This is a genomic window from Stenotrophomonas sp. SY1, assembly GCF_021202945.1.
Lineage (GTDB): Bacteria > Pseudomonadota > Gammaproteobacteria > Xanthomonadales > Xanthomonadaceae > Stenotrophomonas.
This window is the reverse complement of sequence record NZ_JAJOYR010000004.1, coordinates 50,282-105,739: the sequence shown is the minus strand read 5'-3', so window position 1 is coordinate 105,739 and position 55,458 is coordinate 50,282. Positions and strand designations below refer to the sequence as shown.

General features: G+C 63.8%; 55 protein-coding genes, 3 tRNA genes and 1 other RNA gene. 32 read left to right on the top strand and 27 right to left on the bottom strand.

Going from position 1 to position 55,458, the window contains the following annotated elements; all coding sequences use genetic code 11:
• Positions 1–21: 21 nt before the first annotated feature.
• Complete coding sequence (locus LR961_RS19030; protein ID WP_232151545.1) at positions 22–726, top strand: HNH endonuclease; 705 nt, start codon at positions 22–24, stop codon at positions 724–726.
• Entirely contained in the window at positions 707–961 is a 255-nt protein-coding gene (locus LR961_RS19025) for a hypothetical protein (protein WP_232151544.1), read from the top strand. The genes LR961_RS19030 and LR961_RS19025 overlap by 20 nt, the downstream gene beginning before the upstream one ends.
• An 11-nt stretch (positions 962–972) precedes the next feature.
• On the opposite strand, the gene LR961_RS19020 is transcribed toward LR961_RS19025, so the two are convergent.
• The gene (locus LR961_RS19020; protein WP_232151543.1) at positions 973–1,818 is read right to left on the bottom strand and encodes a hypothetical protein; all 846 of its coding nucleotides are present in this window, start codon (positions 1,816–1,818) and stop codon (positions 973–975) included.
• 219 nt (positions 1,819–2,037) lie between these two features.
• Here LR961_RS19020 and LR961_RS19015 point away from each other — a divergent pair, with 219 nt between their 5' ends.
• A complete protein-coding gene (locus LR961_RS19015; RefSeq protein ID WP_232151542.1) occupies positions 2,038–3,195 on the top strand; it encodes a site-specific integrase in 1,158 nt (385 codons plus the stop codon).
• Positions 3,196–3,263: 68 nt separating this feature from the next.
• Here LR961_RS19015 and LR961_RS19010 read toward each other — a convergent pair whose 3' ends face one another.
• Entirely contained in the window at positions 3,264–3,716 is a 453-nt protein-coding gene (locus LR961_RS19010) for a MerR family DNA-binding protein (protein ID WP_232151541.1), read from the bottom strand.
• 41 nt (positions 3,717–3,757) lie between these two features.
• Between LR961_RS19010 and LR961_RS19005 the strand changes: the two genes are divergently transcribed.
• The 4 genes from LR961_RS19005 (at position 3,758) to ssrA (ending at position 5,193) form a co-directional block, all read left to right on the top strand.
• Positions 3,758–4,114 (top strand): mercuric transporter MerT family protein, encoded by a 357-nt coding sequence (locus LR961_RS19005; RefSeq protein ID WP_232151540.1) that lies wholly within the window; start codon positions 3,758–3,760, stop codon positions 4,112–4,114.
• A 9-nt stretch (positions 4,115–4,123) separates the two neighbouring features.
• The gene (locus LR961_RS19000; protein WP_232151539.1) at positions 4,124–4,408 is read left to right on the top strand and encodes a cation transporter; all 285 of its coding nucleotides are present in this window, start codon (positions 4,124–4,126) and stop codon (positions 4,406–4,408) included.
• Complete coding sequence (locus LR961_RS18995; protein ID WP_232151538.1) at positions 4,401–4,613, top strand: GDCCVxC domain-containing (seleno)protein; 213 nt, start codon at positions 4,401–4,403, stop codon at positions 4,611–4,613. The genes LR961_RS19000 and LR961_RS18995 overlap by 8 nt, the downstream gene beginning before the upstream one ends.
• 226 nt (positions 4,614–4,839) lie before the next feature.
• Positions 4,840–5,193: a transfer-messenger RNA gene (ssrA, locus tag LR961_RS18990) on the top strand.
• 175 nt (positions 5,194–5,368) lie between these two features.
• Here ssrA and galU read toward each other — a convergent pair.
• The 8 genes from galU to cmk all read right to left on the bottom strand — a co-directional run bounded on the left by galU (position 5,369) and on the right by cmk (position 13,671).
• Positions 5,369–6,247, bottom strand: coding sequence for a UTP--glucose-1-phosphate uridylyltransferase GalU (gene galU, locus LR961_RS18985; RefSeq protein ID WP_232151537.1), 879 nt, complete (start codon positions 6,245–6,247; stop codon positions 5,369–5,371).
• Positions 6,247–8,160 carry a nucleoside-diphosphate sugar epimerase/dehydratase gene (locus LR961_RS18980; protein WP_232151536.1) on the bottom strand — a complete coding sequence of 638 codons (1,914 nt, stop codon included), beginning with the start codon at positions 8,158–8,160 and terminating at the stop codon, positions 6,247–6,249. Before LR961_RS18980 ends, galU begins: the two co-directional genes overlap by 1 nt.
• A gap of 1 nt (position 8,161) precedes the next feature.
• A complete protein-coding gene (locus LR961_RS18975) occupies positions 8,162–9,148 on the bottom strand; it encodes a glycosyltransferase family 4 protein (protein ID WP_232151535.1) in 987 nt (328 codons plus the stop codon).
• Positions 9,149–9,151: 3 nt separating this feature from the next.
• Complete coding sequence (lapB, locus tag LR961_RS18970; RefSeq protein WP_232151534.1) at positions 9,152–10,330, bottom strand: lipopolysaccharide assembly protein LapB; 1,179 nt, start codon at positions 10,328–10,330, stop codon at positions 9,152–9,154.
• Between the two features lie 5 nt (positions 10,331–10,335).
• On the bottom strand, positions 10,336–10,632 hold the full coding sequence (locus tag LR961_RS18965; protein WP_232151533.1) for a lipopolysaccharide assembly protein LapA domain-containing protein: 297 nt from the start codon (positions 10,630–10,632) through the stop codon (positions 10,336–10,338).
• Positions 10,633–10,712: 80 nt separating this feature from the next.
• Entirely contained in the window at positions 10,713–11,021 is a 309-nt protein-coding gene (locus tag LR961_RS18960) for an integration host factor subunit beta (RefSeq protein WP_232151532.1), read from the bottom strand.
• Between the two features lie 93 nt (positions 11,022–11,114).
• Positions 11,115–12,794, bottom strand: coding sequence for a 30S ribosomal protein S1 (gene rpsA, locus LR961_RS18955; protein ID WP_232151531.1), 1,680 nt, complete (start codon positions 12,792–12,794; stop codon positions 11,115–11,117).
• Positions 12,795–12,993: 199 nt separating this feature from the next.
• Positions 12,994–13,671 carry a (d)CMP kinase gene (cmk, locus tag LR961_RS18950; RefSeq protein ID WP_232151530.1) on the bottom strand — a complete coding sequence of 226 codons (678 nt, stop codon included), beginning with the start codon at positions 13,669–13,671 and terminating at the stop codon, positions 12,994–12,996.
• Positions 13,672–13,860: 189 nt separating this feature from the next.
• Between cmk and ykgO the strand changes: the two genes are divergently transcribed.
• From ykgO to LR961_RS18920, 6 genes are all read left to right on the top strand, one after another.
• Positions 13,861–13,986 (top strand): type B 50S ribosomal protein L36, encoded by a 126-nt coding sequence (gene ykgO, locus LR961_RS18945; RefSeq protein WP_005409283.1) that lies wholly within the window; start codon positions 13,861–13,863, stop codon positions 13,984–13,986.
• A 129-nt stretch (positions 13,987–14,115) separates the two neighbouring features.
• On the top strand, positions 14,116–14,445 hold the full coding sequence (locus LR961_RS18940) for a hypothetical protein (RefSeq protein ID WP_232151529.1): 330 nt from the start codon (positions 14,116–14,118) through the stop codon (positions 14,443–14,445).
• A gap of 62 nt (positions 14,446–14,507) precedes the next feature.
• On the top strand, positions 14,508–15,548 hold the full coding sequence (locus tag LR961_RS18935) for an agmatine deiminase family protein (RefSeq protein ID WP_232151528.1): 1,041 nt from the start codon (positions 14,508–14,510) through the stop codon (positions 15,546–15,548).
• Between the two features lie 180 nt (positions 15,549–15,728).
• Positions 15,729–16,616 carry a carbon-nitrogen hydrolase gene (locus tag LR961_RS18930; RefSeq protein WP_232151527.1) on the top strand — a complete coding sequence of 296 codons (888 nt, stop codon included), beginning with the start codon at positions 15,729–15,731 and terminating at the stop codon, positions 16,614–16,616.
• Positions 16,617–16,629: 13 nt separating this feature from the next.
• On the top strand, positions 16,630–17,160 hold the full coding sequence (locus tag LR961_RS18925; protein WP_232151526.1) for a GNAT family N-acetyltransferase: 531 nt from the start codon (positions 16,630–16,632) through the stop codon (positions 17,158–17,160).
• Positions 17,153–18,385, top strand: coding sequence for a TraB/GumN family protein (locus LR961_RS18920; RefSeq protein WP_232151525.1), 1,233 nt, complete (start codon positions 17,153–17,155; stop codon positions 18,383–18,385). The genes LR961_RS18925 and LR961_RS18920 overlap by 8 nt, the downstream gene beginning before the upstream one ends.
• 222 nt (positions 18,386–18,607) lie before the next feature.
• Here the strand turns inward: LR961_RS18920 and LR961_RS18915 are convergent, their stop codons facing one another.
• The 3 genes from LR961_RS18915 to LR961_RS18905 are packed head-to-tail and all read right to left on the bottom strand — an operon-like array spanning position 18,608 to position 26,279.
• Positions 18,608–21,676 carry an efflux RND transporter permease subunit gene (locus tag LR961_RS18915; RefSeq protein ID WP_232151524.1) on the bottom strand — a complete coding sequence of 1,023 codons (3,069 nt, stop codon included), beginning with the start codon at positions 21,674–21,676 and terminating at the stop codon, positions 18,608–18,610.
• A gap of 5 nt (positions 21,677–21,681) precedes the next feature.
• Positions 21,682–25,149 carry an efflux RND transporter permease subunit gene (locus LR961_RS18910; RefSeq protein ID WP_232151523.1) on the bottom strand — a complete coding sequence of 1,156 codons (3,468 nt, stop codon included), beginning with the start codon at positions 25,147–25,149 and terminating at the stop codon, positions 21,682–21,684.
• On the bottom strand, positions 25,146–26,279 hold the full coding sequence (locus LR961_RS18905) for an efflux RND transporter periplasmic adaptor subunit (RefSeq protein WP_232151522.1): 1,134 nt from the start codon (positions 26,277–26,279) through the stop codon (positions 25,146–25,148). Before LR961_RS18905 ends, LR961_RS18910 begins: the two co-directional genes overlap by 4 nt.
• A 234-nt stretch (positions 26,280–26,513) precedes the next feature.
• Between LR961_RS18905 and LR961_RS18900 the strand changes: the two genes are divergently transcribed.
• A complete protein-coding gene (locus tag LR961_RS18900; protein WP_232151521.1) occupies positions 26,514–26,891 on the top strand; it encodes a c-type cytochrome in 378 nt (125 codons plus the stop codon).
• Positions 26,892–26,900: 9 nt separating this feature from the next.
• Positions 26,901–27,362 (top strand): c-type cytochrome, encoded by a 462-nt coding sequence (locus LR961_RS18895; RefSeq protein ID WP_232151520.1) that lies wholly within the window; start codon positions 26,901–26,903, stop codon positions 27,360–27,362.
• A gap of 182 nt (positions 27,363–27,544) precedes the next feature.
• Here the strand turns inward: LR961_RS18895 and LR961_RS18890 are convergent, their stop codons facing one another.
• Positions 27,545–29,392 (bottom strand): hypothetical protein, encoded by a 1,848-nt coding sequence (locus LR961_RS18890; RefSeq protein ID WP_232151519.1) that lies wholly within the window; start codon positions 29,390–29,392, stop codon positions 27,545–27,547.
• 15 nt (positions 29,393–29,407) lie between these two features.
• Complete coding sequence (locus LR961_RS18885; protein ID WP_232151518.1) at positions 29,408–30,001, bottom strand: NfuA family Fe-S biogenesis protein; 594 nt, start codon at positions 29,999–30,001, stop codon at positions 29,408–29,410.
• Positions 30,002–30,091: 90 nt separating this feature from the next.
• Here LR961_RS18885 and LR961_RS18880 point away from each other — a divergent pair, with 90 nt between their 5' ends.
• The 3 genes from LR961_RS18880 to zupT are packed head-to-tail and all read left to right on the top strand — an operon-like array spanning position 30,092 to position 31,694.
• A complete protein-coding gene (locus tag LR961_RS18880; RefSeq protein WP_232151517.1) occupies positions 30,092–30,439 on the top strand; it encodes a 4a-hydroxytetrahydrobiopterin dehydratase in 348 nt (115 codons plus the stop codon).
• 1 nt (position 30,440) lies between these two features.
• The gene (locus tag LR961_RS18875; protein WP_232151516.1) at positions 30,441–30,857 is read left to right on the top strand and encodes an energy transducer TonB; all 417 of its coding nucleotides are present in this window, start codon (positions 30,441–30,443) and stop codon (positions 30,855–30,857) included.
• Positions 30,858–30,884: 27 nt separating this feature from the next.
• A complete protein-coding gene (zupT, locus tag LR961_RS18870) occupies positions 30,885–31,694 on the top strand; it encodes a zinc transporter ZupT (RefSeq protein WP_232151515.1) in 810 nt (269 codons plus the stop codon).
• A gap of 127 nt (positions 31,695–31,821) precedes the next feature.
• Here the strand turns inward: zupT and LR961_RS18865 are convergent, their stop codons facing one another.
• Positions 31,822–32,793, bottom strand: coding sequence for an RluA family pseudouridine synthase (locus LR961_RS18865; protein WP_232151514.1), 972 nt, complete (start codon positions 32,791–32,793; stop codon positions 31,822–31,824).
• 408 nt (positions 32,794–33,201) lie between these two features.
• On the opposite strand from LR961_RS18865, the gene LR961_RS18860 reads away from it, so the two are divergent.
• Complete coding sequence (locus LR961_RS18860) at positions 33,202–36,315, top strand: Rne/Rng family ribonuclease (protein WP_232151513.1); 3,114 nt, start codon at positions 33,202–33,204, stop codon at positions 36,313–36,315.
• 366 nt (positions 36,316–36,681) lie between these two features.
• On the opposite strand, the gene LR961_RS18855 is transcribed toward LR961_RS18860, so the two are convergent.
• The 3 genes from LR961_RS18855 to ispG form a co-directional block, all read right to left on the bottom strand.
• Positions 36,682–37,329: a response regulator gene (locus LR961_RS18855; protein WP_232151512.1), complete on the bottom strand. Its 648-nt coding sequence runs from the start codon at positions 37,327–37,329 to the stop codon at positions 36,682–36,684.
• Between the two features lie 310 nt (positions 37,330–37,639).
• Complete coding sequence (locus LR961_RS18850; RefSeq protein ID WP_232151511.1) at positions 37,640–38,329, bottom strand: phosphatase PAP2 family protein; 690 nt, start codon at positions 38,327–38,329, stop codon at positions 37,640–37,642.
• Positions 38,310–39,575, bottom strand: a complete 1,266-nt coding sequence (gene ispG, locus LR961_RS18845) for a flavodoxin-dependent (E)-4-hydroxy-3-methylbut-2-enyl-diphosphate synthase (RefSeq protein ID WP_232151551.1) — start codon at positions 39,573–39,575, stop codon at positions 38,310–38,312. Before ispG ends, LR961_RS18850 begins: the two co-directional genes overlap by 20 nt.
• Before the next feature lie 84 nt (positions 39,576–39,659).
• On the opposite strand from ispG, the gene LR961_RS18840 reads away from it, so the two are divergent.
• Both LR961_RS18840 and LR961_RS18835 read left to right on the top strand, forming a co-directional pair.
• Complete coding sequence (locus LR961_RS18840) at positions 39,660–40,886, top strand: ATP-binding protein (RefSeq protein ID WP_232151510.1); 1,227 nt, start codon at positions 39,660–39,662, stop codon at positions 40,884–40,886.
• Positions 40,883–41,449 (top strand): response regulator transcription factor, encoded by a 567-nt coding sequence (locus LR961_RS18835; RefSeq protein WP_232151509.1) that lies wholly within the window; start codon positions 40,883–40,885, stop codon positions 41,447–41,449. The genes LR961_RS18840 and LR961_RS18835 overlap by 4 nt, the downstream gene beginning before the upstream one ends.
• Positions 41,450–41,782: 333 nt before the next feature.
• Here the strand turns inward: LR961_RS18835 and pgi are convergent, their stop codons facing one another.
• The 6 genes from pgi to pcnB form a co-directional block, all read right to left on the bottom strand.
• Positions 41,783–43,294 carry a glucose-6-phosphate isomerase gene (gene pgi, locus LR961_RS18830; RefSeq protein ID WP_232151508.1) on the bottom strand — a complete coding sequence of 504 codons (1,512 nt, stop codon included), beginning with the start codon at positions 43,292–43,294 and terminating at the stop codon, positions 41,783–41,785.
• Positions 43,291–43,671: an aspartate 1-decarboxylase gene (gene panD / locus LR961_RS18825; RefSeq protein ID WP_232151507.1), complete on the bottom strand. Its 381-nt coding sequence runs from the start codon at positions 43,669–43,671 to the stop codon at positions 43,291–43,293. The genes pgi and panD overlap by 4 nt, the downstream gene beginning before the upstream one ends.
• A gap of 179 nt (positions 43,672–43,850) precedes the next feature.
• Entirely contained in the window at positions 43,851–44,693 is an 843-nt protein-coding gene (gene panC / locus LR961_RS18820) for a pantoate--beta-alanine ligase (RefSeq protein ID WP_232151506.1), read from the bottom strand.
• Positions 44,690–45,505, bottom strand: a complete 816-nt coding sequence (gene panB, locus LR961_RS18815) for a 3-methyl-2-oxobutanoate hydroxymethyltransferase (protein ID WP_232151505.1) — start codon at positions 45,503–45,505, stop codon at positions 44,690–44,692. Before panB ends, panC begins: the two co-directional genes overlap by 4 nt.
• A 31-nt stretch (positions 45,506–45,536) precedes the next feature.
• Entirely contained in the window at positions 45,537–46,025 is a 489-nt protein-coding gene (gene folK / locus LR961_RS18810; RefSeq protein ID WP_232151504.1) for a 2-amino-4-hydroxy-6-hydroxymethyldihydropteridine diphosphokinase, read from the bottom strand.
• A 6-nt stretch (positions 46,026–46,031) separates the two neighbouring features.
• A complete protein-coding gene (pcnB, locus tag LR961_RS18805) occupies positions 46,032–47,405 on the bottom strand; it encodes a polynucleotide adenylyltransferase PcnB (RefSeq protein ID WP_232151503.1) in 1,374 nt (457 codons plus the stop codon).
• Positions 47,406–47,446: 41 nt separating this feature from the next.
• Here pcnB and LR961_RS18800 point away from each other — a divergent pair.
• Both LR961_RS18800 and fdxA read left to right on the top strand, forming a co-directional pair.
• Positions 47,447–47,521: transfer RNA gene (locus LR961_RS18800), tRNA-Glu, on the top strand.
• 160 nt (positions 47,522–47,681) lie between these two features.
• Complete coding sequence (fdxA, locus tag LR961_RS18795; protein ID WP_232151502.1) at positions 47,682–48,005, top strand: ferredoxin FdxA; 324 nt, start codon at positions 47,682–47,684, stop codon at positions 48,003–48,005.
• Positions 48,006–48,075: 70 nt separating this feature from the next.
• Here fdxA and LR961_RS18790 read toward each other — a convergent pair whose 3' ends face one another.
• Entirely contained in the window at positions 48,076–48,579 is a 504-nt protein-coding gene (locus tag LR961_RS18790) for a hypothetical protein (RefSeq protein ID WP_232151501.1), read from the bottom strand.
• 28 nt (positions 48,580–48,607) lie between these two features.
• Positions 48,608–49,501 (bottom strand): 4-hydroxy-tetrahydrodipicolinate synthase, encoded by an 894-nt coding sequence (gene dapA, locus LR961_RS18785; protein WP_232151500.1) that lies wholly within the window; start codon positions 49,499–49,501, stop codon positions 48,608–48,610.
• Positions 49,502–49,662: 161 nt separating this feature from the next.
• Between dapA and LR961_RS18780 the strand changes: the two genes are divergently transcribed.
• The 9 genes from LR961_RS18780 (at position 49,663) to LR961_RS18740 (ending at position 55,456) form a co-directional block, all read left to right on the top strand.
• Positions 49,663–50,223, top strand: coding sequence for a glycine cleavage system protein R (locus LR961_RS18780; RefSeq protein ID WP_232151499.1), 561 nt, complete (start codon positions 49,663–49,665; stop codon positions 50,221–50,223).
• A gap of 78 nt (positions 50,224–50,301) precedes the next feature.
• Positions 50,302–50,781 (top strand): peroxiredoxin, encoded by a 480-nt coding sequence (locus LR961_RS18775; RefSeq protein WP_232151498.1) that lies wholly within the window; start codon positions 50,302–50,304, stop codon positions 50,779–50,781.
• Between the two features lie 82 nt (positions 50,782–50,863).
• Complete coding sequence (locus tag LR961_RS18770; RefSeq protein WP_232151550.1) at positions 50,864–52,264, top strand: PhoH family protein; 1,401 nt, start codon at positions 50,864–50,866, stop codon at positions 52,262–52,264.
• A gap of 17 nt (positions 52,265–52,281) precedes the next feature.
• Positions 52,282–52,761 carry a hypothetical protein gene (locus LR961_RS18765; RefSeq protein WP_232151549.1) on the top strand — a complete coding sequence of 160 codons (480 nt, stop codon included), beginning with the start codon at positions 52,282–52,284 and terminating at the stop codon, positions 52,759–52,761.
• A gap of 14 nt (positions 52,762–52,775) precedes the next feature.
• A complete protein-coding gene (locus tag LR961_RS18760) occupies positions 52,776–53,447 on the top strand; it encodes a YoaK family protein (protein ID WP_232151497.1) in 672 nt (223 codons plus the stop codon).
• 98 nt (positions 53,448–53,545) lie between these two features.
• Positions 53,546–54,355, top strand: coding sequence for a bifunctional hydroxymethylpyrimidine kinase/phosphomethylpyrimidine kinase (gene thiD, locus LR961_RS18755; RefSeq protein ID WP_232151496.1), 810 nt, complete (start codon positions 53,546–53,548; stop codon positions 54,353–54,355).
• Positions 54,352–55,194, top strand: a complete 843-nt coding sequence (locus tag LR961_RS18750) for an alpha/beta fold hydrolase (protein WP_232151495.1) — start codon at positions 54,352–54,354, stop codon at positions 55,192–55,194. The genes thiD and LR961_RS18750 overlap by 4 nt, the downstream gene beginning before the upstream one ends.
• A gap of 62 nt (positions 55,195–55,256) precedes the next feature.
• A tRNA-Arg gene (locus tag LR961_RS18745) sits at positions 55,257–55,333 on the top strand.
• 49 nt (positions 55,334–55,382) lie between these two features.
• Positions 55,383–55,456: transfer RNA gene (locus tag LR961_RS18740), tRNA-Arg, on the top strand.
• Positions 55,457–55,458 lie beyond the last annotated feature (2 nt).

The window sequence follows — 55,458 nt, the reverse complement described above, 5'->3', positions numbered from 1 at the left end:
CTGCCTATGCCTGGAGGCGCAATGAAGCACCGCGCTCCGTGGACTGAGGACGAGGACGAGACCATGCGGCTCAACTACCCCCTCTTCCCTGCGTTCCTCGTTGCTCATGTGCTGGGGCGCACGCTCGGTTCCGTGCATCGGCGCGCCAAGACTTTGCGCCTGTCGAAGTCGCCGCAGTTCAGCCAGCACCCACTGGCACACCTTTGGAACGGAACGCAGGCCCCGAAGAGCGTCGCCGCGCGCTTCCAACCTGGGCAGGTACCGGTCAACAAGGGTTTGCGGCGCCCCGGATGGCACGCGGGGCGCATGAAGGAGACCCAGTTCAAGAAAGGCCGTGCAGCACATGAGGCACGCAACTACGTGCCAATCGGCACCGAGAAAGTGGAGCCCAAGCGAAAGGTACTGATGCGCAAGGTGACCGACGATCCGGATCTCTTCCCAGTGAATCGCTGGCGCCCCGTGCACGTCATGGCATGGGAGGCAGCAAACGGCTCGGTACCGGAAGGCCACATCGTGATCTTCAAGCCCGGCATGAAGACCTTTGTTTCCGCCGAAATCACCGTCGACCGGCTCGAGGTCGTGACGCTCGCCGAGAACATGCGCCGCAACAGCTACCACACCAGATATCCGAAGGATCTGGCCGAGCTCGTGATGCTCAAGGCCCGCCTTACCCGAAAGATCAATCGCCGCACGAAGGAGCAGCGCGATGAAGAACAAAGTCAGTGACGTCCGCGACCACCTGGTCGCGATGCTGGAAAGCCTTGGCGACGACAACACTTCGCTGGAAAAGATGGCTCAGACCATCGAGCGTGCAAAAGCCACGTCATTGGTGGCCACCACGTACATTGCCGCGGTCAAGGTCGAGCTGGACGCAATTGAGCTCCACCACGAAGTCGGCCGCACCACTGTCGCAGTGGATACGCAGCAGGGCACTCCCGCGCTTCCTGGACGCCGCCAATGAGCAAGCCCCTTCTAGGCTTTACCGTCAGCCGCCGATTCTGCGAGTCGCCGCAACTCGAAGTCGGCCTTGGCGGCATTCATTTCGCGAATTTCGTCCAAGTCAAACATTTTTATGCCAGGGATGTCGGCGAAGTAAGTTTGAAGCTCAGTCTTGGTCTCGCCGATGATCACCAGAGTCTCGCGGAACTCGGCGAGAAGTTTGTGACGGATAGCGAAGAAATCGAGTCGAGGTGCCGTTTTCATGCCCTCAGACATAAGAGTGAGCGTCGACCAGTTCGTCATGTTGTTGACGATCGAAATGGCCGTAATGTCGGGAAATACGTCCAAATGGTCCACGAATCTTTCGTGCATTGTGAAAACAGACATTCGGAGCGGCTCGGCGTAGATAGCCTTGTATTCCTCCAAATTGTGAGCAGTCACCTTCTCAGTGAGCTTTATCAGCGCAATCAGTTCCCGCGCAGCTTCGGTCAGTTCACGATCGAATATTTTTGCGAGACGCCGCGCTTGCGATTTTCTAGCAGCCTCTTGACGCTCAAGCTCTGCACGCGCCCTCAGACCCGCAGCCAGCAGTTCCTCATTTCGGATGCCATCGGCTCTATTCCGCTCGGAAACCCTGTGTCTGTTCTCGCTGGCGATAGCCAGCAAGGCCACACCTACGGCCAACACCGTGGCTACAGCCGACGCCCAGCCGGCGGACTCTGCAGAGGTCAGGCCAGGAATACCCAAGATCAGCACCACCACGCCAGCCCCGATAGCGAAACAAACAGGGCCAAGGATCAGCGGGCGCACCAGATAGCCGATCGCGCCAAGTATCCCTCTCGATTCCATTCCCTGATCCCCCTGTGGATTGGCAGGCATTCTGCCATGGGGCACCTCTATGGGTGATCTGCAGCGTGCCACCTCAATCCGAGGGCTGCTGAGGCCCCCCCGCTTTGTAACGATCGAGAAGTTCCAAGAACTGACCGGCTACACCCCCGACGCGACCAGGTCGAAGATCAAGCGCGGCGACTGGCTGGAGGGGGCGGTTTACACGAAGGCCCCAGACGGCCGGATATTGATGGACATAGAGGGTTACGAATGGTGGGTGCAAAGCGGGGCAGCGGTGTCCGCCCAATTACATCGGGCAGCATCGAAATAGACTTCTACTACCGCGGCGCGAGGTGCCGGGAGCGCATCAAGCTCCCCCCTACCCCTCGCAACATCCGCTTCTGCGAGAACCTTCTTGGCCAGATCAAGATCGAGATCGAAAAGGGCCTGTTCGACTATGCGGCGCACTTTCCGACCAGCAAGCGAGCCCGCTTAGTTATCGAGAAGCCCGCCACCCTGGACGACATGAAAACGGTCCTCGATCGGTGGCTGGCTCGAAAGGGTATGGAGCTCGAGCACAGCACCATCATTGGCTATACGCGGATCGTGCAGAACATCCTGGTCCCGCGCATCGGTACGATCGCGCTGCGCGACTTCGACCGTACGCAAGTTAGGGAGCTGGTAGCCAAGTTAGGCTCTGAGATCACGGCCAAGCGGATCAACAACGTCCTCGGCCCGCTCCGTGGCGCCCTCGATGATGCCGTCGACGACGACCTGGTCAAGACCAACCCTCTGGATGGCTTCAAGATCCGTCGGCGGGCCCAGGTGAATGCCACCGAGGAAGTGGACCCGTTTAGCCCAATGGAGGTGGCAGCAATCCTGGACGGGATCGACGAACCTCAGGTCCGCAACTACTGTCACTTCAATTTCGCGAGCGGCCTACGCACGTCGGAAATGATCGGGTTGTGCTGGTCAGACATTGACTGGAAGCGCGGCACCGTGAAGATCCGGCGCGCATGGGTCATGGGGAAAATGAAGGCACCCAAGACTGACTCAGGCCTGCGTGAGGTCACGCTGGTCGCCCCGGCCCTTGCCGCTCTGAAGGCCCAGCGCGCGCATACCCTCCTGGCTGGCGAGTTCGTTTTCCATGACCCCAAGACCAATGCCCGTTGGGGATCCGATCAAACAATCCGCGCCGGCAGCTGGCAGCGGGCCCTCAAGAAGGCCGGCGTCCGGTACCGCTACCCGTACCAGATGCGCCACACGTTTGCCTCGCAGGCCTTGAGCGCCGGCGAGAACGTAATGTGGGTGGCCAAGCAAATGGGGCACCGCGACTGGACTATCACGGCCAAAAAATATGCCAGATGGATACCTTCGATGGTCCCAGATGCAGGAAAAAAACTAGCTCAGGCATGGCACTTCGATTGAGCGACCCAAACTGATGATGGGTGCGAACCATGACTACGAGACGAACGGCGGCGATCAGCCATAAGCGGTCAGCCGCGCGCAGCCGGGCTGCGCTGTTTCTGAATCGAGGCTTGCGTGTTGCCAGAGCCATCGATTTTCTCCAGCAGGCTGAGTGTTGGGCAGTCCGCGTCAGCTGAGGCTCGCCTGCATTCTGCAATCAGCGCCACTAGATCGCGCTCCAGTTGCCGAAGCTCGTCGAGCCGTACCCGAACGTCAGCGAGCTTATGCTCCGTCATCTGCCGGGTCTGCTCGCAGGCGCGCTTGCCCTTAACCTCTAGCAGCCCCGCAATCTCGTCCAAGGTAAAACCCATCGTCTGGGCACGCCGGATGAACTGGAGCCGCGCGACTTCAGCCGTGCCGTACTGACGTATCCCGCCTAGCGGCCGGGGTGGTTCTGGCAACAGGCCTCGGCGCTGGTAATAGCGCACAGTCTCGACATGGACATCGGCCGAGGCGGCCAATCTGCTGATGGTTAGGCTCACAGCTTGACTCCGTACTCAGGTACGGATCTTAGTATGCACCGATGTTCAAGACCCCCGATAAATCGGCGCTGACCGCAATCGTCGGCGCTAGCCTAGCCACCATCGGTGCGTCCATCTGTTGTGTCGTCCCGCTCGTCCTAGTGCTGGCTGGCATCAGTGGCGCCTGGATCAGCAATCTCACCGCCCTGGATGCATGGCGCCCTTGGTTTAGCGCGGCCACGCTGACGTGCCTGGGGTGGGCGTTCTGGAGCGTCTACGGGCCAAACTCCCGATGCCGAACTGACGGCGTATGCGTTGATCCCCGCGTGCTGCGTCGCCGCCGGAGTTGGCTTTGGATTGCAACGGTCGTAATCGCGCTGCTGCTGCTTTTCCCGTACTACGTATCCTGGCTCTTGTAGGAGAAGATGATGAAGAAGTTCCTGGTTGTCCTGATGACCTTTTTTGCAGGCACCGTGCTGGCGGCAACGCCAAGGACAGCCGTGCTCGATGTCGAGAACATGACATGCCCGACCTGCAGCATCACCATTGAGAAGGCACTCGACAGGGTTCCCGGCGTGTCGAATGTGCAGGTAGATGCCAAGGCTGCCACCGTCACCGTGAGTTTCGACGCTGAGCGGACGAACGTTCCCGCGTTGGCGCGCACGGTCTCAGACGCGGGCTTTCCGGCGAAGGCAAGGCCGAACGGTGGCTGAGTTGCAACTACAGAGCACCCTGACGTGCCCGGAGTGCGGGCACCAGGCAACCGAAACGATGCCGACAACTTCTTGTCAGTTCTTCTACGAATGTACCGGCTGCGCTGCGGTGTTAAGCCCCAAGCGAGGCGATTGCTGCGTCTTCTGCTCATACGGCTCGGTTCCGTGCCCGCCCATCCAGCAACAGGCGCCCTGCTGCAGATAGCGAATTGAATGTCCGCTTTGGATCGATATCAGCCTGGCCAGCTCTCGGGAGGATGCCCTACTGGCCCACTTGAAGAGCCCTCGAACGAAGACCCTAGGGCAATCGACGACAGCCGCGGGTGGTGACTGTTCAGGCTCTTTGCCGTAGCATCCACCCCGTCAGCGAGGTCTTTAGTCAGCTTTTGGTCATTCCGAGGCTAAAAACCGTTTCTGATCAACGTCTAACCGGGGGTGCATTGGTTTCGACGGGGGTTGTGAAGTCGCTTGGCGCATGCCGAGGGGGTAGCTTTCCTCGTAAATCCAGCTGCAAAACTCTAGTTGCCAACGACGACAACTACGCTCTCGCCGCTTAAGGCGTAAGCCCCGAACCCACTTGTGCCCGTGCTCGTGGATGTAGGGTCATTATCACGGAACCGGCTGTGACGGCTGCCTGTCAGTCACGGCTTAACCAAAACAGGCTGGTCCTGGGGTGCGCTTTGCACACCGTGCTGCCACAGGACGAGACCCAACGGTGAGCTAAGCATGTAGTGCCGGGGATGGAGTGCCTTCGGACGGCGGTTCAATTCCGCCCACCTCCACCAATGAAATGATGAAAGCTTCCTTTTCATCAACGAAAAAGGCCACCCGCACCGGGTGGCCTTTTTCGTTGTGCGAACAGCAAAGCGGAGATCCACTTCAATGGTCATCGGTGACCAGGCCAGCGCACCTCAAGGCTGACCCGCCGCAACACATACGGCGGATCATGCGCCCGATAGATTACTCAGCCAGCATCCGCTGCATCATTTCGCGCGCGGGCCCAGCCAGTTTTTCATTCTCAAGAGCGAAGCGCACGGTGGCTTCAACCAGCCCCAGATGGGTACCGCAGTCAAAGCGCGTGCCTTGGAAGCGATAGGCATCCACTTCCTCTGTCTTGAGCAACTGCGCAATTGCGTCGGTCAGCTGGATTTCGCCGCCGGCACCCGTCGCCGTGTGCTCCAGCAGCTCGAATATTTTCGGACTCAACACGTACCGCCCCACCACCGCCAGATCACTCGGCGCATCTTCAGGCTTGGGCTTTTCCACGATCTGCGCGATACGCCCCTTGCGCCCGTCGAACGCTTCCGTGGCGACGATGCCGTAGCTGCCGGTCTTGTCGTGGGGCACGTCTTCCACGGCAATCACGCTCGCACCCGTAGCCTCGTTCAAGTCGGCCATCTGCTTGAGCGCACCTTCACCGCGATTCCAGATAAGGTCATCGGGCAGCAGCACCGCGAACGGCTCATTGCCGACGATGGGCTTGGCGCACAACACCGCATGACCGAGACCCAGGGCTTCGGTCTGGGTGACGAAAACCGCACGCACGCCCTTGGGCAGCACGTGGCGGATCTGCTCCAGCTGCTCCAGCTTGCCGGCGCGCTCGAGCTTCTGCTCCAGCTCGTAGGCCTTGTCGAAATAGTCAGCCACCGCGTGCTTGTAGCGGTTGGTGACGAACACCAGCGTGTCGCAACCGGCCTCGATGGCCTCATCCACTGCGTACTGGATCAATGGCCGATCGATGATCGGCAACATTTCCTTGGGGACTGTCTTGGTCGCAGGCAGAAAGCGCGTACCCAAGCCTGCGACGGGAAACACCGCCTTCCTAATCCGACCGTGCATCAATGAATCCTTCCTGCTTCTTTCGAGGGAAATGGCACGACATTGGCCGTGACACTGCGAACGTCCTGCGCCTGGACCGGGCTGAACTCGGGAATGGTGGTGAACAGGATGTCGCGGATCGCATCGACGTCATAGTTCGCCACTGCCCTTCGCAGCGCAGCGATGTTGCCCAGAACCAGTTCCGGCGAAAACTCGCGCACACCGGCCTCCAGCACCTTGGGGTGGGACGTCGGCTGGCAGTTCTCGTCGTCGTAGAACAGGCTTTCGTGCAGCTTTTCACCCGCGCGCAAGCCGGTGTAGACGATTGGAATGTCCGCGCCCGGAACCTTGCCCGCCAGGCGAATCATCTGTTCGGCAAGGTGACGGATGAGCACCGGCTCGCCCATGTCCAACATGTAGATCGCTCCCCGGGAAGAAGATGCCGCCGCCTGCAGGATCAGCAGACACGCCTCCGGGATGGTCATGAAATAGCGACTGACTTCCGGATGGGTCACCGTGATCGGCCCGCCCTTGCTGATCTGCTCGCGGAACAGCGGCACCACGCTGCCGACCGACCCGAGCACGTTGCCGAAACGCACCGTGACAAAGCGTGTTTGCATGGCGCGCTTGTTCAGGCTCTGGCAGACCATTTCCGCGTAACGCTTGCTCGCCCCCAGCGCATTGGCCGGATCAACCGCCTTGTCGGTGGAAATGAAGACGAAATTCTCCACGCCACTCTCGGTGCAGGCCGTGGCAACACACTCCGTCGCCAGGGTGTTGTTGCGCACGGCTTCGCGCAGCTGATTCTCCAGCAGCGGCACCTGCTTGTAGGCGGCTGCATGGAAAACGGTGTCCGGGTTGTAGCTCTTCAAGGCATGGCGGATCACTGCCGGATCGCCGCAATCACCCAGCACACCCTGCACCTGCAGGTCAGGGAAGTTGCGACGCAACTCGGCCTGGATGTTCAACATCAACAGCTCACTGATCTCCAGAACGACAAGGCGCGCGGCGCCGTGCCGCGCACACTGCCGGCAAAGTTCCGAGCCAATCGAGCCGCCCCCGCCGGTAACCAGCACGGTCCGCCCTCGCAACCAACCGCGGATCAACGCCCAATCCGGAAGGATCGGCTTTCTGCCCAACAGGTCCTCGATGGCCACTTCCTTGAGTTGCCCGGGCAACGAGCTGCCTTCCAGGATGTCGTTGAGCCGCGGGACGGTACGGAACGGCAGCCCCGTGCTCTCGCACAGTGCAACCACGCGCTGCATTCCCGCCGCTCCCAAGGTCGGGATGGCGATCACCAGCAATTTGGCATCGGTTTCCTTGGCCACGGCAGCCACGTCACCGAGCATGCCCAGAATCGGAATGCCATGCAGCTGAGCGCCCTGCAGATGCGAGGAGTCGTCCAGCAACCCCACCGGCTCATAGTCGCCGGAACGGCGGATATCCTTGATCAACGACTCTGCGGCCTGCCCGGCACCGAGCACCAGCACCCGACGCGCACGCGCATCGGACTGCACGGTCTGGTAATCCTTCCACGCCCGGTACAACAGCCGCGGGCTCCCCAGAAGCGCCGACAGCGCGAACGGATAGACCACCAGCACGGAAATGGGTATCCCGTCCAAGCGGCGATAGGAGAACAAGACAAGGATGGCCAGCAGACCAATGAAGCTGGCCTTGAAGATGTTGATCAGGTCGGCAACGCTGGCGAAGCGCCAGAGCCCCCGGTACAGGCCCACTTTCCAGAACGCCAACGCCTGCAACACCACCACCCCCGCCACATCCAGCGAGAACAGCGGCAACACGGGTGCGTTGTCCAACATCGCGTAGCGGGCGGCAAACAGCAGTTGCCAACACAGCCAGACCATCACCAGGTCATGCAGCATCACTGCATAACGCAACCCGCCTCCCGCAAAACGTTCGTGCCAGGATGCCATGTCAATCATCGTCCTTATTGAAGTATTGCCTGCGCAGGAACAACCAGACCGCTGCCGCAGCAGACAGCCATGCAACGCCCCCTGCCCATCCCCAGCCTAGGGAAAGCCTTGAAAACAACACTGCAAGTGTAAGTCCACTCAGGGTGAAGAGCGCATAACCCCCCGTAACAACCGAGTGACTGCATTCACGTTTCACGAATCGTTGATACAAATGTTGGGTATGCGGCTGCATCCAGCGCTCCCCCTTACGAATCCGTGACAACAGGGTGAAGCCTGCGTCGATGCAGAACGCAGCCGGCAGCATCAGCCACAACGGAAGCGCCGCATCTCCCACGCTCAACCCCAGCGCCAGCACCCCGGCCACCAGGTAGCCCAACGCCCCGCTGCCCACATCGCCCATGAATATCCGGGCGCGCGGAAAATTGAAGGGCAAGAAGCCCAGACAACCAGCTGCCAGCAACCAACCAGCCAGCGCATAGGGCCCAGGCAGCAACAGTCCTGCCCCGACCCCCACCAGAATGGCCTGGGTGGTCGCCAGGCCGTTGATTCCATCCATGAAATTCCAGATGTTGATCAACGACACCGCCAGCACGACACAGAACGCCGCCTTGGCAGCACTGCCAGTGCCCTGCCAGACAAGAAACCCCAACAGCAACGCCGCCAACAGATGTACGCCGAGTCGCGGCAGCGCCGGCAACGGGCGGTGGTCATCCCACCAGCCAATACCCGCCACCATCAGCAGGCCCAGCGCGAACAGCAGCGACACTGTTGACACGCCCGGATACAGCAGCGCCACAGCGCCGCAGGCGAACAACTGGGAGACAACAATACCGATGCCACCGCCGCGCGGAGTCGACACACTATGGCTTCGGCGCGCGCCGGGGAGATCAAACAGCTGCCGACGCAATGCGTAGTGGATCGCCCCCCAGGTGACGACGGCAGCCAGGCAGACGACCAGCAGCGGCAGGATCAGGTGATGCCAATGCACAGATCAGAGCACCGCGTAATTCAACAGCGGCTTGACCGTGCCCCACTCCTTGCAACTCGGACATTGCCAGTGATGCGTCCGCGCGCCGAAACCACAACGGGTACAACGATATGCAGGATTGCGCACCAGCAACTGATCGGTGATGTGCTTCAGGTCCTGCAAGGTGGCCACAGGGTCGGCACCCTCGGCCAGAGTCAGGTCGATCAATGCGGATTCGCCACGTACTGACGGACGATCCTTCAGCTGGCGCCCCAGGTAGGCCCGCGCGGGAGCGGTGCCTTCCTGCTCCTCCATCAACCGGGTCAGCGCCAGTACCGGTGCGATACCGCGGTAGTGCTCGGTCATCTCGGCCAGGAAAGCGCGCGCGCCGGCGATGTCACCCACATTGCGGTAGTTCTTCACCAGCTGCGGCAGGATTTCCGGCAGATAGTCCGGGTCGTTGCGCGCGGCGCGCTCGAACGCACGTACCGCTGCCTCGTCATTGCCGAAATCGCTTTCCAGGCGGCCTTCGATGATGCCGGCGCGCACACTCATCGCATCAGCGGCATTGGCGCGATTGATCGCCGCACGCGCTTCATCCAGACGACCGGCCGCACGGAAGCGCTCGGCCAATTCGCACTCGAACTGACCGATAAGCTTGCCCATCGGCTCGTCGGTGACTTCCTCATAGCGGGTGGCGTTCTCGATCGCCTTTTCCCAATCACGCTCTGCCTGGTAGATGCTGATCAGATGCTTGAGCGCCTGCGGCGCACGCTGATCCAGCTGGGCCAGTTCGGTGAACACGGTTTCGGCGCGGTCCAGTAGACCGGACTTCATGTAGTCCTCACCCAAGGCGAGCAGCGCCTGGACACGCTGCGCATCACTCAGGTCACCACGATTGACCAGCCCCTGATGCAAGCGGATGGCGCGATCGACTTCGCCGCGACGACGGAACAGGTGCCCCAGGGCCACCTGCGTTTCGAAGGTTTCCTTGTCCAGCTCCGCGATATGCAGGAACAGTTCGATGGCCTTGTCCGGCTGCTCGTTGAGCAGGTAGTTCAAACCACGGAAATACGTACTGGACAGACGACTGACCTGGTTCTCGCTGTGCCGCTGGCCGCCGCGGCGACCGATCACCCAGCCACAGACGGCGGCGATGGGCAGGAACAGGAAGAACCAGAACCACTCACTGATAAAAGCCATTTCGGTCAACGCCCGTCAAAAGGAGAAGAAGGCTGCTTGCTGGCTGCCGGTTCGGCAGCAACAACGGAAGCGGCCTTGTTGGCGCGACGCAGCTTCGTATACATCGGGATGACCAGCCCGGCCATCACCATGCCGCCGCCGATCAACGCACCTAGCAGCAGCGACGCAATGATCGCGATGCCGGAAGTGGTCTTCAGTACCCAGAAGGCCAGGCTGACCTCGATCGGCTGGGAATTGAGCGAGCCAATCACCAAGCCGCCCACCAGGACTGCCAGCAGGATCAATAAACGGACGATCTTCATGCGGCAGCCGCTCCCTGGAAAGAGCCCCTAGCTTACCGAATCAACGGATGAATTCGCAGCAGATACGCCACTGTTCCGGCTCAGGCCGGATCGTTTTCCAGCAACGGCACCACCGAGCTCACGCGCTCGCGCAGCTCCTTGCCCGGCTTGAAATGCGGGACATGCTTGCCCGGCAAAGCGACCGACTCACCCGTCTTCGGGTTGCGGCCCAGGCGCGGCGGGCGGTAGTGCAAGGAAAAACTGCCAAAGCCCCGGATCTCGATGCGATCACCGGAAGCCAAAGCCCCCCCCATCATTTCCAACAACGACTTCACCGCCAGATCGACATCATCGGCCTTCAGGTGCGCCTGCTGGCGCGCAAGGATTTCGATCAGTTCGGACTTTGTCATTGCGTACTCGCCGATGGCAGGGTCTGACCCTGAAGCGGCCCGGATAGATATCCGGGCCGCCCAGGTCACATCTACAACAAGGATGCCCGAATATTACTCGGACTTGTTGCCGTTCAACTGCGCACGCAGCAGCGCGCCCAGCTGGGTCGTGCCACCCGAAGCGGACTGGTATTCCTCCAGCACTTCGCGCATTTCGGCATCGTCCTTGGCCTTGATCGACAGCTGCAGGGTACGGCCCTTGCGGTCCATGCCCACGAACTTGGCTTCGACCTTGTCGCCAACCTTCAGGAACTGCGTAGCGTCGTCAACGCGCTCGTTCGCAACGTCGCGAGCCGACACGTAGCCTTCGATGCCGTCAGCCAGTTCGATGGTTGCGCCTTTGGCGTCCACTTCCTTGACCACGCCCTCGACCTTCGAGCCCTTCGGATTGGCAGCCATGTACTGGCCGAACGGATCCTGCTCAAGCTGCTTGACGCCCAGCGAGATGCGCTCGCGCTCCGGATCCACCGCCAGAACGACGGCTTCCAGGGTGTCGCCCTTCTTGTAGTTGCGGACCACGTCTTCGCCGGTGGTGTTCCAGCTGATGTCCGACAGGTGCACCAGGCCGTCGATGCCACCGTCCAGGCCGATGAAGATGCCGAAGTCGGTGATCGACTTGATCTGGCCCGACACCTTGTCGCCCTTCTTGTGGATGGCAGCGAAGGTTTCCCACGGATTGGCGGCAACCTGCTTCATGCCCAGCGAGATGCGGCGACGCTCTTCATCGACGTCCAGCACCATCACTTCGACTTCATCACCAACCTGCACAACCTTGGACGGGTTGACGTTCTTGTTGGTCCAATCCATCTCGGACACGTGCACCAGGCCTTCCACGCCCGGCTCGATCTCAACGAACGCGCCGTAATCGGTCACGTTGGAGACCTTGCCGAACACGCGGCTGTTGGCCGGGTAACGACGTGCGATGTTGTCCCACGGATCTTCGCCCAGCTGCTTCAGGCCCAGCGAAACGCGGTTGCGCTCGCGGTCGAACTTCAGCACGCGCACGTCCAGCTCGTCGCCGACGTTCACGACTTCGGACGGATGGCGCACGCGCTTCCATGCCATGTCGGTGATGTGCAGCAGGCCGTCGATACCGCCCAGGTCCACGAATGCGCCGTAGTCGGTCAGGTTCTTGACGACACCCTTCAGGATCGCGCCTTCCTGCAGCTTGTCCATCAGCTGCTCGCGCTCTTCCGAATGCTCGCTCTCGACAACCGCACGGCGGGAAACGACCACGTTGTTACGCTTGCGGTCGAGCTTGATGAGCTTGAACTCCAGCTCCTTGCCTTCCAGGTAGGCCGGGTCGCGCACCGGGCGCACATCGACCAGCGAACCAGGCAGGAATGCGCGGACATCCTTGATGTCCACGGTGAAACCACCCTTGACCTTGCCGCTGATGCGGCCGGTGATGGTTTCGTTCTTTTCCAACGCTTCTTCCAGCTCGTCCCACACCATCGCGCGCTTGGCCTTCTCGCGCGACAGGACGGTTTCGCCGAAGCCGTTCTCGATCGAGTCGAGGGCAACCTTCACCTGGTCGCCCACGCCCACGTCGATTTCACCAGCGTCGTTACGGAACTGTTCGATCGGCACGATGCCTTCGGACTTCAGGCCGGCGTTGATCACCACCACGTCGCCGCGGACGTCAACGACGGTACCGACAACGATGGCACCGGGCTTCAGCTTGGCCAGGTTGGCTTGACTGGCTTCAAACAGTTCGGCAAATGATTCGGTCATTAGATTTACTCAGTTGGACACACGGACAGCGGATCTGTTGCGAAAACCCGGACTGTCCAGCCTGTTGGACGACCCTGATGAAAGCGGCCGCATGTGAATGAAAAAGCCCACCGCACACCATTGCGCAGCGGGGTTGTTGCAACATCGCTTTCTTCTGCGACTGCAGCCACTGTACTGGCCGCTTCAAACATTGCGCGGATCAGGCTTCCGTCGTGGAAACCAGAGCCAGCACCTTGGCAACGACTTCATCGATGCCAATACCGCTGGTGTCGATGAGGACGGCGTCGTCGGCCGGCCTCAGGGGCGCCACTGCGCGCTGTGCATCACGGGCGTCGCGGGCCATGATCTCGCGCAGGAGGTCATCAAAGTTAACAGAAACCCCTTTTTCCTTCAACTGCTTATGGCGGCGGAGCGCCCGCTCCTCGGCGCTCGCAGTCAGGAAAACCTTGAATGGGGCATCAGGGAAGATGACGGTCCCCATGTCCCGGCCGTCGGCCACCAGCCCAGGGGAAACCCTGAATGCGCGCTGGCGCTCCTTGAGCGCCCCCCGGACCTCCGGAATGGCCGCAATCGCCGAGGCCAGCGCCCCGGTGGTCTCCAGCCGCAGTTCGTCGGTGGCATCGGTGCCGTTGACCAGCACCCGCAGGCTTTCGCCCTGCTCGGCGAACTGAACCTTGGTATCGAACGTGCAGCGCACCAGCGCCGAAGCGTCGGACGTATCCAGGTCCGCCCAACTGGCCGCCACCCCCACCGCCCGGTACAGCGCACCGGAGTCCAGGTAATGCCAGCCCAGCTGCCGGGCAACGATCCGACTGACGGTACCCTTGCCGGCTCCGGACGGGCCATCAATGGTGAGAACGGGGGGGAGTTGGCTCATCTGGCTGCCTGAATCTGAACGAATATCGGCTATTCTAGCGCCCCGAACGACCGCCCCGTTGTGTTTGATCGCGCAACCACTTGAACCGGCGCAGAATTACCCGGTAGAATGGCGGGCTTGAACGAGCGTCATCCTGCATATCCGCGGCCGCGCTCCTGAGATTTCCACAGTTATCCGCCGAGGTATGCCATGAAAGTTTTGTCCTCCCTGAAGTCGGCGAAGGCCCGTCATCGTGACTGCAAGGTTGTGCGCCGTCGCGGCAAGATCTTCGTGATCTGCAAGTCGAACCCGCGCTTCAAGGCTCGCCAGCGCTGAGCCGGTCGGCGCAAGCCGACACCGGAATCCGCAAGGGTTTCGGCTTTTCACAAAAAGCCGCCTTCGGGCGGTTTTTTGTTGCCGCATTTTTGCTGTAATCGTCACCCTGTCCTCTGGGGAGAAGCGACCATGAAGCAAACGTTCCAAACACTGACCCTGATCACCGCCCTGATTGCGGCACCGTCGGCCATCGCCGACACGCTGCTGATCGACCGCGCGCAGGAAAAACCCGCAAGCGCCCTGCCTGCTCGCGGCGAAACCGCAAGCCAGGTGGAAGCCCGCTTCGGCGCCCCACAGGAGCGACTGGAGCCACGCGGCGGCCAGAAGCGCCAGTGGCCGACGATCAACCGCTGGGTCTACCCGGCGTTCACGGTCTATTTCGAGAAGCAGCGGGTCATCGACGTGGTCGCCAATCAGGCCGCGCCGAATGAGATCGGCCCCAAACCGCCGATCCGCTGACGTATCGGCTCCAACACGGCGGCGGATGAAACAACTCCGCCGCCCCGGATATGCACGAGAAAATGAACGACACGCTCCGTTTTCCCGCCGAATGGGAAACCCAGTCCGGCGTACTGATCGCCTGGCCGCATGCCGACACCGACTGGGCCGAGCGCCTGGCCGAGGTCGAAGAGACCTATATCGCACTGGTCGCCGCGATCACCCGCTTCCAGCCGGCACTGATCTGCGTGGCAGATGACGACATCGAGACCTACGCCGAAATGCGGCTGCGCTCGAACCGTATCGACATGGAGCGCGTGCGCTTTGTCACCGCGCAGTACGACGACACCTGGCTGCGCGACTCCGGCCCGATCACGCTCAAGCGTGCCGATGGCAGCTTCCAGCTGCTGGACTTCCGTTTCACCGGCTGGGGCGGCAAGTTCGAGGCCAGCCTCGACGATCAGCTGGTTGGTGTGCTGCATGAAGCCGGCGTGTTCAACGCCAGCGCCGAAGTGCGCAGCATTCCGTTCGCCCTTGAAGGCGGCGCGATCGACACCGACGGCGCCGGCACCCTGCTGACGACGTGGCAATGCCTGCACGAACGCCACCCCGACCGCGACCGCGAATCGCTCAGCGCCGACATGGCGCAGTGGATGCAGCAGGACCGCGTGTTGTGGCTGGATCACGGCTATCTGGAAGGCGACGACACCGACGCCCACGTCGACACCCTCGCCCGCTTTGCCTCGGTCGACAGCATCGTCTACCAGAACTGCGACGACCCGCAGGATTCGCACTACGCCGAACTGCAGGCGATGGGCGCCGAGCTCGCCGCACTGCGCACCGCCGATGGCCAGCCGTACCGCCTGTTCCCGCTTCCGTGGGCACAACCAGTGCTGGACGAAGGTCGTCGTCTGGCCGCCTCGTACGCCAACTTCCTGATCGTCAACGGTGCGGTGCTGATGCCGGCCTACGGCGATGCCGCCGACGATGCCGCGCGCGACGTGCTGGCGCAGGCGTTCCCGGACCACGAGATCGTGCAGGTGCCCTGCCGCTCGTTGATCTGGCAAAACGGCAGCCTGCATTGCATCACCATGCAGTTGCCCGCAGGCCTGCTGAGCAACTGATCGACCGAACCGGTAGCGCTGAGCCCTGCTCGGCGCCTTGCCCGCCACGGGCTGGCACGCATCCTGCAAAAAGCCGCCGGGCACAGCCCTGCGCAGCATGCACCGCGCGTTAAGCCACCACCACATCGCACTCGCGCATCCGCGTTACCATGCGCGTTTTCCACCGCAGGATCGCCCCACATGAACTCGCGCAGCCCCCTTACCGTCGCCCTGATCCAGGAGCGCAACCACGGCGATGCCGCTGCCAACCTGGCAGTGATTGAAGCGCGCGTGGCCGAGGCGGCCGCGCAGGGCGCGAAGCTGGTGCTGCTGCAGGAACTGCACAACGGGCCGTACTTCTGCCAGCACGAGTCGGTGGACGAATTCGACCTGGCCGAGCCGATCCCCGGCCCGAGCACCGAGCGCCTGGGCGCGCTGGCCAAGAAGCACGGCGTCGTCCTGGTTGGTTCGTTGTTTGAACGCCGCGCCGCCGGCCTGTACCACAACACCGCAGTCGTCTTCGAGAAGGATGGCACCTTGCTGGGCAAGTACCGCAAGATGCACATCCCCGACGACCCGGGCTTCTACGAGAAGTTCTATTTCACGCCGGGCGACATCGGCTTCAAGCCGATCGATACCTCGGTGGGCCGCCTCGGCGTGTTGGTGTGCTGGGACCAGTGGTACCCGGAAGCCGCGCGCCTGATGGCGCTGGCCGGCGCCGAGCTGCTGCTGTACCCGACCGCCATCGGCTGGGACCCGGACGATGTGCAGGATGAAAAGAATCGCCAACGCGATGCCTGGGTGCTCAGTCACCGTGGCCATGCCGTGGCCAACGGCGTACCGGTACTGAGCTGCAACCGCGTCGGGCACGAGGCTTCGCCGCTGGGGGCGTCGGGCATCGACTTCTGGGGTAACAGCCATGTGCTCGGCCCGCAGGGTGAGTTCCTGGCCGAAGCCGGCGCAGAGGCTACCGTGCTGATCTGCGAGGTGGACCTGCAGCGCAGCGAGCACGTGCGCCGCATCTGGCCGTTCCTGCGCGACCGCCGCATCGATGCCTACGGCGACCTGCTCAAGCGTTACATCGACTAATCCAAGGCTTGCCGTGAACCTGCAGCTGCGCCCGGCCACGACGGCCGACATCCCCGCCATCACCGCCATCTACGCGGTGGAGGTGGAGGAACTGGTCAACACCTACGAATACGAGGTGCCGGACGAAGCCGAAATGACCCGGCGCATGCTGGACATCACCACGCGAGGCTTTCCGTACATCGTCGCCACGCTGGATGACCAGGTCGCCGGCTACGCCTACGCCAACAGTTACCGCGCCCGCATCGCCTACCAATGGACGGTGGAGAACTCGGTCTACGTTGATGCCCGCTTCCAGGGCAAGGGCGTGGGCGGCGCGTTGATGCAGGCACTGATCGACGAATGCACCGCGCGCGGCTACCGGCAGATGGTGGCAGTGATCGGCGAGCCCACCAATACCGCGTCGATCAAACTGCACGAACGCTTCGGCTTCCAGTTGGTTGGCATCTTCCGTGGCCTTGGCCGCAAGCACGGCCGTTGGCTGGATACGGTGCAGATGCAGCGTGCGCTCGGCGACGGCACCGAGAGCGCCCCTACGAATGAATGACGTAATGAACGACACCCCCATCGACGCGACCAGCGACCTGCTCGCCGGCCAGCCGGTACGCATCATCGAGCGCGATGGCGTGCGCTACACCCTGCTCGGCACCGCGCATGTCTCGCAGGCGAGCGTGCAGGCGGTGGAACAGGCCATCAGCAGCGGGCAGTTCGATGCGGTTGCCGTTGAGCTGGACCCGCAGCGCCTGCAGGCATTGACCAATCCGAACGCCCTGGCGCAGCTGGACCTGGTGGAAGTGATCCGCAAGGGGCGCGTGGCCCTGTTCGCCGCCAACCTGGCCCTGGCCGCCTACCAGCGCCGCCTGGCCGAACAACTGGGCATCGAGCCCGGCGCCGAACTCAAGCGCGCGGTGACGCTGGCCGGCGAACACGGCCTGCCGGTGCACCTGATCGATCGCGACGTCGGCCTGACCTTCCGCCGCGCGTCGCAGCAGCTGGGCTTCTTCGGCAAGCTGAAGCTGGTCGCCGGGCTCGGCGCCGGCCTGTTCTCCTCCGAGGACGTGGGCGAAGACGAAATCGAAAAGCTCAAGCAGGGCGACATGCTTGAATCGAGCTTTGGTGAGTTCGCCAAGGAAAGCCCGGCGCTGTACGAAACCATCATCGGCGAGCGTGACCGCTACATGGCCACGCGTCTGCGCGAGGAGCACAACAGCGAACAGCGCAACGTGCTGGCAGTGGTCGGCGCGGGCCACCTGGCCGGGCTTGCCCGCTACCTCAAGAGCGACACCGAATCACCGGGCCTGCTGCGCGAGCAGCTGGAGTCGGTGCCGAAGAAGCGCAACATCCCGTGGATCACCCTGACCATCCTCGCCGTGGTGCTGGCCGGTATCGGCATCGGCTTCTGGAAGGGCGGCATGGGCATGGGCACGCAGATGCTGGCGACCTGGGCGATGTACACCGGCGGCCTGGCCGGCCTCGGCGCGTTGCTTGCGGCCAGCCATCCGCTGAGCATTCTTACCGCGATTGTCGTGGCACCGTTCAAGCCCTTCCGCCTGAGCATCCCGACCGGCGCATTCGCCGCCCTGGTCGAAACTCGACTGCGCAAGCCGACCTACCAGGATTTCCTGGAACTGCGTGACGACGCACAGACGGTGAAAGGCTGGTACCGCAACCGCGTCACCCGCATCGTGCTGACCTTCGTGCTGACCAACCTGGGCAGCATGCTGGGTTTGTGGCTGACGGGCTTCAGCGTTTATGGAAAGTTGGCTGGCTGAGACGCCGTGCCTTCTCCCGCATGCGGGAGAAGCTGATGCGGAGCAATGAGGGTGCTTTGGACTTCCAACTTGGCTTGTTCACAACCCGCCCTCACCCCAACCCCTCTCCCGTACACGGGAGAGGGGCTTCAAGCAGGTTCAAGCGACTTCGCTGTTCGCTTCATCGCAAAGAGAAGGCCCGCATCGCTGCGGGCCTTCTCTGGTTTCGCTTTCCAGCGCGGATCAACTCTCCAACGCCACCTCCCGCTCAGCCGGCAGGCCGCGCGCACGACGTACCAGCCGTGCGGTGCCCATGCGCGTGTCATCCAGGATCGCGTAGATGGTCGGCAGGAACAGCAGGCTGACCACCGTCGAGAACGCCAGACCGCCAGCAATCGCGCGGGCCATCGGGTAGTACGGCGGCATGCCATCGGCGGTCTGCGTGTTCAAGGCGATCGGAATCATCGCCAGGATCGCGGTGCCCATCGTCATCATGATCGGGCGCAGACGCTCGCGGCTGCCTTCAATCAACGCTTCGGTACGCGGCACGCCGCGCCGTCGCAGATTGTTGATGTGCTCGATCATCACGATGCCGTTGTTCACCACCACGCCCATCAGCACCAGAATGCCGATCACCGCCATGATGTTCATCTCGGTGCCGGTCAGCCAGAACAGCCAGTACACGCCGAAGATCGAGAACAGTACGCAGGACATGATCGCCACCGGGAACAACAGCGATTCGAATACCGCGGCCATTATCACCAGCATCAGCACCAGTGCGATCAGGATGGCGTTCTTCATCTGGTCCATGCCATCGAAGTTGATGTTGAATCCCGCGCCATTGAACGTGTAGCCATAGCCAGGCGGGAACTGCACGTTCTCCAATGTGGTTTCGATGGAATTGCGCGCCTCTTCCATCGGCACGTCCTTGGCCAGCCCCGCTTCGATGCGCAGCATGGTCTGGCGATTGAGCCGCTGGATCGAATTGGCCGCCGGGTTGACGTTGACGTCCACCATCGCCAGCAACGGGATTTCCTTGCCGTTGGAGCTGCGCACCATGAATGACGACAAGTCTTCGATGGCGTAGTCCTCCGAGCCGGCAAAGCGCACGTTGACCGGAATCTCAACGTCATCACGGTGGAAGTCACGCAGCGATGAACCACGCAGGGCCATGCCGACGAACTGTGCCACCTGCTGCGCGCTGAAACCGTAGGACGCGGCACGTTCGCGATTCACCTGCACGGCAAGCTCGGTGTTGGCATCACCGGTATCCACGCGCACGTCACGCAGCTTGGGGTTGCGCGCCAGGATCGGCACCACGTCATCGGCCAGTTCACGCAGGGTCTGGGTGGAATCTCCCACCAGGCTGAAGCGTACGCCCTGCCCTTCGCTGCCCATCCCACCCGGCCAGCCAATGCCGATCTTGGCCCGCGCCGACTCCGGCAAGCCCTTGCGCACTTCCTCTTCGATCTTCTTGCTCTGCTCGCGGTCATCGATGGACAGGAACAGACGCGTCTGCGCCCAGCCCTGCTCGCTGTAGCGGCTGTACACGCGCTCGATGTGGAAGTCCTTGCGGTGCGCGTTGACGAACGCCTCCACGCGCGCCACTTCCTTGCCCATCTCTTCCTTGGAATAGGCACCGCGCCATTGGTAGAAGATGTTGATCTCGTCCGGATCGTTGTCGTCACCACCGCCCTGGATATGGGTCATCGGGTACACGCTGATGAGGGACACAGCCAAGATGCCGGCCACACTCCAACCACGATGGGCCAACGTCCAGCGCAGCAGTTTGGCGTAGCGGTCCTGCAGTTTGTTGATCAGCGGCGATTTCACTGCCGGCGGCGTCTTCATCCGTGCCGACAGCATCGGAATCAAGCTCACCGCGACCAGCCACGATGCCAGCAGGGAGAACGAGATGGTCACCGCCAGCTGCGACAGGTAGATGGTGATGATGTTCTTCTCGCCGAACATCATCGGCAGGAACACCACACAGTGGCACAACGTACCTGCGGACAACGCGATCGCCACATGGCGGGTACCGATGATCGATGCCATCGCCGGTTGGCCGGGGTACTTCTCCCGCTCCTGGTAGATGCTCTCCACCACCACCACGGCGTTGTCGACCAGCATGCCCACCGCCAGCAGCAGGCCCATCATCGAGATGATGTTCAGGCTGATGCCGGTGAAGTACATGAAGCCCAGCGTCATGATGAAACAGATCGGGATCGCCAACGACACCATCAACGTCGACGGCCAGTGGCGCAGGAACGCGTACAGCACGATCACCGACAGCAGCAGGCCGATCGCACCAGCCTCGGCCAGCGCCAGCAGCGAGCTGGTCACGGCCTTGCCCGAGTCGTAGGCCACTTCGATGTCGACCCCGCGCATGGCCGGGTCTTCTTCGAGGACCTTGATCTCCTCACCCACAGCGCGCGACAGGTCCACCAGGTTGGCCGAGCGTTCCTTGTAGATGTCCACGCCGACGCTGGGCTTGCCTTCCATCTGCCGCACGTAGTTCATGCGCTGCGGCTGCAGGCTGACCACGGCGATGTCCGACAGCCGTGTGCCGGTGCTGTTGATGGGCAGGTCACGCAACGATTGCAGTTCCAGCAGTTCGCCACGCGGCTGCACGCGCAGGCGCCGGCCATCTTCGGTGATCTGCCCGGCCGAAACCGAGAAGTTGGCCGCCTGCAGTTTCTGCACCAGTTCGTTGAGCGCGACGCCATGCGCGCTGACCCGATCCTTGTCCAGCGCGACCAGCACTTCCTGCTTGGCCACGCCTTCCACTTCCACGCGGGCAACACCCGGCAGCCGCTCCAGGCGCTGCTTGATGCTGCGTTCGATCATGTCAGCGCGCGCGGTCAGGTCTTCCTTGCTGTTCAGGCGCAGGCTGATCGCTTCCTGGTCGCCGGTACTCCAGCGCTGCACGTAATAGCGACGGAAGTCATCCGGCAGCTGATCGCGCACCGCGTCGATGCGCTCGCGCGCTTCGGATGCGGCCATCGCGATGTCACGGTCCCAATCACTGAATTCGACCTGGATCTGGCCGCCTTCCGCATTGGCACGCGAGTTCATCGTCTTGATGCCGGGCATCGTGGCGATGGCTTCTTCCACCGGGCGCAGCAGGTTGCGCTCCACCTCTTCAGGGGTGGAGCCGGGGTATGGCAAGGAGACGAAGAAGAACGGAATGGTCGCTTCCGGTTCGGCTTCCAACGGCAGCCGGAACGAGGCGATCAGGCCGATCACCACCATCGACACGAACAACATGATGGTGGTGACCGGGCGACGGATGGACAGCTCAGTGATGTTCATCCGGGTCAGTCCTTCAGCCCGCCAATGGCATCCTGCTCATGCGCCAGCACCTGCTCGGCCGCAGCGGCCTCACGTCGTGCGCGACGACCACGTTCGGCATAGAACTCATCCGGTTTGCGGTCCAGCAGGTCGTACACCACCGGAATGACCAGCAGCGTCAGCATCGTGGAAACCAGCAGGCCACCGATCACCGTGATCGCCATCGGCGAGCGCACCTCGGCACCTTCACCGAAGGCCAAGGCCAGCGGCAGGAAGCCGAACACCGCGCACAAGGTGGTCATCATGATCGGGCGCAGACGTGAGCGGGCGCCTTCCACCAGCGCCTGGCGCTTGGCCACGCCTTCTTCGCGCAGCTGGTTGACCTTGTCGATCAGGATGATGGCGTTCTTCACCACCAGGCCCACCAGCAGGATCAAACCGATGAACACCACCACCGATATCGGCGAACGCGACAGCAGCAGCGCCGCCACCGCGCCGACCAGGGCCAGCGGAATGGTGAACAGGATGACGAACGGATGCAGCAGCGATTCGAACTGCGAGGCCATCACCAGGTAGACCAGGAAGATCGCCAGGCCGAAGGCGAACAGCAACGAGCGGATCGATTCACCCAGTTCTTCGCCCTGGCCGCCGATGCGCATGCCGACGTCGGTGCCCAGCGGGTTCTTGGCCACCAGGCTCTGCACCTCGGTGATGGCCTTGGCCAGGTCGATGTCGCGCAGGTTGGCCGAGACGATGGCCACACGACGCTGGTCGGCGCGATGAATCTCACTCGGACCGGTGGTTGCCACGACATCGGCCACCGAGCCCAGCTCCACCGGCTTGTTGCCGGTCGGGTTGACGATCAGGCGACGGATGTCATTGACCGAAGCACGCTCGGACTCCTGCACACGCACCAGCACGTCGATCTTGCGATCACGGAAGCTGTAACGGGTGGCCACATTGCCGCGCACCTTGTTGACCACGGCATCGGCGATCTGGCGCGTGGTCATGCCCAGTGCCGCCGCGCGGTCCTGGTCGAACACGATCTGGATCTCCGGGAAGCCCTGCTCCACCGTCGATTTCACGTCGGCGTAGTGCGGGCTCTCGCGCAGCATCCCGGCCAGGCGGTTGCCTGCGACGCGGATCGATTCGAGGTTGTTGCCTTCGATCTCGATTTCCAGCGGCGGCGACAACGCGAACAGTTCCGGACGGGCGAAGTCCACCTGCGCCTCCGGCCACTGCCGCATGGTTTCGCGCAGCTTCTCGGTGAGTGCGGGTTCGCGCTTGGTGTCGTTCATCACCACCGACAGCTTGCCGATGTTCTCGCCGCTTTCGGTCGGGCTGGCATCCAGCCGCGTACCGGTGCCGGAGACGCCGTACAGCAGGCGCACGCCTTCTTCATCGGCATGCTTGCGCTGTACTTCGCGCACCAGTGCATCGGTCTGCGCCAGCGGCGTGCCTGGCGGCAGTTTGGCGGTCATTTCGAAGCGGTCCTGCGCCAGCTGCGGAATCAGGTCCACGCCCAGCAGCGGCAGCACCGCCAAGGTGAGCGCGAACGCCAGCGCCGCGCCACCGAGGATCGGCCACGGCCGCTTCAATGCCGCAGGCAGCATCCGCAGGTAGCCGGCTTCGGCGCGGTTGTAAGGCGCCATTGCCAGGTCGCTGGCCTTGCGCATCACCGGGCCGACCACGGCGGAGATGCCACGGAACACCTTCACCACCGCCCACACCACGGCGAAGAAGCCGTAACGGAACATCGCCCCGATACCGCGCCCGGCATAGGCTGCCGGCTTCTTCCAACGGCTTTCCGGGCGCCACGGCTGACGCGGATCCTCGGCCGGGAACTCCAGCGGCGGACGCCCCTTCAACGCGCTCAGCATCGGGATCAGCGTCATCGACACCACCAGCGACACCGCGATGGCGATCGACACGGTCAAAGCCTGGTCGCGGAACAACTGGCCGGCGATACCTTCCACGAACACCAGCGGCAGGAACACCGCGATGGTGGTCAGGGTGGAAGCAACCACGGCCATGAACACTTCACGCGTGCCCTTGATCGCCGCTTCCAGCACGCCCATGCCGCGCTCACGCGCCTTGGCGATGGACTCCAACACCACGATCGAGTCATCCACCACCAGGCCGGTGGCCAAGGCCAAGCCGCCCAGTGACATCACGTTCAAGCTCAGGCCCAACTGGCCCATGAAGAAGAACGTGGCGATGATCGAGATCGGCAGCGACAGCGAGATCACGAACGTGCTCCAGCCATCGCGCAGGAACAGGAAGATGATCAGGATCGACAGCATGCCGCCGATCACCGCATCGATCTTCACGTCCTTGATGGCGTGCCGGATGAAGACCGACTGGTCTTCTACCATCGTCATCTCGATGTCCTTGGGCATCTGCTTGCGAATCACTTCCAGCCGCGCTTCCAGCGCATTGGCGGTGGACACCGTATTGGCGTCGCCTTCCTTGTAGATGGCCAGTTCAACCGCTTCGTGGCCGGCGCTGCGGATCACCGCTTCGCGCTCCTTGTAGCCCTGGCGCACGTCGGCCACGTCCTTCAGACGCACCGTCGCCACGCTGCCGCCGGAACCGTCATTGCGCATCGCGGCGATGACGTTCGGGTCACGACTGCCGAGAATGGCGGTCATCAGCTGCTGGTTTTCATTGGCCGCTGCGGTACTGGAACCGGCAGCGGTGGTCAGCAGCATCTCGCGCATCTGCTCGACGGTGGTGAACTGGTTGACCGTACGCACCAAGTAACGCTGCGAACCTTCTTCCAGACGACCGCCGGAGAGGTTGACGTTCTCCTGCTGCAGACGCTGGATCACCGTGTCCAGCGACAGGCCCAGCTGCGACAGCTTGCGCTGGTCGATGTCCACCTGGATTTCGTCTTCCAGGCCGCCACCCACCTTCACCGCTGCCACGCCGCTGACCGGCTCCAGCTTGCGCTTGAGGTCTTCGTCGGCGTAGCGACGCAGTTCCATCAGGCGACGCACCGCATCGGCGTCATTGCCGCTTTCCTGCTTCGACGACAGCGCCAGACGCATGATCGGCTGCGTCGACGGATTGAAGCGCAGCAGCACCGGCGGCTTGGCCTCCAACGGCAGCTGCAGCGTCTCCATCTTGTCGCGCACGTCCAGGCCGGCCTGCTGCATGTCCGTGCCCCAGGCGAACTCGAGCACCACATCGCTCTGCCCGGTGCGCGAGATCGACTTGAGCTTGCGCAGCCCCTTGACGATGCCCAGCGCCTCTTCGGCCGGCTGCGAGATCAGCGTTTCCACTTCAGCCGGCGCCGCGCCTTCATAGTCGGTGCGCACGGTCAGCGTGGGGTAACTCAGGTCCGGCAGCAGTTCGACCTTCAGGCTCGACAACGAGATCAGGCCGAACAACACCAGGGTGAGCGTCATCATCGCGATGGTGACGCGCCGGCGTGTGGCGAACTCGATCAGGTCGAAGCCACCGCCGGAAGCCGATGGTTCGCGTGCACTCATTGTTTGGTCGCCTCTGCGGCCGGTGCCTTGGCCGCAGCGGCCACCTTCTTCTCCTTGCCGATCACCTGCACCGCGCTGCCTTCGCGCAGTGCGGCCTTGCCGGCGATGACCACTTCATCACCGATCTTCAGGCCTTCGCGCACCTCGATCCAGCCGGCGTCGTCGTAACCCAGCTTCAAGGTGGTGCGCATGGCCTTGCCATCACGTACCACGTACACCGCCGGCTCGCCGCCGTCTTCCAGCAGCGCGTTGCGCGGCACCACCAGCGCATCAGCGCGCTGGTCGTAGTTGATGCTCAGCCGGCCGAACATGCCGGGCTGCAGTTCGCCGGCACCGGAGAAGGAAGTCACCACGCGGAACGTACCGGTACCGTTGTCCACCACCGGTGCCACGCGATCCACCGTGCCGGTGAACTGCCGGCCCGGCAGCGCGTCGGCGACCAGCACCACGGCATGGCCCGGCTTGAGCTTGGCGATCTCACGCTCGGGTACGTTGAGCGTGGCCTCCAGGTTGGCGGCATCGACGATGCGGAAGATCGGCGAGTTGATCTGCACGAAGTTGCCTGGCTTGATGTCACGCGAGGCCACCACACCGGAAATCGGCGCTTCCACCGTCGTGTAGGACAGCTCCAGCGTGGCCATGCGGTACTGGGCGCGGGCGTTTTCCAGGTCGTAACGCAACTGGTCGACATCAGCGGCACTGACCAACTGCTGCTGTACCAGCTTCTGTGCGCGGTGGTAGCTGTTTTCCAGCTTGCGCATCTGCGCCTCGCTCTGTGCAACGCTCAGTCGCGCGCGATCCGGATCCAGCCGCACCAGCGGCTGCCCGGCACGCACCACCTGCCCTTCTTCGACCAGCACGGCCAGGGCCACGCCCGAGGTCTTGGCGACCACCTGCGATTCGGCGCGGGCTTCCAGCGCGGCCGTGCCGGTGTAGCTGGCGGCAATGGCGCGATGCTCGGCCTTGGCCACTTCCACCGGCACCGCATCAACGGCCTTCTGCTCGTCCGGGGTCTTGGCCTGGGCTTCTTCGCCCCCGGCCTTGCAACCGCCCAGCAGCAGCGAAGTGGAAACAAGTAGTGCAGCAGCGCAGCTTCCGGTGCGGCCGTGCAAAGAGAAGAATCGCGACATCGTCTGGTCCCTGGGGATGCATTGGCGGGGTGTTGTAGCAAAGTATTGCACCACCCCACAGAGACACCATGCGCCAAAGGTCATGGGTTCCTGACTGGGGCGCCTGCGGCCACCGACCGGTGATGCGGCGCAACATCGAAAGTCGTTACCGAACCGATAAATACGCGGGCTATACTCGCCCCGTTCCGTGTCCCCACGGCGGAACACCAGACCCGCACACCGGACAAGGAAACCATGCGCTCGCAGCCGCTCGCCGCTTGTTTCGCTCTGGCTTTTGCCCTGACTTCCGGGGCCGCCCTCGCAGATCCGCCGTCTGATCCACCCGCCGCCGCTCCGGCAGCCGCTACGCCGTCACCGCCCGTTGGCAAAGCTGAAGCCGGCCGCACGCTGGCTTACACCTGCCAGGGCTGTCATGGCATCACCGGCTACAAGAATGCCTATCCCAGCTACCGCGTGCCCAAAATTGGTGGCCAGTCAGCACAGTACCTGACCCAGGCGCTCACTGAATACCGTGAAGGCAAGCGCAAGCATCCGACCATGCAGGCGCAATCGATGAGTTTCAGCGCGCAGGAAATCGCTGATCTCGCCGCTTACCTGTCCACCGTCAAATAGGCATCGTCCATGTCGAAAGCAACGCACGCAACGCGCTTGTCCATCGTCCTGCTGGCGATGTTCGCACTGGCAGCCTGTTCGCAGTCGCAGGTGGAATCGGCTGACACATCCGCCGGCGATGCTGGCCACGCCAGTGGCGAGCATGGCTCGCGCTCCTCGGCAGGGTTGCCGGAAGGACGTATCGCCGCCGGCGAGCAACGCGCCAACGTCAAAGGCAAGGCGACCGGACAGAGCTGCATCGACTGCCACGGCGCCGATGGCAACAACCCGATCGATCCGACCTACCCGCGCCTGGGAGGTCAGTACGGCGACTATCTCGCTCATTCGCTGCAGGCCTATCGCTCCGGCGATCGTGACCACATGCTGATGACCCCGCAGGCTGCCGGCCTGACCGACCAGGAAATTGCCGATCTGGCTGCCTACTTCGGCTCGCGTCCCAGCCAGCTGCGCGATCTGCACGGCGTTAACTGAGTCGCTTGTAATGCACATAAAGAAAGCCGCCCTTGGGGCGGCTTTCTTTTTTGCTTCTCATACAACAGGAGAAACTGCGGGGCGCTCCGCGCATGAAGCCGGCCTTCGTCCGCAAGGCGAAAGAAGCATCGCTTCCGGGCCAAGCGGCAGCCTTCCCAACCTGCGCAGCCGCGACGGCGCTCCTATCGACTGCCGTTGTCTTCCTGCAATTCCTTCTTGAACGGGATATCCGGTGGCGGTCGCGCTTGGGCCGGTTGCTCCTGCATGTTGGGATTGGTCAACCCACAACCGCCACCAAATTGCAGCATCGACACCACGCAGGAAATCTTGCTGTTGCTGCCGGGAATCGGAATCTCGATGCTCTTGATGCCCTTGCGCACCCACTCGGCCAACAACGATTCGTTGGGCACCCAGTATTTGTCGAACGAGGTCGGCGTGTGTTCGTAGGGCGGGCGCTTGAGCCAGGTGCCCGATTGAGCGATGCGGTCGCGCGTCCAGGTATCGGCGTCGCCACCAGGCGCTCCGCGCGTGTTGTCCTGTCCGCCGTCATTTCCACCCAAGCGCACGCTGCCGTCCGCATTGAACAGTCCACGTCCGTTTTCCGACTGCCCGCCCACACTGCCGGCAACCTGCCGCTGCGAAGCACCCCAATCATCCGAGCGGACCGGCGCATCCCAACCGCCGCTGCGATCCTGCGGCTTGGGTCCGGCGCCTGGGCTGGTGCCCGGCTGCGTCGAGCGGGTGCCCGCGGCACTGCTTCCCTGCGTAGCTGCCCCTTGCGCGGCACTGCCCTGCGCCGTTGCCTGCGCACGCTCACTCTTGTCACCGGCCGGTTTCGCAGCCGTTGCCGTCGGCGCAGCAGCAGCCGCAGCGGCCGGAGCATCCGCAACCGCAGGAATCTGCCGCTCACGCACACCAACGGCGGGCGTCTTTAGTTGCACGTTGCGCGCTTCGTTCGAACGCACCTGCGCCATCGCCACCGGTTGCCGTGGTGCGGCCTCCACCTGGCGTTCGCGCACCAGGACCTCGGCGCCGGTCACCTGCACGTCCGTCGTGCGTGGCCGCACCTGGGCCATCGTCACCTGCTGCTGCGGCATCGTTTCAATCTGCCGCTCGCGCACCTGCACGTCCGGCATCTTTACCTGCGCCTGCGGTGTTGCCGGAACACGCGGCAATGGCAGCACACGGGGGCGGTCCGTCGCCGTCTCGACCACGCGCTCACGCACTTCCACCTGCGGTGCATTCACTGCCGGCACCGTCATCGTGGGCGGTCGCACGGTCGGCGGCGGCAGCACGAACTCCGTGGTCGGCTGTTGGGTCTGCGTCACCTGCAACGGCTGCGCGGTCGGCAGTTCGGGGGAAGGCTTGGATGCATCAACCGGCATGGCATCCGCTTCGGCCACTTCCGCCGCGCTGGCTGCCGCTGCCGCTGCGGCCGACTCGGCCACAGCTTCGACCTGGGGCTGTTCGATGGCAGCTTCGTTCGCACTGGCCGCCTCGGCGCCGGCCTGGGCCGATGCATTGCCGGCAGCGGCGGCGGCTTCTGCCTGCTCCTGCCCTTGGGCCTGCGGCGCGCCACCGCCCTGCTCCTCCGGCGTGCCACGACCGATGTATTCGATCTGTACGCGCTCACCGTCTTCGGCACTCTGCTCCGGCGTCGTGCTGCGCACCAGCGCAACCCACAGCAACAGCAGGGCGAACAAAAGGTGCAGCGCAGCGCTGATGAACCCGGAAAACCAGCGCAATGCGCGCTGATCACGCGGCGGCGGATCGCCGCCTTGCCAGACCAGCAGCAACATCGTCTGCCAGAACGGCCTGGCTCGCGGCGCGCGCTCATGCGGCGGCTGTGGCCTAGCGGCCATCACCTGGGCAACATCGCTTTGCGCAAACGCCGATATCGCCATGGATGCGCGCGTGCGCACCCAGTGGCTCCAGCTGTACGGCATGCCGGTACGACGGTCATGCAGAATGCTGGCCTGCCGGCGCGCGGCCAGCAGGTCAAGAAAGTCGGTAACTGGCGTCACCGGCATGCGGCGGATTTCAGCTCAACCCGCGCGCGGGATATACGGGGCCTGACCGGTGTCATGGTCAGTAGCATCGCGCACGGCGGTCACGCCGGGCACCCGTCCCATCAACGTCTTCTCGATCCCCTGCTTCAAGGTCACGTCGGCCATGCCACAGCCGTGGCAGCCGCCGCCGAAGCGCAGCAGCACCACACCGTCAGCGGAAACTTCCTGTACTGCCACCCGGCCGCCATGCGAGGCCAGCTGCGGGTTGATCTCGTTCTCGACCACCCAATGCACGCGCTCGACCATCGATGCCGCATCACCGGGCGCTTCGCCCTTGATCTTCGGCGCCTTGATGGTCAACTGCTGGGTACCGGCGGCCTGGGTGACGAAATCGATCTCGGCACCGTCCAGCCAGCCCACGCTCGTGGCCGCGACATACAAGGTGAAGCCATCGCAATCCACCGCCCACTCGTCACCGAGCAACTCGCTCGGGTCGGCGAACTCCAGCCGCGCATCGGCGCGCGGCGTGCCAGGATCAACGGCGCTCAGGCGCACGCCCATGCCGGGCACGGCCTCACGTTCGATCAACTTGCGGAAATAGCTTTGGGCGGTATCTGATATCTGGATCATGCGGGTATTCTAGCCATGTCTTGGTTGCCGCTGATGGGACACTGCTTCCACGCGCGCCACTGTTCAGTCACCTGCTTGATGGAGGTTCCCATGGCCCCTGACCTGATTCCCCTGGCGCAAGCCCACTGCATCCCCCGCAAGGGCAGCGAACACCGGCTGGGCCAGGCCCGATTGGCGGAGCTGCTGCCGCAGGTGTCCGACTGGGAGCTGGCCGAGAACGGCCAGGCCCTGGTGCGTACATTCCGCTTCGACAACTACTACGGCACCATGGCCTTCGTGAACGCGCTGGCCTGGATCGCCCATGCCGAGGATCACCACCCCGATCTGGGCGTGCACTACGACCGCGCCGTGGTCCGCTTCTCCACCCACGATGTGGGCGGCCTGAGCGAAAACGACTTCATCTGTGCCGCCAAGGCATCCGCACTCACGGAGCAATGACATGAAACTGCGCCTGCTGTTGGGCTCCTTCGCTGCAACCGCCGCACTGGCTGGCTGCAACTCCTCCGATCAACCGGCCGCACCGGTGGTCGCGCCCACCGAAGTGGTCGCCGTGCAGACTCCGCCGCCGGAGTACCCGCCGGAACTGGCCTGCGCCGGCATTGGCGGCAAGAGCGTGCTCAACGTGGTGGTTGGCGCCGAAGGCAAGCCCACCAACGTCACCGTGATCACCAGCAGCGGCAACACTCAGCTCGATGAATCGGCCACCGCCCGGGTGCGCGAATGGAAGTTCAAGGCCGCCACCCGCAACGGCCAGCCGGTGCCGACCACCATCCAGGTGCCGGTGACCTTCAATCCGCCGCAGCCCAAGCCGGATGAATGCTTTGCCATCGAGGAGCGCGCGCGTCGCGGCGGTTGATCCAAAACCAGCCCCGGGCGCCACTTCATGTACGAAATATCTACCCAAAACCTCTGGATCGCGTTCGGATTGACGTTTGCCGCAGGGCTGGCCACCGCCGTGGGCAGCCTGCTGGTGCTGTTCTCCAAACGACCGAACCCGCGCCTGCTGGCATTCGGGCTCGCCTTTGCCGGCGGCGCCATGGTTTATGTGTCGCTGTCAGAGATCCTGAACAAGTCCATCGCCTCGTTCACCCTGGCCCACGGCGAGCGACTGGGCTTCACCTACGGCACGATCTGGTTCCTGGCCGGCGTGCTGCTGGTGATGGTGATCGACCACCTGGTCCCGAACCCACACGAAACCCTGGACAAGCAGGACCCCGCCTTCCACGAGCAGAACCGCAGCCATATCCGCCGTGTCGGCCTGCTCAGCGCCGTTGCAATCACCGCCCACAACTTCCCTGAAGGGCTGGCGACCTTCTTCGCGACACTGGAAAGCCCATCGATCGGCTTGCCGCTGGCCTTCGCCATTGCCATCCACAATGTTCCCGAGGGCATCGCCATTGCGGTACCGGTCTATTTCGCTACCGGCCGCAAGTCCTATGCCTTTGGCGCCAGCCTGCTGTCCGGGCTGGCTGAACCGGTCGGCGCAGCCATCGGCTACTTCGCTTTGGCCGGCTCGCTTTCACATTCGACCTTCGGCGCCGTGTTCGGCCTGATCGCCGGCATCATGGTGTTCCTGGCCCTGGACGAATTGCTTCCCGCAGCCAAGCGCTATGCCCGGGGCCATGAAACCGTCTACGGCCTGGTCATCGGCATGGCGACGATCGCCGTCAGCCTGGCGCTGTTCAAGTGGTGATGCAGGCGCAGGGGATCACGGTATTCAGGATTCGCCGGCGCGCTCAGGCAGGCTGAATCCACAACCTGGACGTTCGCAGCACTCCGGCTTGCGAATCGCCCATCCCGAATCCCCACCCCGCCGTCGATCAAAGGCGCTCGAGCGCTTCGACCAGCTCCGGCGCCAACGGGGCATTCAATAGATAAGGTGTCTTGCCCGCATCCAGTGCGAACTCCAACGATGCTGCATGCAGGAACAGGCGTTTCAGGCCGATCTGCTCACGAAGCCGCTTGTTGACCGCAGGATCGCCATACTTGTCATCACCAGCTACGGCATGACCGATGTGCTGGGCGTGTACGCGAATCTGGTGGGTGCGCCCGGTTTCGATCCGCACCTCGCAATATGAATGGCCACCGCGCCGTTCAAGCATGCGGAAATGGCTCAGCGATGCCTTGCCGGCCTGATTGACCTGCACATGACGCTCGCCGCCCTGGCGCAGACCCACATGCAGCGGCGCATCCACACTCATCACCCCGTCAGGCATGCGGCCGACCAGCAAGGTCAGGTAGCGCTTCTGGATGCCGCCACGGTCTTCACGCATCAGCGCCTGCAACTCGGTCAGGGCCGAGCGCTTCTTGGCCATGATCAGCAGGCCGGAGGTGTCGCGGTCCAGCCGGTGCACCAGCTCCAGATTCAGGTTCGGACGCAACGCACGCATGGTCTCGATGGCGCCATGGCTGATGCCGCTGCCGCCATGGCTGGCCACCCCGGACGGCTTATTGATCACCAGCAGCTTGGCATCCTCGAACACGATGGCTTCTTCCATCCGCTGCAGGAAGCTGGCCGGCGGCGCCACCTTTTCTCCAACCTCGTTGAGATTGACGGGCGGCACCCGCACCTCATCCCCCACTTCCAGCTTGCGTTCGGCCTTTGCCCGGCCCCCATTCACACGGACCTGGCCGCTGCGCACGAGCTTGTAGACAAGGCTGCGCGGGGCGCCCTTGAGCTGGCCCAGCAGGAAGTTGTCCAGGCGCTGCCCGGCACGGTCCTCGGGAACCTTGATCATGCGCACGCTGGTCTTGGCGGCGGGCGGTGTTCCACGGTAATCGGAGTCAGTCATCAGCCTATTTATTCTGCTACACTCGGGCCGCGATATAAGGGTTTGATTTCGTTGGAAGTTGGTCAGGGCCAGAAGCCCCGCTCCCTACGGATCCGGCACAGTGCGCGGCCACCGCCCCCGGGGCGGCCATGTTAGCGGCTCGTCGGCGCTCCCGGCCATCGTCGGGTGCCAAAAGGCATCTGAGTAGGACGAAACCTATGTCCCGTGCGACGCCCGGCCACGGCCGGATCGGCCGCCGGCCCTGAAACACCTAAAACAAGAATAGAAGCGCTCCCGCGGCCTGCCGTGGTGTCGTAGCGCTGGAAACCCAAACCGCCCTACCCGCGCCTGCGCGAATGGGCGGCGACCCGTGTCCAGAGGCGAAACCCCATGGCGTTCCGCGCGGTAGCAGCGCGCGAGGAACGCACAATGAAGCGAATGCTGATCAATGCCACGCAGGCTGAAGAACTGCGCGTGGCCATCGTCGACGGGCAGAACCTGTACGACATCGACATCGAACAGCCGTCGAAGGAACAGAAAAAGTCCAACATCTACAAGGGCCGCATCACCCGCCTGGAGCCGTCGCTCGAGGCCGCTTTTGTCGAGTACGGTGGCGAACGTCACGGCTTCCTGCCGCTGAAGGAAATCTCCCGCGATTACTTCCAGAGCGGCGTTGACCCGAACAAGGCCAGCATCAAGGAGCTGCTGCGCGAAGGCCAGGAAATCGTTGTCCAGGTGGACAAGGAAGAGCGTGGCAACAAGGGCGCTGCCCTGACCACGTTCATCTCGCTGGCCGGCCGTTACATGGTGCTGATGCCGAACTCGCCCTCCGCCGGCGGCGTTTCGCGTCGCATCGAGGGCGAAGACCGGGCTGCCCTGAAGGAAGCACTGGACAAGCTCAACATTCCCGACGACATGGGCGTGATCATCCGCACCGCCGGCGTCGGCCGCGATGCCGAAGAGCTGCAGTGGGATCTGGACTACCTGCTCCAAGTCTGGCGCTCGATCGCCGAAGCCGCGCTGACCAAGCCGGCCCCGTTCCTGATCTACCAGGAATCGCGCCTGATCGTGCGCGCCCTGCGTGACTACCTGCGCTCGGACATCGGCGAGATCCTGGTCGATACCGAGGAGCTGTACGAGACCGCCCGCGAGTTCATGCAGCAGGTGATGCCGCAGACCCTGCGCAAGCTCAAGCACTACAAGGACGACATCCCGCTGTTCAACCGCTTCCAGATCGAATCGCAGATCGAGGCGATCTACGAGCGCAACGTGCGCCTGCCCTCGGGCGGCTCGATCGTGGTTGACCAGACCGAAGCCCTGACCGCCGTCGACGTGAACTCGGCCCGCGCCACCAAGGGCACCGACATCGAAGACACCGCATTCCAGACCAATCTGGAAGCGGCCGAGGAAGTGGCCCGCCAGTTGCGCCTGCGCGACCTCGGCGGCCTGGTGGTCATCGACTTCATCGACATGTCCTCGAACAAGCACCAGCGCGAAGTCGAGAACCGCCTGCAGAACGCCCTGAAGTACGATCGTGCCCGCGTCCAGCTGGGCCGCATCTCGCGCTTCGGCCTGATGGAAATGAGCCGCCAGCGCCTGCGTCCGAGCCTGGGTGAGTCCAGCCAGATCGTGTGCCCGCGCTGCGACGGCCAGGGCCGCATGCGCAGCATCGAGTCGCTGTCGCTGTCGATCATCCGCGTGGCCGAAGAGCACGCCATGAAGGAGAACACCGGGCAGGTGCTGGTACAGGCCCCGGTGGAAATCGCCAATTACCTGCTCAACGAGAAGCGCAGCGCGCTGCGTGAGATCGAAACGCGTCACGACGCCCCGATCATCATCGTCGCCGACGAGCAGCTGCACACCCCGCATTACGAAGTCACGCGTCTGCGCGACAACGAGCTGGGTGAAGAGTCGGGCAAGCCCAGCTACCAGCGCGGCACCCCGCGCAAGCTGCCGGTGCACGCCCTGACCAAGGCACAGCTGAACATTCCGCCGGCTCCGGCCGTCACCCACGTCAAGCACAGCCAGCCGGCTCCGGTGCGCGAAGTGCAGGAAGCCGCACCGGCTCCTGCACCTGTCGCCCCCGTTGCGGCTCCGGCAGCAGGCGGCGTGATGGGTTGGCTCAAGCGCATCTTCGGTGGCGAATCGGCCCCGGCGGAGCAGTCGTCCCAGCCGCAGCGCCAGGACGGTGGCCGCAACCGCAACGACCGCAACCAGCGTCGCGATGGCCGCGGCAACAACGGCCAGCAGGCACGCAACGGCGGCGGCAACAACAACCGTCGCGAAGAGCAGCGCCGCGATGAGCGCCGTGACGACCGTCGCCAGGGCGGCAACAATCCGCAGCCGCAGGGCAATGCCCAGCAGCCGCAGAAGCAGCGCGGCGACCAGCCTCAGCCTCAGCAGGGCAAGCAGCCTCGCGGCGAACAGCAGCAACCCAAGCAGCAGAAGCAGCCCAAGCAGCCCAAGCCGCAGCAGGAAACCGACAAGGCCGCCCAGCCGCTGAGCGAGAAGCCGGCACGTCAGCCGCAGGCTGAAACGATCAAGCCGGTGATTGCCGCCGCTGCCGTTGCCGCCCCGGTCGCTACCGCCGCCGTGGAAGCAACCACTGCTGCCGAGGCTCCGGCCAAGGACAAGCTGCCGGCGAACGAGAACATCGCACCCACCGCAGCTGCCGTTGAAACGGCCGTCGTCGCCACCGATGAAAACGGCGTCGCAATCGCTGGCGATGAAGCCAACGGTGAAGCCGGTAGCCGTCGTCGTCGCGGTCGTCGTGGCGGCCGTCGTCGTCGTCGCGGCAACGCCGAAGGCGCCGCCGCCGGTGAAATGCTGAACAACGACGAAGAAGGCATCGAAGAGTTCGACGATGGTGACGCTGTCGAAGCCTCGGCCAACAAGCCCGCCAGCAGCCAGCCCGAGTTCGACTTTGATGACGAGCTTGGCGCTGCTGCTCCGGCTCCGGCCCCGGCCCCGGTCAAGGCTGCCGAGACCAGGATCGAACATCCGGCTGCCGTGGCCGCACCGGTCCAAGCAGAAGCCAAGCCGGTGATCACCGCTGCGGCGGAACCGGCTCCGGCAGTGGTGGTTGCTGACAGCAAGCCGGCGGAAGTCGTCTCTGAGACCCCGGTCGTGGAGCAGGCCGCAGCGCCTGTTGCGGCTGCTCCCGCTCCGGTAGCCGTTGTCGCCGAAGCCCCTGCCGTGGCAGAAGTCGCCACTCCGGCACCGATCGCGGCCGAGCCGGTGGTTACTGTTGAAGCCCCCGCCGTCGTCGAAGCTGCTCCGGCGGTTGAAGCGCCCACAGCGGAAGCACCGGTCGTTGCCGAGCCTTCGGCACCGGCACCGGCAGAAGTTGCTGTCGAAGCTGAAGTTGCCGCACCGGCACCTGCCGCTCCCGAGAATGGCCAGCTGTTCGCCCACGAAGCCGTCGTCAACAATGACGAGCCGAAGGAACAGGCTCCGGCTGCCGCTGCTGAAACCACCACTGCCGAGCCGGCAGCAGTGGCCAAGCAGGAGGAAGTGGAAGAAGGTCATTCGCGCAACGCCTGACCCGGCCACCATTCCCGGAACGACGGGCGGTCGATGACCGCTTCCGTCAACTGACAAACCCCGCGCTCCCTGAGTGCGGGGTTTGTCGTTCAGGCCCTGCCAAAAATCAGGTCACCGCGTTTGCACAATGCGCGCCCGCAAACCGGGGAAACTCCCCTCCCGCTCGACGGGAGCATTCCTCACAAGATGCACGTCCGGTGTGGATTGCCACAGCAGCAATCGACATGCTGCTGCTCTGTTTCGAGCCAACTCCCCGGCAATCCCAGGCGGCCAACAACATTCGTGTTGCATCTGCCCCAAAAGAAAACGGCGAATCCTCACCTTGATGAAGATTCGCCGTTTGCGTTTGTCGCGGCCGATCCGGAGTCAGATCGCGCGCGACGGATCACCCACGCCGTACTGACTGGCAAGCCGCGCCAGCGCGATGTTGTCGTGCACCCCGGTCTTCTGGAACAGACGCGCCTTGTGCGTGTTGACCGTTTTGGCGCTGAGACTCAAACGCCGCGCGATTTCCTCCTGACGATGTCCCTGGATAAGCAGCAGCGCCACTTCCAGTTCGCGCGGCGACAGCACATCAAACGGTGAGCCACTGCCTTCCAGATTGGACAGCGCCAGACTCTGCGCGATGCTGTTTGCCAGGTAGCGCTTACCCAATGCAACGTCGTGGATGGCGCGGATAAGCTCGCGCGAATCTCCCGCCTTGCCGACGTAACCCGATGCACCTGCCTCCAGCAGGCGCTTGGGCATCGGCCCGTCCTCCAGCACCGAGACGATGATGACGCGCGTGCCGTGATCCCCTTTGACCACGCGTTCGGTGATCTCCAATCCACTCAATCCCGGCAGATGCAGATCACACAGCACCACGTCGGGCTTGAGCCTGCGGATCTGCGGCAGGGCCACTTCTCCGCTATCCGCCTCCCCCACTACCTCGATGTCGGTTTGACTCGAAAGAATCATCCTGATGCCCGTGCGCACAAGTGCGTGGTCATCGATGAGAAAAACCTTGATGGTCATGACGCATTCCTCGCGACGAGGTGACAGTTGAAGCCTTGGCCATTCCCCAAACGGGTAAAGCGAGGGACGGTTTTCGTCCTTCATGGCAAAAGCCAGTGCGTATTATCGACCAGAAGTACCCCCCGCCCGACCTGCCTACTGGCCGGAATGCAACGCGTTGGCCATCCCCTGATGTCGGCACAACGCAGAATCCCCGTTCTGCAGTTGCCGGACCACTATGTGACAACGAACGAAACCCAGCCATCAGCTCATTTCCTTCATGCAATTAGGACTTTTCCTATCCGAATTGCATCCATGCAAGCGCAGCGAATTACGTTGAAGGCAACGACCAACGACGACGGAACATCACGATGTAAACACCAATCACCCAGACCAAAGCCGCGCACCATCCGCCAAGGATATCGGATGGATAATGCACGCCGAGATAGACGCGCGATACACCCACCAGCAACGCGAACGCGGACGCAAACAGCAGTACCGGCCAGCGCCAGCGGGTGTTCCAGGCCAGCATCACCACGGTCACGGCAAGTGTCATCGAACCCATCGCATGACCACTGGGGAAGCTGAAAGTGCTTTCCGGCGCGATGGATTCCCACAGACCGGGACGTTCGCGCTGGAATATCTGCTTGCTACCAAGGTTCAACAAGGCCGAGCCGACAAAGGCGACGGCGGCGAATGTCGCCTTGCGCCAGCGCCGCGCAAACAACAACGCTGCTACGACCAGCACGTCGAACGGGATCACGCCCCATTCGTAGCCCAGCTTGGAAAACAGCACGAAGAAGCGATCCAGCCCCGGTGAAGCCAAGGCATGCATCTGCCACAACAACGCATCGTCGAAGTGGAAAGCTTCGGCTTCGTGGATTTCATCGGCCAGCGTGACGAAGCCCGCCAACGGCAACAGCACGCCGACGAACAACAACAGCAGCCGCCACGCATTGTGGGCCAGCCATCGACGCAGGCCTGCGGCCTCGCTCCGGGAATCAGCCGGAGCTTCGCGCATACTTGGTTTCGACGTAATCGTCGATCAGGGTGACGAACTCCTGGGCAATGTTCTCGCCGCGCAGGGTCACTTTCTTCTCGCCATCGATGAACACCGGCGCCGCCGGCGTTTCCCCGGTACCCGGCAGCGAAATGCCGATATTGGCGTGGCGCGATTCGCCAGGGCCGTTGACGATGCAGCCCATCACCGCAAGCGTCATGTTCTCCGCCCCCGGGTGGCTGACGCGCCAGACCGGCATCTTCTCGCGCACGTGGTTCTGCACCACCTTGGCCAGTTCCTGGAAGAACTCGGAGGTGGTGCGGCCACATCCCGGACAGGCGGTGACCATCGGCGTGAACGCACGCTGCCCGGTGGTCTGCAGCAGCTCCTGGGCAACGATGACTTCCTGCGTGCGCGACTGGCCCGGCTCCGGCGTCAGCGAGATGCGGATGGTGTCGCCGATGCCTTCCTGCATCAGCACCGCCAGCGCCGCCGATGAGGCGACGATGCCCTTGCTGCCGATACCGGCTTCGGTCAGGCCCAGATGCAATGCAAAATCGGAACGGCTGGCCAGGTCGCGGTAGACCGCGATCAGTTCCTGCACGCCGCTGACCTTGGCCGAAAGCACGATGCGGTCGCGCGGCAGGCCCAGCTCGACAGCGGTTTCCGCAGAGTCCAGCGCCGAACGGATCAACGCCTCGCGCAGCACACGGCCGGCGTCCCAAGGCTGGGCGCGCTGGCTGTTCTCGTCCATCAGCTTGGCGGCGAGCGCCTGGTCCAACGAACCCCAGTTGGCGCCGATGCGCACGGGCTTGTTGTACTTGATGGCGAACTCGATCAGCTGCGCGAACTGGGTGTCCTTCTTCTTGCCGAAGCCGACATTGCCCGGGTTGATGCGGTACTTGGCCAGCGCCTCGGCACAGGCCGGCTCCTGGGTCAGCAGCTGATGGCCGTTGTAGTGGAAGTCGCCGATCAGCGGCACCTCGATGCCCATCATCCGCAGCTTCTCGACGATGCGCGGAATTGCCGCCGCCGATTCGGGATTGTTGACGGTCAGCCGCACCATCTCCGAGCCGGCACGCCAGAGGTCGGCGACCTGTTTGACGCTGGCCGCCACGTCGGCGGTATCGGTGTTGGTCATCGACTGGACGACCACGGGATGACCACCACCCACCTTCACACCGCCGATTTCGACGGACTGGGTGATGCGGCGGGGCCACGCGGTGGCGTCGGAGGGCGGAGTGGGTCGGGTAACGGCGTCGTGCATGGTCGGCATTTTACCGCGCCGATCACCCGACCGGGATGAACCTTCCATTGTGTGTCAGCCGGCCTGACAACTTACGATGGCGCCATGAATGCCCCCGACACCTCTTTCCTGCGCACCCTGTGCAGCCTGCGCTGGCTGGCCACCGCCGGCCAGGCAACCACCATCCTGCTCGCCAGCGCGCTGCTGGGGCTGGAACTGCCGCTGGTCCCGCTATGGGCCGGCGTGCTGGTACTGGCGCTGTTCAACCTGTACGTGCAGTTGCGCGTGCACGACAGCAACCCGGCGCCGGTGACCGCGTTCGGCCACATCCTGGTCGATGTGACCGTGCTGACCTGGATGGTCGGCTGGAGCGGCGGCATCGCCAACCCGTTCGGCTCGCTGTTCCTGATCCTGATCGCACTGGCCGCGCTGGCCCTGCCGCTGCGCTGGACCCACGCGGTGGCTGCCGCCTGCGTGGCCGGCTACGCGCTCAGCGCGGTGTTCGGCCTGCCACTGGAGGGCGGTTATTTCGATTCGATGAGCCTGCACCTGTGGGGAGCGGCGGCCAACTTCCTGCTGTCCAGCGTGGTGGTGCTGGTGTTTTCCACCCGCCTGGCTGCCGCCCTGCGCGAGCGCGAGAACCAGTTGGCGCTGCTGCGCGAACGCTTCGTGCGCAACGAGGGCATCGTCGCCCTGGCCACCCATGCCGCGTCGGTGGCGCACGAGCTCAATACGCCGCTGGCGACGATGACCCTGATCACCGACGACATCGCCGAACAATGCGCCGACAACCCGGAAATGCGCGATGACCTGGAGACCCTGCGCGAGTTGCTGGTCCAGTGCCGCGAACGGGTGCTGGCCCTTGCTGCGCCGGCAGAGGGCGCACGCAGCCGCGCACCGGTTTCGATCGGCAGCGTGCTGGAGCAATGGCGGCTGGTGCGACCAACCATCCAATTGCGACGCAATGCCAACGCGCCCTTGCAGATGACCCTGGACCCCGGCGTCGGGCACCTGCTGCAGGTGCTGCTCAACAACGCAGCCGATGCCGGCGAGTTCAGCGGTCGGCCGCAGATCGATCTGGATATCCGCGTACAGGACGGGCAGTTGTATGGCGAAGTCCGCGACTACGGCCCGGGCTTCAATGCCAACGATGCGGCCCTGCCCGGCTCGTTGTTCAACAGCAGCAAGACTGAAAGCATGGGTGTCGGCCTGGCGCTGTCCCATGCCACCATTGAACGCCTGCATGGCGAATTGTGGATGCGTCCGGCCGAAGGCCAGGGAGCGCGCGTCGGCTTTCGCCTGCCGTTGGACAACCCCGAGGTAAATGCATGAGTGCTCCCGCTACCCACGGCCTGCTGGTCGATGACGATCCGCTGTACCTGCGCACCCTGCAGCGCACGCTCGCCCGCCGTGGCATCGAGGCAGTCACCGCCACCGACATCGCTGGCGCCCTGCAACTGGCCACGCAGGCGCCGCCTGCGTTCGCGCTGATCGACCTGAAGCTGGGCAGTGAATCAGGGCTGGGCCTGATCCAGCCGCTACGCGAGCTGCGCCAGGACATGCGCATCCTGCTGGTCACCGGTTATGCGTCGATCGCCACTGCGGTGGAAGCGATCAAGCTCGGTGCGGACGACTACCTACCCAAGCCGGCCACGGTGCAGATGATCCTGCGCGCATTGGGCGAAGAAGACGAGGCCGGTGAAGAACCGGAAGAAATCGAACCGCCGGATGCGATGACGCCGATCAGCCGCCTGCAATGGGAGCACATCCAGCAGGCGCTGCACGAAACCGGCGGCAATGTGTCTGCTGCCGCACGCCTGCTGGGCATGCACCGGCGTTCGTTGCAACGCAAGCTCACCAAGCGACCAAGCCCGGAACGGGATCCGAATCGGTGAGTTGGCAAGCCTCCTTCTGAGCGCGAATTGAGTTGAGGAGCGCTCTTCGACCCTAGCGATTTACGACAGCAACAACGCCCTCATCCGCTCTTCGGGCATCCCCGCCTTCGCGGGGACAGGCCCCTTGTTCCACCCGCGAGCCGGAGAAGGGAGAGACACCGCACCCATCAAACGATCCGAGCCCCTCTCCCGCGCGCGCGAGAGGGGGTGGGGTGAGGGTAGCTCTTAAGCCCCCTCCCCAGCCCTCCCCTTCGCTGCGCGAAAGGGAGGGGGCGAAAACAAGAGCGCCGCGCATTTCTGCGCGGCGTTGTTGTTTCAGCGTATCGCCAGCAATCAGCGCAAGCGCGCCAATACTTCCCTGGTCATCGGGTCGGCGATCTCCACCGCTTCGCCCTGCAACGCCGGCAGCAACTGATTGGCCAACTGCTTGCCCAGCTCGACACCAAACTGGTCGAACGCATTGATGCCCCAGATCAGCGACTGCACGTACACCGCGTGCTCGTACATCGCGATCAGGGCACCCAGCGCCTGCGGCGTCAGTGCATCGAGCAGGATCAAGGTGCTCGGGCGCCCGCCCGGATACTGACGGTGCGGGTCCTCGCTGTCCTGGCCATTGGCCAGCGCTTCGGTCTGTGCCAACAGGTTGGCCAGCAGCGCCTGGTGATTGACCGTGTACGGATTGTCGGCCTGCACGCAGCCGATGAAATCGGCCGGCACGATGCTCGTACCCTGGTGCAACGCCTGGAAGAAGCTGTGCTGCACGTCGGTGCCTGCCCCGCCCCACCACACCGGCACGGTGTCCACATCGACCGGGCTGCCATCGAGCTTCACCCGCTTGCCCAGGCTTTCCATCACCAGTTGCTGCAGATAGGCCGGCAACAGCGCCAGGCGCTGGTCGTAGGTCATCACCGCGTGCGTGTCATAACCGAGCACGTTGCGGTTCCAGATGTCGGTCAGTGCATGCAGCACCGGCAGGTTCTGCGCCAACGGTGCGCTGGCGGCATGGGCATCCATTTCCGATGCGCCGGCCAGCAACCGGCCAAAGCGCTCGAAGCCGATTGCCAGTGCGATCGGAAAGCCCACCGCCGACCACAGCGAATAGCGGCCGCCCACCCAGTCCCACATCGGCAGGACGCGCTCGGCGGCGATATCGAATGCCTTGGCGGCGCGCTCCGGATTGGCACTGACCGCGTAAAGACGCTCACTGCCGCCCAGCCAGTCGCGCAGGATGCTGCCGTTGAGCAGGGTTTCCTGGGTGCCGAAGGTCTTGGAAATCAGGATGCCGGCAGTGGTTTCCGGGTCCAGCGTCGCCAGCGTGCGCTGCATGGCCGCGCCGTCGACATTGGAGACGAAATGCACACGGAAGCGTGCCCCACTTGCCGGACGCAAAGCGTCGGCCACCAAGCGCGGGCCGAGGTCCGAACCACCGATGCCAACGCTGACGATATCGGTGACCTTGCTGGCTTCCAATTGCTGGATCAGCGCACCCATGCGCTGCTGCACCGCCAACGCCTGCGCGTGCGCGGCCACCGCTTCCGGGGCTTGGCTGACATCACCGCGCAGCGCGCTGTGCAGCACGGCGCGGTCTTCGGTGACATTGATTTTCTGTCCAGCGAACAGACGCTGGAAGCCGCCGGCGACATCGCGCGCGGCGGCCAGATCAAGCAGTGACTGCAACGCAGCGGCATCGTATTTCTGCCGCGCGAAGTTCACATACAACGGACCGACCTTGAGCGCCAGGCGTTTCACCCGGTCCGGCTCGGCGGCCATCAGCGAGGGAATACCCGTGCCCTGCAAACGCTGGGCGTGGGCGTGCAATACGTCGAATCCGTTGTTCGTGGTCATGCGGCCTGTGTGGGGATGCTGTCGTTGGTGTGGGAGATGCGGTTGTTGCCGTCAACGTAAACCAGCTTCGGCTTGAAGCTGTCGGCTTCGGCTTCGCTCATGCCGGCGAAGGCGGCAATGATGATGATGTCGCCCACCTGCACGTGGCGCGCGGCGCCGCCGTTGAGCGAGATGATGCCGCTGCCGGCTTCGGCACGCAGGGCATAGGTGGAGAAACGGGCGCCGTTGGTCACATCCCAGATATGCACCTGTTCAAACTCGCGGATGCCGGTGGCCTGGAGCAGGTTGTCATCGATGGCGATGGAGCCTTCGTAGTTCAGCTCCGAATGGGTGACGGTGGCGCGGTGGATCTTGGTCTTGAGCAGAGAAAGTTGCATGGCAATGCCGAAACTGCGTGAGAAAGCGCGCAGTCTAGCACCGGCGCGGCCACCTGCCCGCACCGCAACATGACCTGCGCAGAACCCCCTGCCCGGACACGCCGATGGCGCCACAAGGGCGCCATCGGTGGTCAATCAGCATGTCGGCGGAGGACAGGAAAAGTCCCTCCAAGCCCCATTCAGAACTCGATGTTATCGATCAGACGGGTATTGCCCAGCTTCGCAGCCACCAGCGCAACCCGCGGGCCGTTCTGATCCGTGCCTGGCGAAGCTAGGTCCGGCAGACGCACCACTGCGTAGTCCACCAGAAAACCCGCTGCCTGCAGCTGCGCGACGCCTTCAGCCTCGACCGTGGCCTGCGCCGTGCCCGAAAGGTAGGCATCACGCATGGCCAGCAGCACTTTGCGGATGACCGTGGCCTGCGGCCGGACATCAGCGGTCAGGTACTGGTTGCGCGAACTCATCGCCAGCCCATCTTCTTCACGCACGATCTCGCCGCCGATGATCTCGATCGGGAATGCCAGGTCGGCCACCATCTGCCGGATCACCGCCAACTGCTGGTAATCCTTGCGTCCAAACGCGGCCACATCCGGCTGCACCTGATTGAACAGACGGCTGACCACGGTGCAGACACCATCGAAGTGGCCCGGCCGGTGCGCACCTTCCAACAAGGCGCTCACACCCGGAACATGCACGTTGGCAGCCAGCTCAACGCCAAACGGGTACATGGACTCGACCGTCGGCAGCCAAAGCACGTCACAGCCGGCATTCTGCAGACCGGTGGTGTCCGCTTCCGGGGTACGCGGGTAACGGGTGAAATCTTCGTTCGGCCCAAACTGGGTCGGGTTGACGAACACGCTGGAAACCACCCGATCAGCGTGCTGACGGGCCAGTTTCACCAACGAATAATGACCTGCGTGGAGGTTGCCCATGGTGGGCACCAGCGCTACGCGCAGCCCTTCGCGCTTCCATCCAGCAACAACGGCACGCAGCCGCGCAAGCTCGGTAACGGTCTCGATCATGATGCGTACGCATGCTCCGCGTCGGGGAAAGTACCGGCGCGCACCGCGTCGGCGTAGGCACGAACCGCACCGGCGACCGAGCCACCTTCGGCAAGGAAATCCTTGACGAACTTGGGCCGGCGATGGCCGCTGTCCAGGCCGAGGAAATCATGCAGCACCAGCACCTGGCCATCGCATTGGTGACCGGCGCCAATGCCGATGGTGGGAATGTCGATCGCGGCGGTGACACTGCCGGCAACCGGCGTGGGCACGCACTCAAGCACCAGCAGGCTGGCGCCCGCTTCGGCGACTGCCTTGGCGTCATTGACCAACTGCTGGGCAGCATCGCCACGGCCCTGCACCCGGTAACCGCCCAGACGCAGCACCGACTGCGGGGTCAGACCCAGATGCGAGCAGACCGGGATTTCGCGTTCGACCAGGTAACGGATGATGTCCAGCTTGAAGCCGGCACCTTCGATCTTGACCATCTCCGCGCCGGCCTGCAGCAGCTTGAGCGAGGCATCCAGCGCACGTTCGGGCGTCGCATCGGCACCAAACGGCAGGTCGGCAACCAGCAGCGCGCGCTTGAGTACCCGGGCCACAGCCGTGGTGTGGTAGACCATGTCGGCCACGCTGACCGGCAAGGTGGAATCGTGACCCTGTACGACCATGCCCAGCGAATCGCCGATCAGGATCAGGTCGACGCCGTTGTCATCGAAGCTGCGGGCAAAGCCGGCGTCATAGGCGGTCAACATCACCAGCTTCTGGCCGTTGCGCTTGGCTTCGGCAAGGGCCGGAACCGTCCAAGGCTTGCTATCTGCGTGAGTGCTCATGTGGGGATAACGATTGGTGATGAGCCAATCATTATCCCCCTAACGGGGTGATATCGGAGGTTTTGATGCCTACCAGCACATCACGCACTGTTCCATGACCTGGAATCACCGCCTCCGGCGCCACCTCGGCCAGCGGCAACAACGCAAAGGCACGCTGGTGAAGATAGGGATGCGGCACTTTCAACTGCGGCAGATCGATGACCTGCGTGCCGTACAGCAGCAGGTCCAGATCCAGCATGCGCGGCCCCCAATGCAGGGCCGGATCACGCACGCGGCCGAATCCGCGCTCGGTGGCCAGCAGCTGTTCCAGCAACGCCGGCGCTGCCAGCGTGGTCTCCAGCACCGCCACGGCATTGACGAAATCCGGCTGCGCCTCGTTTCCCCATGCCGGCGTGCCGTACAGCCGCGAAGCCGCCAACAGGCGCGTTCCAGGCAACTGGCCCAGCGCCTGGATGGCCGCACGCACGGTGCCTTGTGCGTCACCCAGGTTGGCGCCGAGCCCGATACAGGCAACCACCATCGTCACTTACTCGCTGGAAGCGGTGCCGGTGCGACGGCGACGACGACGGCGACGACGCGGTGCACCGTCCTCTTCCTGCTCATCGGCCTGCAGCGCGTCCAGTGAGGACTCAAGCTCCTGTCCGTTCTGCAGCTGCGCCTCACGCCAGAACGCGATGTCCTCGGCATGCTCAGCCGAAGCACTCTGGCGCAGCACCAGGAAATCGAACGCAGCGCGGAAGCGCGGATGCGACAAGGTACGGAACACCCGCTTGCGCTGGCGCGAGCTGAAACGCGACTGCAGCAGCCAGATCTCCTGCATCGGCAGCGAGAAGCGGCGCGGCAAGGCAATCGTGCTCAACTGGTGCAATGTCACCCGGTCGGCAGCACGACGCTGCGCCTCTTCCAGCGCCAGGCCCTGCCGCTGCAGCGTGATCAACGAGCGGCAGAAGGCTGGCCACAGCAGCAACGCAAACAGGAACGATGGCGACACCGGCTCTTCATTGGCCACGCGTGCATCGGTGCTGCGCAGGCCTTCGATCAGCATGCTGCGCAGCGCGCCGCTGCGGTTGCTCTTCAGCGCTGCCGCACTTTCCGGGAACAGCGCCGGCAGCAGGCCGTAACGCTCCAGCCCGAGGAAACTGGCCTCGCCATGCCCGGACAGGAACAGCTTCAGCACTTCCTCGAACAGCCGCGCAGGAGCCGCTTCGCTGAGCAGGTTCGCCAGGCGCGGAATCGGCTCGGCGGTCGGCGGGTCGATATCGAACCCAAGCTTGGCCGCCAGGCGCACCGCACGCAGCATGCGCACCGGGTCTTCGCGGTAGCGCTGCTCCGGATCGCCGATCAGGCGCATGCGGCGCGCCATCACGTCCTCGAAGCCGCCGGTGTAGTCGCGCACCGAGAAATCCTCGATGGCGTAATACAAGGCGTTGCAGGTGAAGTCGCGGCGTACCGCATCGTCCTCGATGCTGCCGTACACGTTGTCGCGCACCAGCATGCCGTTCTCGACCTCGCGGTCACCGCTGCCGTCATCGCTGTTGGCACGGAACGTGGCCACCTCGATGATCTCGCGGCCGAACACCACATGCGCCAGGCGGAAACGCCTGCCGATCAGCCGGCAATTGCGGAAGAGTTGTTTGACCTGCTCGGGCGTGGCATCGGTGGCCACGTCGAAATCCTTGGGACGCCCGCCCACCAGCAGATCGCGCACGGCACCACCGACGAGGTAGGCACCAAAGCCAGCCTCGCGCAGGCGATACAGCACACGCAGCGCATTGGGGCTGATGTCCTTGCGCGAGATGGTGTGCTGGTCACGCGGGATGACGTGCAGGGTGAACGGCGTTGTAACTGTGGAATTGATGTTGGCGATTCCAGTTGGGGTTGCGGGATTGCCGAGTGGCAACCAGATGCATATACTAGCGCGCTCGCCAGACGCGACCAAACGCTCCCTTCGTCTAGTGGTTAGGACGTGGCCCTCTCAAGGCTAAAACAGGGGTTCGAGTCCCCTAGGGAGCGCCAATCCCGTCTGCGAAACATGAAAGCCCCGCCCTGCGGGGCTTTTTGTTGCCCCTGCTCGACCGGCCAGCCCGCCTCGGCCGCCCGCCACCGGATTGAGAATCCCTCCGCCCACGCCCGGCATCCTGCACTAGAATTGCTGGGCTCAAAGCCGGACCCCGTCATGCCTTTTGTCGTTACCGAAAACTGCATCAAGTGCAAACACACTGACTGCGTTGAAGTCTGCCCGGTGGATTGCTTCCACGAAGGCCCCAATTTCCTGGTGATCGACCCGGACGAGTGCATCGACTGCACGCTGTGCGAGCCGGAATGCCCGGTCAACGCCATTTACCCGGAAGACGACGTCCCCGCCGGCCAGGAAGTGTTTGTCGCCCTCAACGCCGAGCTGGCGAAGGAATGGCCGGTGCTGACCGTGCGCAAGGACCCGCCAGCCGATGCCGCCGAATGGGACGGCAAGCCGGACAAGCTCAAGCTGCTCGAACGCTGAGCCCGGCACCAGAACATGAAAAAACGGGCGCCGCTGGCGCCCGTTCTCGTTTCCGGCCAAGCCGCCCGCCTCAGCCGGCGAGCTTGCCCTTGAGCGCAGCGATCAGCTTCACCGCCGCAGCATCGGTCGCCGGCATGCCGCGCGGATCAACCGCCGACACATAGGCGCCCGCCTCGACCGCAACCACGCGGACCAGGAAGTTGCTGCCTTCGTAACCGATGTCGTACGAACCCAGCAGCTGCGCGCGGCTGGCGATATTCACGCCTTCAATGGTGGACAGCGCATCGCCGACCTTGCCGAAGACTTCGTCACGGCTGCCGCTGACGGTGAAGCCGCTCTGCGAATTGGCCGTGGCCGCTGCCGGGGCCGGGCGGGTTGCCGAGGCCAGGGCCGGAATCGACGTCGCACCGGAGGTGTTGGGCAGGTTCAGATCCAGCGGCACTTCCAGCGGACGCGCTTCCGGCGCCAGGGCGTAATCACCGCGGGCACCGCGCTTGAAGCAGCCAGTGCTGGCCACCGTGGCGACAGCAAGCATCGCCAGGGTGAGCACACGGAGAGTTGGGGTTTGACGCATGGGTGGATCTCCAGGTTCAGGCCACGAATCAGTGGCTGGATAGTTCTTCCAGGGCGCCCACGTCGGCCGCCAGGTGGTCGGCGGCAGCATGGTGGGCAGCGGAAAGCGACAGCAGCGGCAGACGCAAGCCATGGCCGATGCCCAGCCGCTGCAACAGCGCCTTGACCGGAATGGGGTTGGACTCCACGCCACAGAAATCGTGGTACGGCTGCAAGCGGTCATCCCAGGACTGGGCCGCGTCGTGCTGGCCGGCCCGGGCCAGGTCACACAGGGTGCGGTAGGTGCCCGGCAGGACATTGGAGCCCACCGAGATCAGCCCATCGGCGCCGGCCAGCATGGAACGGGCGGCGGTGCCGTCGTCACCGCTGAGAATGGCGAAGCTGTCGCTGCGCAGCTCCAGCAGGGCCTTCAGGCGCGGCGTATCGCTGACCGCCTCCTTGATGCCGATGATGTTCGGGTGCACGGCCAGCTCGGCCACCGTCTCCGGCAGCAGGTCACAGCCGGTGCGGCCAGGCACGTTGTACAGCACCACCGGCAAACCACCCTGCTCGGCCACCGCCAGATAATGCTGGCGCAGCCCTTCCTGGGTCGGGCGCACATAAGGCGGTGTGACCACCAGCGCATGGGTGGCGCCATTGGCCGCCGCCCGGCGGGTCAGCGCGATGGTCTTGGCGGTGCCCGACAGGCCGGTACCGGCCAGGACCGGCACCTTGTTGCCGATGGCGGCGACCGCGCTGCGCAGCAGGCCGTCATATTCATCATCGGACAATGTGGACGCCTCGCCGGTCGAACCGGCCACGACGACGCCCTGGACGCCTGCCTTCAACTGCAATGCCAACAGGCGTTGCCACGCTTCAGGATCGAATGCGCCGTCGGCCTTGAAAGGCGTCGCCAACGCGGTGATGAGGCCGGAAATGGACAATGGAATGGCTGCTCTTGGTGGGGGTAAAGAGCCCGCCAGCCGGCGGGTTCGTGACGCAAGGCATGTTACTTGCCGGTCGAAAGCACGGGCAAGTATGCTGGGCACCAGCGAACGGCCCGTCTCCGGCGCCATTCAGACTCTCAAGCATTCCCGGAACCACCTTGACCGACACCACACCGCGGCCGTTGCCGACCGAAAACCACCTCCTGATCAACGCCTATACGACGCATCCGGAGTCCCCCCTGCTGTCCGTTACCCGTCGCATCGCCGACAGCGGCTGCAACCTGGTCGACGCCCGCCTTGCCACCGTGGGCCGTGATGTCTCGGTCACCACGCTGGCCACCGGCTCGTGGGACGCGGTAGCCAAGCTGGAAGCCATGCTCACCCGCCTGGAGCGCGAGGAAGGCCTGAAGCTGGTCTGGTACCGCACCGCCGCCAAGCAGGCGCAGTCGAACCTACTGCCCTACATCGTCGAGGTCATCGCCGCCGACAAGCCGGGCATCCTGTTCCAGCTGGCCGACTTCTTCGACCGCCAGGGCATCACCATCGAGAACCTGCAGAGCACCCGCTACCAGGCCATGCAGACCGGTGCGGAGATGTTCTCGGCGCAGATCACCATCGGCGTACCTTCGAACATGCATATCGCCGCCCTGCGCGACGACTTCCTTGAATTCTGCGACCACCTCAACCTGGACGCGATCATGGACCCCATGAAGTTCTGAACATTCGCGCGCCCGTCACAGGCGCGCGGCGTTTCATGTAATTGCAATCGAATTACCCCAGGCTCCGGAAAGGATCTGATGAACATCGGCGACACCCTGGACCGCACCACTCTCGACCTCCCGCTGGCCCTGTCCGGCGGCGCCACCACCACCCTCGCCGCGCAGGCCGGCCATTGGCTGGTGCTCTACTTCTACCCGAAGGACAGCACCCCCGGCTGCACCACCGAGGGGCTGGACTTCAACGCCCTGCTGCCGAAGTTCAAGCGCGCCGGCGCGCAGGTGTTCGGCATCTCGCGTGACTCGGTCAAATCCCACGACAACTTCTGCAGCAAGCAGGGTTTCAAGTTTCCCCTGATCAGCGACGCCGACGAAGCCCTGTGCAGCGCGTTCGACGTGATCAAGATGAAGAACATGTACGGCAAGCAGGTGCGCGGCATCGAACGCAGCACCTTCCTGATCTCGCCCACTGGCACGCTCGTGCAGGAATGGCGCAAAGTAAAAGTCGCCGGCCACGCCGATGCCGTGCTTGAAGCCTTGAAGGCCGCCCAGACCACGTGACCCATTCCGCGTCCCAACCCACGCCATCGCCCTGCCCCGCAGGCGCGATGGCGTGACCCTGTCCCGCCACCAGGAATCGACGATGACCCGAGGCAAGCGCATCTACGTACTGGATACCAACGTGCTGATGCACGATCCGACCGCGCTGTTCAAATTCGAGGAACACGATGTCTACCTGCCGATGCAGGTGATCGAGGAGCTGGACAATGGCAAGAAGGGCACCACCGAAGCGAGCCGCAATGCCCGCCAGGTGAGCCGCTTCCTCAACGAGCTGATCGAAGCCTCCGGCATCAACACCGTCAACGATGGCGTTCCATTGCAGCGCCCGAAGGGCCTGCAACTGCGTGGCGCGCAGAGCGTGGGCCGGCTGTACTTCCAGACCAGCCACTTCGAAGCCGGCAAGAGCTTCGGCAAGGTCATCCCGGACAACGCCATCCTTGGCGCGATCCTGGCCCTGAAGGAACAGCACCCGGAAACACCGGTGGTGTTCATCTCCAAGGACATCAACCTGCGCATCAAGGCCGCCATCGCCGGCATTGATTCGGAGGACTACGAGAACGACCGCGCGCTGGACGATTTCAGCCTGCTATACACCGGCGCTACCCAGCTGCCGGAAGACTTCTGGAAGAAGCACTCCGACAACCTGCGCAGCTGGAGTGACAAGGGCCGCACCAGTTACGAAATCCTCGCCACCGATGACGAGGATTGGCACCCCAACCAGTACGTCTACCTGCCGGGCGAGGACGAGGTCGAACTGAAGGTCGCCAAGGTCGAAGGCGACGGCCGCATCACCCTGGCGCTGGTCAACGACTTCCGCCACAGCTCGCACTCGGTATGGGGCATCACCGCGCGCAACCGCGAGCAGAACTTCGCACTCAACGCGCTCATGGACCCGGAGATCGACTTCGTCACCCTGCTCGGCACCGCCGGCACCGGCAAGACCCTGCTGGCCTTGGCCGCCGGCCTGGCGCAGACCATGGACAGCCAACGCTACCGCGAGATCATCATGACCCGCGCCACGGTCAGCGTCGGCGAGGACATCGGCTTCCTGCCCGGCACGGAGGAAGAAAAGATGACGCCGTGGATGGGCGCGTTGACCGACAACCTGGAAGTGCTCACCCACAACCAGGACGGCGGCGCCTGGGGCCGTGCCGCCACCAACGACCTGCTCGCCAGCCGCATCAAGATCCGCTCGATGAACTTCATGCGCGGCCGCACCTTCCTGTCGCGCTACCTGATCCTGGACGAGGCGCAGAACCTGACGCCCAAGCAGATGAAGACCCTGATCACCCGTGCCGGCCCCGGCACCAAGATCGTCTGCCTGGGCAACGTGGAGCAGATCGACACGCCGTACCTGACCGAAACCACCTCCGGCCTGACCTACGCGGTGGACCGCTTCAAGAATTGGCCGCACAGTGCGCACATCACGTTGCGCCGGGGCGAACGCTCGCGCCTGGCCGATTACGCCTCGGAGGTTCTGTGAAACACCTGCATGTCCTGCTGTCGGCCAGCGCGATCCTCGCGCTGGCCGCCTGCACGCCTTCCAACGTCAAACCCGGCGCCAGCGTGCCGACCGCCATCAAGGCCGGGCAATCATGGGTGGTTACCCGGCCGGCAGTCGCCGCGCAGGTGCTGGACACCTGTTCGCGCGACAGCCCGGCCCGGCACGTCGGCACCGTGACCGGCTACTGGGCGCCCAGCCGCAGCGATATCGACGCACTGGAAAGCCGCCTCACGCAGTTGGCCGACACCGTCAACGAGCCGGGCCTGTCCAATCGTCAGTACGTAGGCTTTGAATCCGCTGGCAAGCGGCTGATCTACATCAACGCCTTCCCGCTTCCGGACCACAGCGACATCGACCCGGCACGCGAAGCCGTTCGCGCCTGCGACGGTGGCAAGCAATTCTGGGGTGCCGTCTACGACCCGCAGGCCGGCAGCTTCTCCCAGGTGCAGTTCAACGGCCCACCAGCCACGCCCTGAGCGGGAGCGTCAGCATGGGGATGCGGCTGCCCACCTGGGTCTGGATCGGAGCGATCGCGCTGTCCTGCGTGGCCGGCATGGTCAACGTGGTCGGTTTCCTCGGATTCGAACACCAGGCGGTCAGCCACCTCACCGGCACCACCAGTCAACTCGGCATGGCGCTGATGCAACGCGATTGGCGCATGATCGGCCACCTGTGGGGGTTGCTCATCGCCTTCTCGCTGGGCGCCATGCTCAGCGGCTTGATCATCCAGAACAGCGCCCTGCAACTTGGCCGTCGTTACGGCATCGCGCTGGCACTGGAATCGATGCTGCTGCTGTTGGCAATCCCGCTATTCAAGCAGCATCAGATCTGGGGCGCCCTGTTGGCCGCAATGGCCTGCGGCCTGCAGAACGCACTGGCCACCACCTTCAGTGGCGCCGTGGTGCGCACCACCCATCTGACCGGCATGTTCACCGACCTCGGCATCGGCCTGGGCCACCTGCTGCGTGGGCTGCCGTTGCAGGTGCGGCGGCTGACGCTGAGCGGACTGATCATCGGCGGCTTCCTGGCCGGCGGGATCATCGGCGCCTGGTTGTTCACACGCTGGCAGTACGACGCCCTGCTCGCCCCCGCACTGCTCACCGGGCTGACCGGCATGGGCTACGTGCTGTACCGGCAATGGGCGCTGCTGCGCGGCCGCTGATCCCCATCGTTGCGATGCATTTGGAGCCGTCGCTACACCGACGCCGGCACCTGCTTCATCCCAAGGCACATCGCCTGCAAACACTGCACAATCCCGTCATGACTCCTTCAACTCCCGTCTCCGCCCTTACCATCGCCGGTTCCGATTCCGGCGGCGGCGCCGGCATCCAGGCCGACCTCAAGGCCTTCGCCGCACACCGCGTCCACGGGCTGTCCGCCATCGCCGCGCTCACCGCCCAGAACACCCGCGGCGTCACCGCCGTGCATGTCCCGCCGATGGCATTCCTGCAGGCACAGCTTGATGCGTGCTTCGACGACTTCGACATCCATGCGGTCAAGCTGGGCATGCTGGCCAACGCCGAGGTCATCCATCTGGTCGCCGATGCACTGGAACAGCACCGTCCCGCACAGATCGTGCTGGACCCGGTCATGGTGGCCACCAGTGGCGCCAAGCTGCTCGAAGACAGCGCGTTGCGCGCGATGCGCGAGCGGCTGCTGCCACTGGCCACTCTGCTTACCCCGAACACCCCCGAAGCCGAACTCCTGCTCGGCCGCCACATTGGCAACGCCGCCGAAGCCGAGGATGCAGCTGCCGCACTGCTCGACATGGGCGCGGGCGCAGTCCTGCTCAAAGGTGGTCATCTTTTCGAAGGCAACCGCGTCATCGACCGTTACTTCGATGGCGTCACCGGCGAAGAGTTCAGCCACGTTCGCCTGCCGGTGGATGCCCATGGGACCGGCTGCACGCTCGCCTCGGCCATTGCCGCGCAGCTCTGTCGCGGACTGAGCATGCCCAACGCCTGCGAGGCCGCCATCGATTACGTCGCGCGCGGCCTGCAAAGTGGCTACCAGCCCGGCCGCAGCGAGGTGATGGTGCTCGATCACTTCGGCGCAGCACCCAGCGCATGAGCGAGCTGATCCAACTGCCGATCGACAGCGGTGACGGGCATCGCTTCCAGTTGCTCGCCCAATTGCCCGAACAGCCGAAAGCGAGCCTGTTGTGGCTGCCTGCGCTGGGAGTCTCGGCGCGCAACTACCAACCCTTCGCCGAAGCGCTCGCCGCGCACGGCATCGCAGTGTTCCTGCACGAATGGCGCGGCAACGGCAGCAGCAACCTGCGTCCGGGACGTGACAGCGACTGGGGCTACCGCCAGCTTCTGCAATTCGACCTGCCCGCCGCCGAAGCCACCATCCAGCACACCCTTCCCAGCCTGCCACTGATGCTCGGCGGGCACAGCCTCGGCGGCCAGCTGGCCTGCTGCTACGCCGGCCAGCGCGAGAAAGAACTACAGGCCTTGTGGCTGGTGGCCAGTGGCACGCCCTGGTGGCGCAGCTTCGCGGCACCGCGCCGATTCCTGCTGCCGCTGGCGTATCGCTTCCTGCCATGGCTGGCAGACAAGCGTGGCGCCCTGCCCGGCCGTCGCCTGGGCTTTGGTGGTACCGAGGCACGCGGCCTGATCCGCGACTGGGCCCGCGTCGGCCTGAGCAATCATTACGCCGCCGCAGGCATGCATGCGGACCTGGAAGGCGGCATGCGCCGCGTCACCGCCCCCATCTCCGCCGTTGTGCTGGACAGCGACTGGTTGGCCCCCGAGCGCTCGATGCAGTGCCTGCTACAGAAAATTCCCGCAGCACCGCACACACTTCAGACACTGTCCGCGCAGGCACTGGGGACTGCGTCGGACCACTTCCACTGGATGAAATCGCCGCAAGCCGTGGTCGCAGCCCTGCTTCGTCACAATGATTAAGAAATTTTCACAAAATCGTTGACGCAAACGCAGCATATCCGCATAATCTCGCTCCTGACGACGCGCCCGTAGCTCAGTTGGATAGAGTACCTGGCTACGAACCAGGCGGTCGGGAGTTCGAATCTCTCCGGGCGCACCACGTCAGAAAGCAGAATCTGATTCTGCAAGCTTCAAAACAAATGAAATGCGCGCCCGTAGCTCAGTTGGATAGAGTACCTGGCTACGAACCAGGCGGTCGGGAGTTCGAATCTCTCCGGGCGCACC

Excerpts from the sequence above, each read along its gene's own strand:
- LR961_RS19030 (WP_232151545.1), top strand. The coding sequence starts at position 22 with ATGAAGCACCGCGCTCCGTGGACTGAGGACGAGGACGAGACCATGCGG.
- LR961_RS19025 (WP_232151544.1), top strand. The coding sequence starts at position 707 with ATGAAGAACAAAGTCAGTGACGTCCGCGACCACCTGGTCGCGATGCTG.
- LR961_RS19020 (WP_232151543.1), bottom strand. The coding sequence starts at position 1,818 with ATGCCTGCCAATCCACAGGGGGATCAGGGAATGGAATCGAGAGGGATA.
- LR961_RS19015 (WP_232151542.1), top strand. The coding sequence starts at position 2,038 with ATGGTGGGTGCAAAGCGGGGCAGCGGTGTCCGCCCAATTACATCGGGC.
- LR961_RS19005 (WP_232151540.1), top strand. The coding sequence starts at position 3,758 with ATGTTCAAGACCCCCGATAAATCGGCGCTGACCGCAATCGTCGGCGCT.
- LR961_RS19000 (WP_232151539.1), top strand. The coding sequence starts at position 4,124 with ATGAAGAAGTTCCTGGTTGTCCTGATGACCTTTTTTGCAGGCACCGTG.
- galU (WP_232151537.1), bottom strand. The coding sequence starts at position 6,247 with ATGCACGGTCGGATTAGGAAGGCGGTGTTTCCCGTCGCAGGCTTGGGT.
- LR961_RS18980 (WP_232151536.1), bottom strand. The coding sequence starts at position 8,160 with ATGGCATCCTGGCACGAACGTTTTGCGGGAGGCGGGTTGCGTTATGCA.
- lapB (WP_232151534.1), bottom strand. The coding sequence starts at position 10,330 with ATGGCTTTTATCAGTGAGTGGTTCTGGTTCTTCCTGTTCCTGCCCATC.
- LR961_RS18965 (WP_232151533.1), bottom strand. The coding sequence starts at position 10,632 with ATGAAGATCGTCCGTTTATTGATCCTGCTGGCAGTCCTGGTGGGCGGC.
- LR961_RS18960 (WP_232151532.1), bottom strand. The coding sequence starts at position 11,021 with ATGACAAAGTCCGAACTGATCGAAATCCTTGCGCGCCAGCAGGCGCAC.
- rpsA (WP_232151531.1), bottom strand. The coding sequence starts at position 12,794 with ATGACCGAATCATTTGCCGAACTGTTTGAAGCCAGTCAAGCCAACCTG.
- cmk (WP_232151530.1), bottom strand. The coding sequence starts at position 13,671 with ATGAGCCAACTCCCCCCCGTTCTCACCATTGATGGCCCGTCCGGAGCC.
- ykgO (WP_005409283.1), top strand. The coding sequence starts at position 13,861 with ATGAAAGTTTTGTCCTCCCTGAAGTCGGCGAAGGCCCGTCATCGTGAC.
- LR961_RS18940 (WP_232151529.1), top strand. The coding sequence starts at position 14,116 with ATGAAGCAAACGTTCCAAACACTGACCCTGATCACCGCCCTGATTGCG.
- LR961_RS18935 (WP_232151528.1), top strand. The coding sequence starts at position 14,508 with ATGAACGACACGCTCCGTTTTCCCGCCGAATGGGAAACCCAGTCCGGC.
- LR961_RS18930 (WP_232151527.1), top strand. The coding sequence starts at position 15,729 with ATGAACTCGCGCAGCCCCCTTACCGTCGCCCTGATCCAGGAGCGCAAC.
- LR961_RS18920 (WP_232151525.1), top strand. The coding sequence starts at position 17,153 with ATGAATGACGTAATGAACGACACCCCCATCGACGCGACCAGCGACCTG.
- LR961_RS18915 (WP_232151524.1), bottom strand. The coding sequence starts at position 21,676 with ATGAACATCACTGAGCTGTCCATCCGTCGCCCGGTCACCACCATCATG.
- LR961_RS18910 (WP_232151523.1), bottom strand. The coding sequence starts at position 25,149 with ATGAGTGCACGCGAACCATCGGCTTCCGGCGGTGGCTTCGACCTGATC.
- LR961_RS18905 (WP_232151522.1), bottom strand. The coding sequence starts at position 26,279 with ATGTCGCGATTCTTCTCTTTGCACGGCCGCACCGGAAGCTGCGCTGCT.
- LR961_RS18900 (WP_232151521.1), top strand. The coding sequence starts at position 26,514 with ATGCGCTCGCAGCCGCTCGCCGCTTGTTTCGCTCTGGCTTTTGCCCTG.
- LR961_RS18895 (WP_232151520.1), top strand. The coding sequence starts at position 26,901 with ATGTCGAAAGCAACGCACGCAACGCGCTTGTCCATCGTCCTGCTGGCG.
- LR961_RS18890 (WP_232151519.1), bottom strand. The coding sequence starts at position 29,392 with ATGCCGGTGACGCCAGTTACCGACTTTCTTGACCTGCTGGCCGCGCGC.
- LR961_RS18885 (WP_232151518.1), bottom strand. The coding sequence starts at position 30,001 with ATGATCCAGATATCAGATACCGCCCAAAGCTATTTCCGCAAGTTGATC.
- LR961_RS18880 (WP_232151517.1), top strand. The coding sequence starts at position 30,092 with ATGGCCCCTGACCTGATTCCCCTGGCGCAAGCCCACTGCATCCCCCGC.
- LR961_RS18875 (WP_232151516.1), top strand. The coding sequence starts at position 30,441 with ATGAAACTGCGCCTGCTGTTGGGCTCCTTCGCTGCAACCGCCGCACTG.
- zupT (WP_232151515.1), top strand. The coding sequence starts at position 30,885 with ATGTACGAAATATCTACCCAAAACCTCTGGATCGCGTTCGGATTGACG.
- LR961_RS18865 (WP_232151514.1), bottom strand. The coding sequence starts at position 32,793 with ATGACTGACTCCGATTACCGTGGAACACCGCCCGCCGCCAAGACCAGC.
- LR961_RS18860 (WP_232151513.1), top strand. The coding sequence starts at position 33,202 with ATGAAGCGAATGCTGATCAATGCCACGCAGGCTGAAGAACTGCGCGTG.
- LR961_RS18855 (WP_232151512.1), bottom strand. The coding sequence starts at position 37,329 with ATGACCATCAAGGTTTTTCTCATCGATGACCACGCACTTGTGCGCACG.
- LR961_RS18850 (WP_232151511.1), bottom strand. The coding sequence starts at position 38,329 with ATGCGCGAAGCTCCGGCTGATTCCCGGAGCGAGGCCGCAGGCCTGCGT.
- ispG (WP_232151551.1), bottom strand. The coding sequence starts at position 39,575 with ATGCACGACGCCGTTACCCGACCCACTCCGCCCTCCGACGCCACCGCG.
- LR961_RS18840 (WP_232151510.1), top strand. The coding sequence starts at position 39,660 with ATGAATGCCCCCGACACCTCTTTCCTGCGCACCCTGTGCAGCCTGCGC.
- LR961_RS18835 (WP_232151509.1), top strand. The coding sequence starts at position 40,883 with ATGAGTGCTCCCGCTACCCACGGCCTGCTGGTCGATGACGATCCGCTG.
- pgi (WP_232151508.1), bottom strand. The coding sequence starts at position 43,294 with ATGACCACGAACAACGGATTCGACGTATTGCACGCCCACGCCCAGCGT.
- panD (WP_232151507.1), bottom strand. The coding sequence starts at position 43,671 with ATGCAACTTTCTCTGCTCAAGACCAAGATCCACCGCGCCACCGTCACC.
- panC (WP_232151506.1), bottom strand. The coding sequence starts at position 44,693 with ATGATCGAGACCGTTACCGAGCTTGCGCGGCTGCGTGCCGTTGTTGCT.
- panB (WP_232151505.1), bottom strand. The coding sequence starts at position 45,505 with ATGAGCACTCACGCAGATAGCAAGCCTTGGACGGTTCCGGCCCTTGCC.
- folK (WP_232151504.1), bottom strand. The coding sequence starts at position 46,025 with ATGGTGGTTGCCTGTATCGGGCTCGGCGCCAACCTGGGTGACGCACAA.
- fdxA (WP_232151502.1), top strand. The coding sequence starts at position 47,682 with ATGCCTTTTGTCGTTACCGAAAACTGCATCAAGTGCAAACACACTGAC.
- LR961_RS18790 (WP_232151501.1), bottom strand. The coding sequence starts at position 48,579 with ATGCGTCAAACCCCAACTCTCCGTGTGCTCACCCTGGCGATGCTTGCT.
- LR961_RS18775 (WP_232151498.1), top strand. The coding sequence starts at position 50,302 with ATGAACATCGGCGACACCCTGGACCGCACCACTCTCGACCTCCCGCTG.
- LR961_RS18770 (WP_232151550.1), top strand. The coding sequence starts at position 50,864 with ATGACCCGAGGCAAGCGCATCTACGTACTGGATACCAACGTGCTGATG.
- LR961_RS18760 (WP_232151497.1), top strand. The coding sequence starts at position 52,776 with ATGGGGATGCGGCTGCCCACCTGGGTCTGGATCGGAGCGATCGCGCTG.
- thiD (WP_232151496.1), top strand. The coding sequence starts at position 53,546 with ATGACTCCTTCAACTCCCGTCTCCGCCCTTACCATCGCCGGTTCCGAT.
- LR961_RS18750 (WP_232151495.1), top strand. The coding sequence starts at position 54,352 with ATGAGCGAGCTGATCCAACTGCCGATCGACAGCGGTGACGGGCATCGC.